The organism is Streptomyces sp. CC0208, assembly GCF_003443735.1.
Classification (GTDB): Bacteria; Actinomycetota; Actinomycetes; order Streptomycetales; family Streptomycetaceae; genus Streptomyces; species Streptomyces sviceus.
The window spans coordinates 570,806-627,902 of the sequence record NZ_CP031969.1; the positions used below are offsets into that span (position 1 = coordinate 570,806).

Sequence of the window (57,097 nt, forward strand, 5' to 3'; positions counted from 1 at the left end):
TCGCCGATGTCGTCGAGGCAGTCGGGGTGTTCGAGATTGCCCTCGGGGGTCAGCCGGGCGAGGGCCTGCTCGGTGACGTCGGCGAGGACGGCGTCGTAGGCCTGCGGGGTGTCCGGGAGGTCGTGCAGCGGCCCGAGCTGGCGTGGGAGGTGCAAGGAGATCAGCCCTTCATGCCTGAGAAGTGGCGCGCAGTGTGAGGGTCAGTGCCTGCGGTCCGTGCCCACCGAGGTAGACGCGGTTCCCGGTCGTCGCGTCGGTGCCGCCGACCACGGTGTAGTCCTGGCCCGGGTCGTAGCGCAGTACGTCGGTCCGGTCCGGCCCGGCGAGCGGTTCGCCCGTCTCGACGGCGGCCTCGACCCGGATCTCGTCGTCGCCGACGCGGTAGGTCAACGGCTCGGTCGTCAGACACCAGCTTCCGTCGCCGAGGGGTACGGCGCCCTGCGGCTCGCCGCCCGGCCGGAAGGTCAGTTCGAGGGCCCAAGGCACCGATGGGCCGCTGATGTCGATCCGCAGATCGCACCCGTCCTCCCGCAGGTCGACCTCTACCCGCGTCGTGTGGGAGACCTCGTCCTGAGGGCGGTCGGGGAAGGCCATCGCCGCGGAGAAGCGGCCCTCGTCCAGCAGGCGGTAGGCGCCGTCGTCGCGCCTGCGGTCCTTCGGGAGCGGCTGGTAGTAGGCGGTGGTGAGGGTCTGGGTGAGCCGGTACCGGTTGTCGCCGAACTGTTCCATGTCGGCGGCACGGAACGGGCCCAGGTCGAAGAACACCCGCGAGAGGCGGACCGCGTCGAGGACGGCGGCACCGGCGAACAGGCGCAGGAAGGTGGGGTTGCAGGCGAGGCCCGAGCGGATGCGCCGGTGCTCGGGCACGTCGGATCCGCCGTACACCACGGTGTGCGCGGTGGCCGAGACGTGTGCGGCGAGACGTGCGGTGGGGAGGTACCGGGCGCGCGGAAGCTCCTCCGCGTCCGGGGCCGGCAGGTGGCGGCACAGATCCGGGGTGAGGAGGGTCTGGGCGAGCAGGTCGGGGTCGTCGATGCCGTCGGCGGCCGCCAGGCGGGCCGCGCGGGCGAAGTCGCCCCGGCCGGTGCGGATCGCGAGCAGCCGGTAGTGCGGCAGGTAGGGCCAGAGCGGGAACGAGAGCTTCTGGTCCTGGCGGCGCGAGTGGACGGTCTCCACCGTGCCGTCCGGCCTGATGAGATCCAGCGTCGCGGCGAGGTTCCGTTCGACGACGTCCCTCAGGTCGGCACGGTCGAGCACGTCGGCGAGAAGCAGCAGCGACGGATTGGTCACGATGGACGCGTAGACGGCGCTGCGTTCCGAGTACAGGCCCTCCGCGTCGATGTCGACACCCTCGCCGAGCCACTCCTCGACGCGGGCGAGGAGTCGGGCGTCGGGGAAGGACCGGTGCAGCCGGGCCAGCGCCGCGCTCAGCTCCCAGCGGTGGTTCGGGGTGTGCACCCCGCCGGTCAGGAGAGGGCCGGTGGCGGCGTCGGCGATCTCGGCGAGAGCGGCCGTCACCTCGTGCAGTTCCGGCCCCGCGCCGGCGGCGAGGACGTGGGCGTCGCACACGTCGTTGACGGTGAACGCGGAGTCCGGCGGGGACTGCACGTTGTCGCCGCCGCCGAAGAGGCCGGTGCCGGACTGTACGGCCCGCAGGGCACGCAGGTGGGTCAGCGCGGCGGCGACGGCCCGCTCGCTGCCGTACAGGTCCGAGTCCGGGGAACGGTAGGCCGCGACCAGGGTCTTCACCCCCTGCGCCAGAGCACGGTGCGTCGCGCCGGTGGGCTCCTTGTCGGGGGCGGCCGCCATCGAGACGGCCGCCCGGTCGGCAGCCGCGGCCACCTCGCGGACGAACTCGTGGTCGAGCGGGCTGTGCAAGGTCAGTCCTTCAGTCCGGCGTTGATGTCGGCGCCCATGACGTAGCGCTGGAAGACCAGGAAGACGGCGATCAGCGGGATCATGGAGATGACCGAGGCGCCGAGCAGGACCGACCAGTTGATGTTCTGCGCGCCCACGATGCTCTGGATGCCGATCTGCACGGTGAACTTGTTCGGGTCGTTGAGCATCAGCAGCGGCCAGATGTAGTCGTTCCAGCGCCACTGGAAGGACAGGATGGCCAGGGTCAGCATGATGGGCCGGGACAGCGGCACCATGATCCGCAGGAAGATCGACAGTTCACGGGCACCGTCGATGCGCGCGGCTTCCACCAGTTCGTCGGGGACCGTCAGGAAGAACTGGCGGAACATGAAGCATCCGGTCGCGGTGAGCACGGCCGGAAGGATGATGCCGGCGAACGAGTTGTAGAGGCCGAGGTTGCGGACCACCAGGAACTCCGGGGCGAGCATGACCTCACCCGGCAGCATCGTGGTGGCCAGGATGCACAGGAAGAACGCCTTGAGCCACTTGTTGTCGTACTTGGCCAGCGCATACCCGGTGCAGCAGCTGACCCCCACGGTGAGGATCGTCGTGATCACGCACACGATGGCCGTGTTGATGAAGTACTGGGAGAAGTTGGCGCTGTCCCACGCCGCCTTGAATCCCGACAGGGTGGGGTTGTGCGGGACCAGCGTCAGCGGATAGGAGAACAGGTCGCTGGCCGGTTTGAGGGAGCTGAGGACGAACCACAGCACCGGGAACCCGTACAGGCAGGCCATGATCCACAGCAGTGTCGTCGCGGACACCGCCTGCCGGAGCCCACCGCTGGCCGTCTTGCGGGGCCGCTTCTTGGAGACTCTCCTTCCGGCGTCGATGTCGGCCGGGCGCGGGATGTCTGTGGTTGTCATCGGTTCTCCACCCGCCGGTTGACGATCAGCTGGATGATCGCGACGGCCATCAGGATGAGCATGAGCACGAACGAGGCGGCGCTCGCGTAGCCGATCTGGCCCCGTTTGAAGCCGGTCTCGTAGATGTACTGGACGAGCAGGTTGTTCGAGGTGCCGGGTCCGCCGTTGTTGAGCGCGACGAACACCGGGTACTCCTTCATCGAGTTGATCGTGTTGAGCAGGATCACGATGAACGAGGTGGGCGCGATGCTCGGCAGGGTGATGCTGAAGAACTGGCGCCAGGGGCCGGCGCCGTCGAGCGAGGCGGCCTCGTAGTACGACACGGGGACGTTCTTGATCGCCGCGATGAACAGCAGCATCGTGAAACCCGTCCAGGCCCAGGCCGCCGCCATCACCACCACGAGCAAGGAGAGGTCCGCGTTGGACTGCCAGGGAACGGCGTCTCCGCCGAACTTCTCGATGACGTAGTTGACCAGTCCGAAGTTCTCGCCGAACATCCACCGCCACAGGACACCCACGACGATGGGCGACAGCAGCCACGGGATGAAGAAGACGACGCGGGCGACCGACCCGCCCTTGGCGTGCTTGCTCACCACCAGGTTGGCGGCGAGCAGCGAGACGACGAAGTTCAGCGGCACGAACAGGACGGTGTACAGCAGCGTCCGGGTCAGCGCGTCGTAGAACGTGGAGTCCCCGAACAGGTTGTGGTAATTGTCCAGTCCGACCCACTGGAACACCCCCACGCCCGTGTAGTTCGTGAAGGAGTAGACGAGCCCGATCACCGCCGGCCAGACGAAGAACAGCGCGAAGAGCACGACGTTGGCCGCGATGAGGACGAGCGGCGCAAGGGTGTACTTACTGCGTCTCCTGGGCGGGCTCGCGGACACGGCGGACACGTCCGAGGCGCGTTTTGTCATCTTCCTGACTCCGTGCTGGTGGAATGGGTTCCGGTGGGCTCAGGCCATGAGCCCGGCATACGGGGCGCCCGAGGCCGGGCGGCGGTGTCTCGACCCGCCGCCCGGGCCTGCCGGCCTGCGCTCAGCCGCCGACCTGCTGGTTGTAGCCGTCCACGATGTTCTGCAGGGCCTTGTCGGCCGACTGCTGGCCGTTGATCGCCTTGCCGAGCTCCGTCTTGGTCGGGTCCTCGGTGAGGCTCTTGCCCTTCAGCACCCACTGCGTCTGGGCGCCGTTGAAGTAGCCGGAGATCGGGGCGTAGAGCGGGATCTCCTCGTTGTAGAGCTTGAACGCCGCCTGCGCCGCCTCGGACTTGAAGGGGTACGTCGGGTTCAGACCGCTCTCGACCGGCAGGAACCCGGACGCCTCGCACAGGGCCTTGTAGTGGGCCGGCTCGTACAGCCAGGACAGGAACTTCGTCGCGGCCTTGGACGCGTCGCCGTTGTTGTTGAAGCCCACCACCAGGCCGCCGCTGTTGACGTCACTGGCCTGCACCGGCTGGGCGGGGGTCGGGACGCTCGCCCACTCGAACTTCTTGATGCTGTCCGCGAAGGAGGCGACCTGCCACACGCCGGACCAGTACGCGACCACGTCACCGCTCTGGAACATGGCGGACGGGTCGGCGCCGCTCGTCCACACCGACTTCGGCATGGTCTTGTCGTCGTTCCAGCCGACGAACGTGTTCACGGCCTTCTTGGTCGCCGCGTCCACCGAGAACTTGCCGGAGTCGTCGGCGTGGACGTACTTGCCGCCCATCTCGTACACCATGGCGCGCAGCCGGGAGGGCGACTGGTCGAAGGTCAGGGAGTACTTGGCGCCGGTCTTCTCGCGGACCTTGTTCGCCGCCGCGATGAAGTCGGTCCAGGTCCAGGTCTTCGACGGCGAGGCCGGGAAGGAGACGCCCGCCTTCTCGAACAGCGACTTGTTGATGAACAGGCCGGACGCGGTGACGTCCGAGGGGATGGCCAGCACCTTCCCGGACGAGTCCTTCGCCAGGAAGTTGGCGTTGATGTTGTTGCTCTTCTTGTTGGCGATGGAGCTGAGGTCGAGCAGCTTGCTCGACCAGATCGGGTCCAGCGCCGGCACGGCGGCCACGTCGGGCAGGGAGTTCGCCTGCGCGGCGTTGTGCAGCTTCGTGGTGTAGCCGTCGTAGGGAATGTTGACGAGCTTGAGGTTGACGCCCGTTTCCTTCTTGTACTGCGTCACCATCTTCTTCCAGCCCGCGTCCTGCCCCGGAACCGTGGAGATCCAGAACGTCAGGGACTTGGAGGTCCCGCCCGAGTCGCCCCCCGATCCGCAGGCGGAGAGCAGCAGGGCACCCGCCGAGGCGGCGGCAGCGAGGGAAACCAGGCGGCGCATGCCGCCGCGGCCGAGACGGCTAGAGCGCCGCACACCCACAGTGGTCATCTTCGATCCCTTTTTTTCGTGGTAGGGGACGGAGCACGGCGCCGACCGAGGCGGCACGGGTGCATTTTGCAGGAAGGGGTGCTTTCCGAGGGCGCGGCCTCGCCCGGCCGCGTCATCCTGACGGGCGAGGGTCCCCGGCCGCTGTGGCCGCCACCGCACGGGCACGCCCTCGTGCGGTTGCCGTACGTCGAGTACGGGCGGGACGCTCGCCCAAGCCGGCGTCCCGGCCGACTTAGAAAGCGCTTGTCCGGACATTGGCAGACCGAGTCCGAAACCGTCAATCCTTCGTCCGCGCCGCCTGGGTCACGGTTTGGACTCCTCTTGCGACCGCGAGCCGGGCGGCACCCACGACCGTACCGAGATCACCGACCTGGCTGCTGACCACCTCGGTGGGCCAGCTGAGTCGCTCCAGCTCGGCCCGCACACCGGGCAGGAGCTGCGGAAACGCGCCGGTACTGCCGCCCAGCACGAGCAGTCCGGGGTCCAGTACCGCGGTCACGGCGGCGGCCAGCCGGCCCACGTCCACGGCGTGTCTGGCAACCACCGCGCCGGCTGTGGCGCTGCCCTGTCCGGCGAGGGTGAAGAGCTGCTCGGCGCTGCGAGGGCAGGCGCCGTCGGATTCCGGCCAAGCCTCCGCGGCCCGGCGCAGCAGGGAGCGGGACCCGATGTACTCCTCCAGGGCCTCGTGGCGGGGCTCCAGGTCGTCGTCCCAGGGGTAGGGCAGTCTGGCGAGCTCTCCGGCGGCGCCGTTGGCACCGGCCAGCACCTGTCCGCCCACGACGATGCCGAGACCGATACCGACGCCGATCCGCAGGTAGCCGAAGGTGTGACGGCCGCGGGCCGCGCCCTCGTGCAGTTCGGCGAGGGCGGCGCAGTTGACGTTGTTCTCCAGGTGGACGGGGACTCCGGGCGGCAGCGCGACGGCCACCGCGTCGAAGACGGGTCCGGCCTTGGCCGTGGCGGGGCGCATGCGCTGCGGCGGGGTGACGTCACCGACGGCCACGACGATGGTGCGCAGCGGGGCGTCGGGGGGCAGCGCGGACAGGGCGTCGCGCACCACGTCGGCGGCCTCGTCCCGGGGTCCGGTGGCCTCGGCGAGCAGGGTGCCGTCGAGGGCGCAGCCGCGCACCCGGGTGAGGGCGGGGCCGAGATCGACGGCGAGCACGGCGCCCGCGGCCGGGCCGAGGCGGTACACGGCGGCGCTGCGGCCCGTACCGCCGGAGGAGGTGCCGGAGTGGGCCGCGAGATGGACGCCCTCCAGTTCGGCGACGGCGGAGGAGACCGTCGGCTTGGACAGGCGCGCGAGGCTCGCCAGCTGCGGCCGGGTCGCGGTGCCGGCCTGGGCCAGCACCGCGAACACGGCGCCGGCGCTCTCGGTCAGACGGGGGGCTCTTGCCACGTCGTGTTCCACACTTCCCCCAGGTCACAGGCCGCTCTCCCGGGCCGAGCGGCTCGGCGGGAGGCGGCGATGGGTTGCTCCGGCGTCTTGCGTTCCCGCCCGGGACGGGGAGCCCGGAAAGTCGGGTGCGGGACGCCTATTGACAGGCACTGTACTTCGTTAGTTAACTTCCTAACGAACGTCACGGTACTCGCCTGCCGTGGTCCGTCAGAGGCCCGTCCCGGGGCTTCGCTAGTTCTTCAACTGCCTTGCCCCCAGGCACGGTTCGCCCACCGTCGCAGCACACAGCGCAACGACGAAAGAGGTTCCGTGCAGGACACCGCACCCCTGGTTGTCGGCATCGACGTGGGCGGCACCAAGACACAGCTGCGCGCGTTCGCGGGCGACACCCTTGTCGCCGATCACGTCCGGTCCAGCAGCGGCTGGCGGCCCCACGACCCGGTGGCCGCCGCCGGATGGCTGGCCGCACTGGCCGCGGACGCGCTTCCGGCGGGCGCCCGCCCGGCCGCGCTCGCCGTGGGCGGGCACGCCTGCGAGACCCCGCGCCAGTGCACGCAGATCCGCACCGCTCTCCAACTGCACTTCGATGCGCCCGCACTGGTCGTGGGCGACGCCGAACTGCTCGTTCCCGCGGCGGGCCTGGATAAGGGGGTCGGCCTGGTCGCCGGCACCGGTTCGGTCGCCGTGGGCCGGTTCGCCGACGGCACACCGGTCCAGGTCGGCGGCTGGGGCGCGCTCCTCGGCGACGAGGGCGGCGCCGCGGGCCTGGTCCGCGAGGCCGTACGGGCCGTGTGGGCGGCGCACGACCGGGGCGAGAAGCCCGACGCGCTGGCGCTCGCTCTGCTGTCCGGGTTCGACGTCCCCGAAGTACCCGCGCTCGGCGCCGCACTGGAGCACGCCACGGCCGCCTCCGCCGACTGGGGCCGGCACGCCCCGGCCGTCTTCGCCGCCGCCGAGGCCGGATCCCCGCTCGCTTGCACGGTGATCGCCGAGGCGGGCCGCGCCCTGGCCGCGCTCGTCGAACGGCTCGCCGCCCGCGGGGTGGTGGTCGACGACGTCGTGGTCGCGGGCAGTACCGTCCTCGCCCAGCCTTCGCTGTACGACGCCTTCGCGTCGGCACTGGCCGACAGCGTGCCGTCGGCGCGCCCGCGTCCCCTGCGGGCACCGCCGGTGGACGGCGCGGTGGCGATGGCCCGTTCACTTCTGTGACATCCGCCGGACGCCGAGTCTCCTCCGGTCCGACATGACCCGCCCGTAGTTCTTCGCTCGTACGACTTCAGAAAGCGCATTCGACGCACAGGTCGTCCGGCGCATCATGAGTCGCATCCGCACCACCTCCCCCGGCCGTACGGCCGCAGAACTCCAGAGAGAGGCAGACCCGATGTCGTCATCCGCCGGGCAGCACTCCCCCGCGCCGCTCACCGAACGCGCCATGAAGCGAAGGGGGTTCCTCAAGACGTCCCTGGGTGCCTCGGCCGGCGTCCTGGCCGCGCCCACCTTCGCCTCCTGGCTGGGCGCCGCGGACGCCAAGGCCGCCACCGCCCCCCTCGCGTTCGTCGACGACTACAAGACCAACCTCTCCGCGAACCGCACGCCCGAGACCAACGCGGTCGTCCGGGCCCTCGACGGCTTCGCGCGGATCTGGAAGACCGGCGACGCCTGGAACACCGGCACGCCGCTGCGGCCCGACATCCTGCGCGCCAATGTGCGCTACAGCATCGACGTCACGACCCGGCGCACCCCGGCCGAGGCGAAGGTGGCGTTCCTCTACGACCGTATGCACCAGAGCTACTCGACGATCGACGGCCTCGGCCCGCTCGCCGCCCTGTACAAGGCGGGCGCCAAGGCGGTCACGTCGATCACCAGCGCGCCCGACGGCACGCCCCCGACCACGATCGACGACACCCTGCCGGCCGGCGCCCCCGCCGGCTCCGCACTCGGCGCGGGCTCCCACGACTCGGACCTCGGCAAGGTGGCCGAGCTGGTGGACACCCTGCGCGGCAACTGGGCGTCGGGCAACCCGTCCAAGTACGCCTACCTGTATCCGCGTCCGTGGCGCATGAACGAGGACAGCCAGGTCGTCGACACGGGCAAGAAGGACGCTCTTGGCTACCCGGTGTACGACTCGAAGGTGGTCGTCGCGCCCCAGCTGCTGCGCCAGCGCAGCACCTCGCCGGCGGACGACGGCGGCTTCCCGAGCGGTCACACCAACGCCTACCACCTGGCCTCCCTGGCCTACGCGTACGCCGTGCCCGAGCGGTTCCAGGAACTGGTCACACGCGCGATGGAGCTCAGCCACACCCGGATCCTGGCGGGCATGCACTCCACCGTCGACGTCATGGGCGGTCGCATCATGGCGACCGCCCTGGCCGCCGCCACGCTGGCCGACCCGGCGAACGCCGAGCTCAAGGCCGCCGCCCGCGCCCAGGCGCTGGCGTACTTCACGCAGCGGACGGGAACCACCCCCGACACCCTGTTCGCCTACGCCCACTCGGACCCCGCCGACCCCTACGCGGACCGGGACGCGAACAAGCGGGCCGTCACGCCCCGGTTGACCTACGTGCTCAGGCGGGAGGGCCGCGACAAGCCCCTCACCGTGCCCAAGGGCGCGGAGGTGCTGCTGGAGACCCGGCAGCCCTACCTGACCGCGGCGCAGCGCCGTGACGTGTTGCAGTCCACCGCGCTGCCCGCCGGATACGTCCTTCTCGACGGCTTCGAGCAGTGGGGCCGCCTGAATCTCTTCGCCGCGGCCGACGGGTACGGCTCCTTCCCCGGCGACGTCACCGTCACGCTCGACGCGGCGCTGGGCGGCTTCCACGCGGCCGACACCTGGCGCAACGACATCGACGGCTGTGGCTCTCTGACCAAGCGGGGCAGCGGAACGCTCACCCTGACGGGGCACAACCGGTACACCGGCGGGACCGTGCTGAAGGAGGGCGTGCTGGTAGCGGCTTCGGCGCACGCCCTCGGCCACGGCGACGTGCGGGTGCAGGGCGGAAAGCTGACGCTGGGCGGCAAGTCGCTTCAGGTGCCCGGCACGTACAGCCAGGAGTCCGGCGCGCTGGAACTGACCCTGCGCTCGGGCCAGGAGCCGGTTCTGGAGGTGACCCGGCGCGCGGTGCTCGGCGCGGGCAGCGTGCTCTCGCTGAAGCTGGACGCGAAGAACCCTCCGAAGGCGGGCCGCACGGTCCGGGTCCTCGGCTGCCACGGCCTGCGCGGACAGTTCGACCGCGTCGAACTGAACTCCGACACCCTGCGGGCCGTACCCGTCTACACGACGGAAGGTCTGTCGGTACGACTCCTGAAGCGGTGACACCGCCCGCGGGGCGGGAGCTGATGCGAGAGTGGCCCACATGAGGTGCCTCCGGATCGCTCCCGCCACCGCCCGGCCGGTCTCACCGCGGGGCGGATGATGGCGAGCGAGCAGCAGACGGTCCTGGACACGGTTCCCGAGTCCGGGGCCCGCGACGACGAGGTGCGGCAGCCTCGACCGGTCCGGCGGTGGCTGGTGCCGCTCCTCGTCGTCGTGCTGCTCGCGCAGCTGGCGGCCGCGATGGTGACCACCGCCGTGCAGCAGACGCCCACGATCGACGAACCCGTCTACGTGGCCACGGCCGCCGAGTACCTGCACGGTCAGGGCATCCGCTACAACCCCGAGCACCCGCCGCTCGGCAAGCTCGTGATCGCCGTCGGGGTGGCCATCGCCGACCCGCACGTGGACACGGGTTTCGACGGTCCCCAGATCGACCTGGGCCCCCATCTGCTGTACCAGTCGGGCAACGACCCCTGGCGGCTGATGTTCTGGGCCCGGCTCCCGGTGATCGTGCTGACGCTCCTGTTCGGGCTGGTCGTGTTCGCCTTCGCCCGGGACCTCGCCGGACGGGCGGCGGGCCTTGCGGCACTCGCCCTGTACGCCTTCACCCCCGACGTCGTCGCCCACGGTTCGCTGGCCACGCTCGACGTGCCCATGGCGGGCTTCCTGCTCACCTCGGTGTGGCTGCTGTGGCGGGCCCGCGTACGGCCACGGCGGTACGTGCCCCTCGCCGGTCTGGCGCTCGGCGCGGCCCTGGCGACCAAGATGAGCGCGCTGCCGGCCGTGCCGGTCCTGCTGGTGCTGGCCGCCCTCTCGGTGTGGACCGCGCGCCGCGGTGCCGAGAAGCGCCGGCGGCTGCTCCACGTGCTCGCCGGGGCCGCGGTCCTGACCCTGGCCGCCGTCGCCGTCGTATGGGCGTCGTATCTCGTCGTCGATCCGCGGCTGCGGTGGACGTCCCAGGACCAGGTGCCGGTGGTGCACGGGCTGCGCGGGACCCTCGTCGAGCTGCTGCCGTTCCCCCAGGCCTACGCGGACGGCATGCGGATCCAGTTCCACTTCGAGAACTACCCGTGGGAGGGCTTCCTGTTCGGGCGGGTGTACACCGGGCACCTCTGGTACTACCTGCCCGCCGCCCTCCTGGTGAAGACCCCGCTGGGCCTGCTCGCGCTGTGGGCCGCGGGTGCCGTCGTGCTGGTGGCGGTACGGCGGCTGCGGCCCGCCGCGCCGTATCTGCTCGTGCCCGCCGCGGTGCTGCTCGCCTCGGCCATGACCGGCTCACGCGACTTCGGCACCCGGTACGCGCTCTTCCTGCCCATGTTCCTGACCGTGGCCGCGGGCTGTGTCCTCGCGGTACGCCGGCGCTGGGCGACGATGGCGACCGGGGCGCTGGTGCTGTTCGTCGCGGTCAGCTCGGTACGGGCTTTTCCCTACTATCTGCCGTACTCCAACGAGGCGTTCGGCGGACCGGCCCGTACCCATCTGCGGTTGCACGACTCCAACGTCGACTGGGGCCAGGACCTCGGCCGGCTCGCCGACCGGCTGCGCGAGCGCTACCCGGGCGAGCGGATCTGGCTCGTCTACAAGGGCAGCGGGGTGCCGTCCGCCTACGGCATCGAGGCCTCCGATCCGCGCGAGGTGCCGGTGGGCGAGGTGCGCGGACTGCTCGTCGTGTCGGACTCCTCGGTCGCCAAAGCCAGGGGCCGGCTGGCCGAGCTGATCGACAGCAGCCGTCCGGTCGACGAGGTCGGTCACTCGATCACGATCTACCGCCGATGACCACCGCGGCCCGCGTGACCCGCCTTCGCTCAGCGGACCGCCTGTTGGAACCCCTCGGCGCTCACATGCGGCATCGCCCCGCTCGTCACGCGGTAGCGGCCGTTGGGCACCTGGTCGGACCGGGAGATGTGCACGGTGAGCGGGCCCGCCCACTCGTAGCCCTGCTGTTCGCCGTGCCGGGCCAGGCTGTCCGTCAGCTCCTGGCCCACATCGCTGCCCCGGCGCACCAGTTCGTCGTACGCGAAGTCCGCGAGCTCGACGTCGTACGCGTTCGGGACCACGACCCTGCTCTCACTGCACACCACCACGTTGCTGTCGCACTCACGGCGCAGCGCGTCGAGGAGTTCGACCGGTTCCCGGCCCGCGACCCGCGCCCACAGCGTCTCCCACCCGTGCTCCATTGCCTGTTCCAGCGCGCTCAGCGCACCCATTGCGTCTCCCTGCCGAAAGCTGTGGTTTCCCCTGCGGTGTCATTCCTGGGCGAAGTCGTCGGGTTCCACCCGCGCTTCCTCGAACGCCTCGCGCAGGGTGCGTCCGCTGCCACCGGGGGCGGGGGCCTCGCTCTCCTCGTGGTGGTTGGCCACGAGGCCGTCGGTGGTGCCGGTCTTGCGCCGGTTCTCCTCGGGGACCGTCATTCGGGGCTGCTCCTCAGGTGTCGTCGAAGGTCTTGCCCAGCGGCGGGTTCCCGCTCGGGCGCGGCGTACCCGTCCCGATCGGCGGTCGCCGGACGCCTTCGTACAAGCGCTGGTCATCGAGGGGTGTGAGCTATGTTGACTCCCCGTGGCAGACAAAGGAGGCGCCCCGGTGTCATCGCCGCAGCAGGCACGCGCCCAGGCATCCGCGATCACCTCGGGCAGGACCGCACCGGAGGCGGAGGCCGCGCCGGCCTCCCAGCTCAGGACACTCTTCGACAGGCCCCGGCTCTCCCCCGGGCAGCGGCGCATCGCGCAGTACCTGATCGAGCACATCACCGAGGCGGCGTTCCTCTCCATCACCGATCTCGCGGATCGCGTGGGCGTGAGCCAGCCCTCGGTGACGCGGTTCGCCGCGGCCGTGGGCTTCAGCGGCTACCCCGCCCTGCGGGAGAAGCTCCAGGCCATCGCGCTCGGGACGCTCGCCGGCGGACCGGTCGCCGACGACGAGTCACGGGGCAACGAACTGCAGGCCGCGGTCGACGCGGAGATCGAGAACCTGGAGAACCTGCGCCGCGACTTCGCCGACCCCGACCGGGTGATCGAACTCGGCCGCAAGCTGTCCGAGTCGACCCCGCTGACCATCCTGGGCCTGCGCATCTCGGCGTCCCTGGCCGAGTACTTCGCCTACGCGGCACGCCGGATCCATCCCGACGTACGGCTGGTCACCCGCGGCGGCAGCGTCGCCTACGACGCCCTCCTCCAGTCACGCGAGGCGGGCGGCACCTGGGTGCTCGCGTTCTCGATGCCCCGGCACGCCCAGGAGACCCTCACCGCCCTGCGGGTCGCCCGCAGCGCCGGACTGAAGATCGCCCTCGTCACGGACCTGGCGCTCGGGCACGTGGCCGACGAGGCGGACGTGCTCTTCTCCACCGGCACGGGATCCCGGCTGGTCTTCGACTCCTACGCCGCGCCCGGTGTGATCGCCGCCGCCCTGCTCCAGGCCATGACCGACGCCGACCCCGAGCGCACTCAGGCGCGGCTGGAGGAGTACGAGCAGATCTCCGACCAGCACCAGTTCTTCCTCAGGGACTGATCCTCTCGCACCCCGGCCATACGGCTTCAGATCGGGGCCATCCGTAATAAATCGCGCATGAATGTTTTCATACTCCTTGCCAAGCGGACGGCATATATAAATACTTCTCACGGATCACCCCGGGACCGCTCCGGGACCGTCCGCACCCCTGTCCCCGTCACCCACCCCCACGCTGCCCGAGAGGGCTCCCTTTGCGGACATCCCGTGCCGTCGTCACCTACCCGCGTCGGCGCCCGGGGTGTTCGGTAGGGCCTCGCCTGCACGCGAGCCCATGGCGGCCCCGGTCATCCCCTAGGCCGGGGCCGCCCAAACCGTCGGACCACCCACACGACGCCGCACACCCGGAAGCGAACACCATGGCCCTGATGACGACCACGCGCACCACCACCCGTCCCGGCCCGGACTGGCCCTGCCAGGTCAAGACGCCCGGCAGCTACGACTGGGAGCGCTCGGCGACCAAGTGGCTGCGCGAGCTGGTGCCGGCGCGGTACGCGAGCTATCCGGCCCTGATGCGGCACACCGTGCTCCTCGCCCGGCATGCGCAGATCCAGGTCCAGCACGAGATCCGGGTCGCCCGCACCGCGCTGCAGACCGCCCGCGCGGACCTGCCCTCGCTCGGGCTGCCGGAGTCGGTCATCGAGCACACGATCAAGCTCTACGCGGCCGAGGTCCTCCAGCTCCAGCACATCGCCCGCAGCATCCGCGCGGTCACCCAGGCCCTGGTCGACCACCAGCACGGGCGCTGACCCGTCCCCCAGGGCATGACCCGCGCCGTGCGGGGGAATCCGTGGAGACCATGAGCACCACCGACGTACGGCACGGCGATCCGGTCACCACGGTCCTCACCTGGGAGGTGCGCCCCGGCCGGGAGCAGGAGTTCGAGCGCTGGACGCTCGGGATCACCCGCTGCGCCCGGCGGTTCCCTGGCAACGAGGGCGTCTCCTGGCTGCGCCCCGAGGACGGCCACCGCTTCCACGCGGTACTGCGCTGGTCCGACGCGCACCGGCTCACCGCCTGGCTGGAGTCGGACGAGCGGGCGGCCTGGCACGCGCGGATCGACGACATCGCCACGGAACTCGGCAGCGAACGGCAGTCGACGACCGGGCTCGAGACCTGGTTCAGTCTGCCCGGCACCACCGTGCGGCCCCCGGTCCGCTGGAAGATGGTGCTGACCACGTTCCTCGGCGCCTTCCCGTGCACCCTGCTCATCCAGTGGCTGGTGGCGCCCCACACCGCCGCCTGGCCCCTGCCGCTGCGGGCCGCGGTGTTCCCGGTCGTGCTGCTGCCGGTGCTCACGTATCTGGTGATGCCCCTGCTGAGCCGGTTGCTGCGACGGTGGCTCTACCCGCCGCCCGACCACTGACCCGCCCCTGGCCGGAGGGCACGGCCGGTCTCGTCAACCGCCGGTGTCACCGGTGTGTGGGATGCGTCTTCACCACAGCGGGATCGACACCTGGCGCATGTGCGATGCTCGACCCGTGACGAGCGAGTCGACCGGCCCTGCGCACGCCGGCACCGCCCCCGACATGGCCACGCTGGCCAAGGTCGTGGCCAGACAGCGTGCCGAAATGGACCGATTGCGGGACCAGACCGCCACCTCGGCGGTGATGGAGCGTGCCAAGGGCGCCATCATGGCGCTGACCGGGTGCACTCCGGACGCGGCCGGCGAGGAGCTGCTGCAGCGCGCCAAGACCGGCAGCCGGACACTGCTGGAGGAGTGCTGGATCACCCTCGGCTCCCTGCCCCCGCTCGGCACCACGACAGAACCCCGCGTCGGCGACGACGCTCCCGGCGCGAACCTGTCCGCCATTCCCGCGCCGACCGGCCCTCGATCCGTCCGGCCCGACACCGCCGGTCCCGCCGATCAGGACACCTGTGACCTGGACGACGGCTCCACCGCGCTCGGCCGCCTCGGCAAGGCCCTCGTCCACGTGGTCACCCCGCGGGACCTGGCCGGCTGCCTCCTGGAGGAGCTCAGGACGGACGTCGACGCCGACGCACTCCTGCTCTTCCGTTCGCTGCAGGCCGGAGGACTCGAACTGATCGGCCATGCCGGCATCGACGCCACGCTGGCCGCCCAGTGGGCGCGGGTTCCCCCGCTGAGCGGCATCGCAGCGCTCGAAGCGCTCCGGGCTCGGGAGCCCCGCTGGCTGGAGGACTTCACGACGGACCGGGATCGGCACCTGCTGATAGGGAACCCGCCCGAGCGCTGGCTGTCCCGCGCCTGGCTGCCGGTGCCGACCGGCGACGACGCCGAGGTCTGCATCGGCATCCTGCGCGCGCGGAGCGGGCCGTTCTCCTCGCAGGACCGACAGCTCCTGCAGGCGGTCGTCCGGCTGTGCGCGGGCTGGCTGCGGTCCTTCGGCGCCCGGTCGGAGCACAGCACCGCCGCAGCGGCCGCCGCCGCCCAGCCCGTGTTCGACTCGCTGCCCGGCTCGGCGGTGCTGCTCACGCCGCTGCGCGGCCCCTCCGGAGAGGTCGAGGACTACCGCATCGACGCCGCCACCGAGCAGGCCGTCGACGTCGTGGGCCGCACCGGCAGGCAGCTGCTCGGCCGGCGCATCCTGGAGTGCTTCCCGAGCTTGGCGGACGGCCCGGTGTGGCACGGCTGTCTGCGCGCGCTGACCACCGGCGAGCCGTTCGAGAGCGAGCCGTTCGCCTACCAGGAAGTCGTGGACGGCGCCGCCGCACTGGCCACCTACACCCTGCACGCGGCCCGGCTCGGCGGCGCCCTGGTCGTCACCTGGGTCCGCCACGACTCCTCCGACCGGCAGGAACAGCGCCTGGCGGACGTGCAGCGGCTGGGAAATCTGGGCTGGGCCAACTGGAACCTGGTCACCGGCGAGGGCAGCTGGTCCTCCCAGACCTTCCTCGTCATGCACCGGGACCCCGTGCTCGGACCCGTCCGGCTGGCCGGCCTCCCGGGGCTCGCGCTGCCCGAGGACGCCCCGGTGCTGGCCCAGGCCGTGCGGGAACTCGTGCGCTCGGGGCGCCAGTTCGACGTGCCCTTCCGGATCCGGGCCGGGGACGAGGTCCGCCATCTGCGGATGGTCGCCGAAGTGGTGACGGACACCGCGAACGAACCCGTGGAGGTGCACGGCTTCGTCCAGGACCTCACCGCGCAGCGCAGCGCCGAACTCGCCCTCGTCGAGAGCGAGCAGGAGATCGTGACGCAGCACGGGGTGCTGCACGCCGAGCGCACCCTGGCCGCCCGCCTCCAGCACGCGCTGCTGCCGCTGCCCACCCGGCCGGTCCGCCTGGCCGGCCTGCGGGTCGAAGTGGCCTATCTGCCCGCCCATTCGGGGATCCACGTCAGCGGCGACTGGTTCAGCGCCATCGAACTGCCCGACGGCGACGCCCTGTTCGTGGTCGGGGACGTCGCCGGGCACGGCATCGACGCCGTGGCCACGATGGCGCAACTGCGCTTCACCGCCAAGGGCATGGTCATCACGGGCTCGTCGCTGACCGGGGCGCTCGCCCGTCTCAACACCCTGCTGCTGCACTCGCGCGACTCCCACGGCACCGCGACCATGGTCCTGGCCCGCTACGACCCCGGCGAGCGCTGCCTGGTGTGGGCCCAGGCCGGCCATCCGCCACCGCTGCTGGTGCGCGGTGGACAGGTGCGCTATCTGGACCGCCCGCTCGGCATGCTGCTGGGGGCGTGCTCCGATCCGGACTTCCAGGAGGCGCGCTGCGCGCTGGAGCCGGGTGACCGCGTCCTGTTCTACACCGACGGCCTGGTCGAGCGGCCCTCCGAGGGCCTCGACCTCGGTCTGGACCGGCTCGCCGCGGCCGTCGCCGCCCACCACACGGACGAGCCCGGCTCCCTGGCCCCGGTGCTGGCCTCGGTGCTGGAGGGCGAGCGGCGCGACGACGTCTGCGTGGTGGACATCCGGGTGCCCTCCGGGCCGGAGTGAGCCGCGGGGGCATCCGCAGTACGAGCGTCCCGGCTCAGTCCGCCGGGTGGCCGGGCGAGATGGAGGTCGCGTCCGACAGCCGCAGCAGCTTCGCGCCCCCGGTGTCCTCGCGCCCGCCCCACGTCTCCGGTTCCAGGACGAACCCCACGTGGTCACCGCCCTCGACGCGCTGCACGACCCTGCCTACGAACCAGGCCGAGGCCTCGTCCAGTACGACGGCCCCGCCGGCCTCCTCCCGCCAGGGGACCCGGACGAACTTGTCCGTACGGTCCCCCGTCTCCCCGCCGAACAGCTCGGCGAGGCCACGCTGTTCGCGGGTGAGCAGATGGACGGCGAGGCGGGGCGCGGTACGGGCCACCCGGTAGGTGCGGTTGGCCTTCGACAGCCACACCGCATACCGCACGGGCTCGATCGAACACTGCGAGGAGAATCCGACGAGACAGCCCGCGCGGTCGCCGTCCGCAGCGGCGGTCACGACACACATGTCGGGGTCGAGCCGGTCGATGAACGCGTCCATGCCTGCCATCCTCCCCGATCAGCCGCCCGTGCGGGACTCCAGGTCACGCCGTGTGTCGTCGCCGTACACGCCGTCCTCGTCGCCGCGGATGCCGTACCAGAGCTGGAAGCGGGCCACCGCTGCGGTCAGGGTCGTGTCGTAGGTGCCGTCGGTGGAGCCGTTGTCGTACACGTTCGGGATGTGGCGCAGGCGTTCCTGGAGGTCGCTCACCTCGGGGCCGCTGTCTCCCTGGCGGAGGGTGCCGGACCCGTCGGGGTCGGTGGCGCCGGAGGCCGTCGGGGTGGTTGTGGGGGCCGCCGACCCGGACGCGGACGCGGTCGGCCGCGGGGCCGCCGCGGCGGGGCTCTCTCCGCGTCCGGCGAGCAGGAGCGCGCAGCCGAAGCCGATCACCGCGGCCGCGGTCACGGCCATCGCGATCGCCGTACGGCGCAGTCCCGGCACCCGTCCGCGAGGGATGTCGCGGGAGCGCCGAGAGCGGTCGTGGTCGTCCCTGACGGGTGGCAGTTCCTGGGTCGACTCCTCGGCTCCCGACGGCGGGCCGGGCAGCGCGAAGGACTCGTATCCGACGGGCGCCCGGGGCGGCATGTCCTTCATCAGCTCCGCGAGCGCGTCGGTGCGGCGCGGACGCAGCACCCTGATGGGTTCGAGGGGCGTCCGGTCCGGCGACGCCCCTCGGTCGGACGGTGTCGGCATCCTGGTCTCCTTCCGTCCCGCGCACACGGGTCTGAGCCGGTCCCCGGTGAGTGATACGGCGCCAGGAGCCCGGGAGTTCAGTGCTCGTGCTCGGTCCTTCGGGGTCTGGTGTTCATCGGGAAGCAGCAGCGAGAAACCGGTGCAGGGATGCCTTCATCGCCCCGACGAAGTCGTCCCTGCCCTCGTCGTCCAGGGCGTCCAGGGAGAGATACGGATTGAGGTCCTCCAGCTCGACCAGCAGAAGTCCGCCGTCCGGGGCCCGGCAGGCGTCCACCCGCTGGATGCCGTGACCGAGGGCGTTCCAGTCGATGAAGCGCCGGGCGAACTCCAGGTCGTCGGGGGTGGGCCGGTACGGCTCCAGGGCCCAGCGCCGGTCGGCGTGCGGGGCGTGCAGGGCGTACTGGAAGTGGTGGTCGACGAAGTAGAAGGAGACCTCGTAGGCGAAGTCCACGCGCGGCTGGACGAGGACCTGTCCGTCGATGTGGCCGCGCACCTCGTCGGCGGACACGATCCGCAGGCCGATGGAGTCGGCGCCGAGCCGGGGCTTGACGACGTACCGGTCCGTCGCGGGCAGCCGGTGCAGGTCCTCGGCCCGGTCGACGGTCGGTATGACGGGGTAGCCCGCGGCCGTGAGGTCGAGCAGGTACTGCTTGCCCGCCATGTCGGCCTTGCCGGACAGGGGGTTGTACACGCGCGTGCCGTCGCGCAGCGCTTTCTCGCGGAACGCGTCGTAGGCCTCCTGGTACGCCAGGACCGGCCCGCTGTTGCGGATGACGACGGCGTCGAAGCGGTCCGCCAGGGCGGCGGTGTCCCGGGGATGGCACAGGGCGAGGTCGAAGTCCTCCCTGAGGCGCGAGGTGAGAAGGATGTCCTCGTCGCAGTAGCGGCGCCCGCGGGCCTGGTAGGCGAGGTCGGTGACGTACAGGAGGGTGGAGCGGGGGGACATGGGGACTCCTCGGCGGGCGGGTGGCGATCGTATGCGGGGAAGAGCCACCGGACAACGCGGAGGAACAGCACTCAGTTCCCTCACATGACTGCACCCAGTGCCATATCGGCGGTTCAGGTGCTACGTTCGCGACCATGAGCTCCACCAAGCCCGCCATGCGGGACGCGCTGGTCGCGGCCGCCTTCCAGTTGTTCCTGGAAAGGGGTTACGAGCAGACCACCGTCGACGACATCGTCACGCTCGCCGGGGTCGGACGCCGCTCGTTCTTCCGGTACTTCCCGTCCAAGGAGGACGTGGTCTTCCCCGACCACGAGCGGTGCCTGGCCGACATGACGGCCTTCCTGGCCGCGAGCGACCCCGGGTGCGACCCGCTGGAGCGGGTCTGCGAGGCGGTACGGCTGGTGCTGCGCATGTACACCGAGAACCCGACCTTCTCGGTGCAGCGCTACCGTCTCACCAAGCAGGTGCCGGGCCTGCGCGCCTACGAGCTGTCCGTGGTGTGGCGCTACGAGCGCTCCTTCGCCGAGTACCTGCGCGGGCGTCTGAAGGGGCTGCACGACGGGACGCTGCGGGCCGACGTGATCGCCGCCGCCGTGGCCGCGGCCCACAACAACGCCCTGCGCTCCTGGCTGCGCTCGGACGGACAGGGCGACGCCGAGGAGGCGGTGGAGCACGCGCTCGGCTATGTCCAGGCCGCCTTCGGGGCGGCCGGAGCCCCGGCCGCCGACGCACCGCCCGAGGACGTGGTGGTGATCGTCTCCCGGCGCGGCGCCCCGCTGTGGCGCGTGGTCCAGGAGATCGAGTCCACGCTCGACGGGGACTGAAGCCGCGCCGGCCGGACGGAGCAGCCATCGGCAGCCCGCCCAAAATGAGGGTACGCAGTACCTTTACGGCTGACACTCAGTGCCATACGCTGACGGTGTGCGCGGTGGCACGAGGAGCCGCGCACGTCCGTGCACGGTTACCCGAGCACGTGGGATTCCGGCCGAGCGCAGGGAGTTGACCAGCGTGTACCACCACTCAGGAAGCATTGCTCGTCAGGCAGTCGGCTCCGGGACGGGCGTCCTCGAGCCCGCCGCCCCGGCCACGGACGTGATCCTCTTCCAGCGGTGCACCTGGTGCGGCACCGCGATGTACCACCGGCTGCTGTGTCCGGTCTGCCAGGGCGGTGACCTGCGCACGGAGCGCAGCGAGGGCGTGGGCACGGTCCGCCACTCCACGGTGGTCCACCGCAACACCCCCGCCGCCCGCAATGTGTCGCTGATCGAGCTGGCCGAGGGATTCGTCGTCCGGGGCCGGGTCATGGGCCCGCCCGCCGCGATCCACAGCGGTGACCGGGTGCGGATGTCGACGGCCAAGGACCCGGTCCGCGGCGAGCCGGTCTTCCAGTTGCTCGACGAGCCGTATCGCGCCTGGAGCTGACGCACCATCAACTCCTGGTGATTGCACGGGGTCTCACCACGCCCCGGGGATCAGATCCCGCACCCGCACCGGCTGCCCCGTCTCGAAGCACCGGTTGGCGGCGATCCCCACACCCAGCGCCAGGGCGCCGTCCCGTTCGGTGGCCGTCGGATGCCCCGCCGCACCGACGTCCTCGCTCACGGGCCCCACACCGGGATCCACGGGCCCGAAGAGCGCGTCGAGCATGCGCGGGTCTCCCCCGCCGTGCGCCTCGTGGTCGGTGACGAGCGGCACATCGACCGGGGGCTGCCACAGCGGGCGCAGGGTCAGCCGAGCACCGCCCGCGTGGTCGGCCGCGGTGTCCCCGTGCAGCGCGCCGCTCGCCGAGGTGATCCTGGTCCGGGGCGCCTGCCAGCGGCTCTCCTCGACCTCCAGTTCCAGTCGGCCCGCGCTGCCGTTGAACATGACCCGGTAGCCCTCCCACGGGGAGTAGGCGGTGAGGTGGTACGTCATCGTCGCGCCCCGGGCGTGGCGGACCACGAGTGCCATGTCGTCCTCGATGGTGACGGGCCCGTCGAAGACGTTGCGGTCGCGCAGGTATCCGTCGTCCCGCTCCGCGTCCAGATACAGGGCGCGCAGGGTGTCGTCGGACGCCAGGTCGAGCGCGAAGGGGTCGTCGGCGGCCTGGCCCGCCCCGTGGGCCCGGGTGTAGTCGCGGCGCAGGCCATGGCGTTCGCCCGCCGCAGGGCCGTAGAAGCCGAGCCGTCCGTAGCCGAAGACCTCCTGCGGCTCGTCGGCGAGCCACCAGTTGACCAGGTCGAAGTGGTGGCTCGCCTTGTGGACCATCAGGCCGCCGCTGTGCCGTTTCTCGCGGTGCCAGCGGCGGAAGTAGTCGGCTCCGTGCCGGGTGTCGAGGAGCCATTCGAAGTGCACGGAGAGGATCTCGCCGATCGCCCCGTCGGCGAGCAGGGCTCGGACTTTCTCGTGCACGGGGTTGAAGCGGTAGTTGAAGGCGACGGTGAGGGAGTTGCCGGTGGCCCTGACCGTGTCCAGGATGCGGGCGCAGCGGTCGGCGTCCACGGTCATCGGCTTCTCGGTGACCACGCGGCAGCCTGCCTGGAGGGCGGGAACGATGTAGCGGTCGTGTTCGGCGTCGACGGTGGTGACCACGACCTCGTCGATGTCCTCCTCGGCGAGCAGCCGGGCGAAGTGTTCGGGTTCCCCCTGGGCGGCGGCGGGTTCGCCGGCCTCGGCGAGCAGCCGGTTGTGGAAGGCCATACGGGTGGGACTGGGATCGCACAGGGCGGCGACACGGTGGCCGGGGCGTGCGGCGAGGGCCCGGGTGAACAGCTGGGCGCGGTGGCCGGTGCCGACGACGGCCGCGCGGAGGTGGGGAGTTCGACTCATGGGAAGCGCTTCCCCCGACCGGTGATCCGCTAGTCCCCGCGCCCTGTCTGGCTTGATCGCATCGCTCGCCCGCGCACCACGGATCCGCACAGACAACCCACAGACGCCCCTCCCCCGTCCTACGTGACGCGAGAGGCGCCCGGGACCGACGGGACGTCTGCGCACGGGGTTTTGAGGAGAGAACCATTGAACCCTGCCCGGCGAATAAGTGTGACCGCCGTGGCGGTGCTGGCGGCCCTGGCGGGCTCGCCCGGACTGGCACAGGCTCAACAGCCTTCCCAGACAAGACTGTTGAGTACTACGGACGACAACAAACTTCCGCCGGGATGGCGGATCGACGGGGACCACGGCTCGCGTGAGCTGGTCTGGCGCGCGCCGAAGCCCGTGCCCGTGGGGGACGCGCGCGTCGAGTTCCGCACGGGCGACCGGCTGCTCGGTGCACCGAAGCCGGGGAAGGACGGGCGGACCTTCCGGCTCGCTCTCGACGAAGCCGGATCCACCGCACTGACCGACCTGCAAGTCACCGCCGCGGGACGCCGGTTGGACGTGGCGGCCGACCAGCCGCGCGAGTCCGACCCGCAGGGGGTGCGGCTCCCCCCGCAGGCACCGGCGAACGGCGTCGATCCCGGGAAGCCCGGCTCGTACCGCACGGTCAGCGGCTCGTACGACCTCGCCCCCGTGCGTCTGCCGGGGTTCGCGACCCCGGTCGAGATGCGTGCCCAGGTGGTGGCGCCGAAGGGTGCCACTGGCAGCCGGCCGCTCGCGCTGTTCCTGCACGGCCGCCACTCCACCTGCTACAAGCCGGGCAGCGAGGACGACACGACCATCGACTGGCCCTGCGCGGACGGCTACAAGCCGATCCCCAGCGACAAGGGCTATCTGCGTGACCAGAAACTCCTGGCCTCCCAGGGCTATGTGACCGTGTCGATCTCGGCCAACGGCATCAACGCCCAGGACTGGCAGGCCGAGGACGCCGGCGCGCAGGCGCGCTCCTCGCTGGTACGGCAGCATCTCGCCCACTGGGCCGACTGGGCCGCCCACCGCTCCACCGCCCCGGCCGTCGTACGCCAGGCGCCGAAGACCGACCTGTCCCGGGTCCTGCTCGTCGGCCACTCGCGCGGCGGCGAGGGCGTCAACCGGGCCGCCATGGACAGCCTCTACCCGCCACCCGCGGCCGAGGACGGTTACCGGGGGCCGGTGCGCTGGAAGGTACGCGCGACCGTGCTGATCGGACCGACGATCTTCGGCCAGAATCCGGTCGCCGACGTGCCGTCCGTGACCCTGCTGCCGGGCTGCGACGGCGATGTCTCCGACCTTCAGGGCGAGGACTTCGTCGACGGCACCCGCGGTGTCAGCCGGGGCACCGCGCTGCACAGCGCGGTCTACGTGGTCGGCGCCAACCACAACTACTTCAACAGCGAGTGGACTCCGGGCGAGGCCGAGGCCCCGGCCCAGGACGACTTCGGAACCGACCCGGAGCAGACCGACCCGGTGTGCACGCCGGGCGCCCCGACCCGGCTGACCGCCGCCCAGCAGCACAAGGCGGGTTCCACCTACATCGCCGCGGCGGCCCGGCTCTTCCTCGCCGGTGACGACCGGGTGCGTCCGCTGCTCGACGGTTCCGGCAGGCGGGCCTCGTCCGCCGACCCGGCCCGGGTGCTGACCCACGCGGTCGGCGGTCGCCGCAGCGGCGGCTTCCTGCCGGACTCCGGTGCCAAGGTGACCGGTGCCCGGCTGTGCTCGGCGATCGACCCGAACCCGGCCGTGGCCTGTCTGGACCCGGAGACCCCCGGCTCGTCCCCGCACTTCGCGTGGTGGGAGACGGAGAAGGAGACCGGCCGCAGCGCGGTGGACCTGAAGTGGTCCGCACCGGGCACGGCCGCACGCGTCACCCCCGCCAAGCCGCTCTCCCTGCACGGCTCCCAGAAGCTCGCGCTGCGGGTCTTCGTACCGCCGAACACGACCGGCACGAAGTTCGACGTGTCCGTCACCGACTCCGCGGGCCGTCGGGTGACGCTGGGCCGCGCCGAGGTGGCGGGCCTGCCGGGCTCCGCGAGGACCGCGTCCTACTGGGCTCAGGAGCTGCGGGTCCCGCTGACGGCGGCGACCCGGGCCGGGCTCGACCTCCGGCACGTCAAGTCCCTTGAACTGACACCCCGTTCGCGGTCCGGGCGAGCCTGGCTGATGGACGCCTGGGGCTGGGCGCCGGGCACTCCCGCGGTCACTGCGGCCGCGCTGCCCCGCGTCGACGTGGGCCGCACGATCGTCAAGGAGGGCGACTCGGGCACCCGCACCTACCGCATCCCGGTGAAGATCTCGGGGCACGGCAGCGGCCAGGTCCGGGTGTACGTCCTCGAACCGGACAGCGGCCGGGCCCAGAGCAAGCTGGTGACGGTACGGCCCGGCAGCCACGCAATCGACGTTCCGGTCGAGGTGAAGGGCGACACGAATTACGGTGAGGACGTGGAGCACGACATCGCGGTCAAGGCCGTGCACCACTCCGTCATCGGCAAGCACCGGGGCGGGGTCACCGTCGAGAACGACGACCCCGCGCCGGTGGTCACCCTGTCGCCGGTCGCGGACCGGGTGACCGAGGGAGAGACGCTGACCTGGCGGCTGTCCATCGACGCACCCGTGACGGTGGACCTCTGGGAGCCGGTGCGGGTACTTCCGGTCACCGAGGGCACCGAGCTGTCCACCAAGGACGTGGACCCGCAGTGGCTCAAGGACTGGTCCGGTGACGTGCCCGACCCGGAGCGGCCGCTGTCCGACGCGAACCTGTGGGTGTGGCTGAACATCCCCCCGGGGAGCACCAGCGTGGACTTCATCGTGCCGACGCTGCAGGACCAGGTGGCCGAGCCGACCGAGTCGGTGCGCCTCGCCCAGACCGACCGCAACGCCGAGCCGCTGCCGGACCGGCCGGCGCTGACGGGGACGGTGCTCGACCGGCCGTGAGCACGCTGCCGTGCGGCAGCTCGCGCTGACCTTCTGAGCGGGGCCCGGTCGGACCGGGCCCCGTTCGTCACAAGGTCACGCGGATTCCGACCGTCCCGTCCGCCCCCCGGCGCAGCCTGCTGCCGAGGAGCGTGAGCCGGCCGAGGATGCCGTACTTCCGGGCCAGGAGCTGCCGGTAGCGGGCGGTGGTCGCCGCGTCACAGATCTCCGCCGTGGCCGGGATCTGGTCGCCGGTCGGGTTGCCCCGCACGTCGCAGGGGCCGACGAGGACGTCCGCGCGGGCCCGGATCCGCTTCACCTTCCAGGCGTCGGCGGCCGACCACACGCCGAGCGCGTCCCCGTCGCGGACCACCCAGACGGGGGTGGCGACCGGTGTGCCGTTCTTCCGGAAGCTGGTGAGCAGCAGGTACTTGCCGTTACCGAGCCGCTCCAGCGGCGTGTCGTCCATGACGGAAGTCTAGGCAAACATGTTCGATCGGCGCAGGTGCGGTGCGGCTCGCGGGGCGTGGAGCACGGGGTGGGGACGTCGGCGCCCGTTCGGCTCATGTGGATGCGTGAGGGCCGACCGCGCCCCGCCGACCGGAGCGCCCGGCCCGGGGCTCGCTGGAAGGGCGGCCGTATGCGGGGAGATCCGGCCAACGCCGTTCCACGCGTGGCTGGTTGAAGCGCCTCGGCAGGACCCCGCCGCACCGGATCACCCGCTGTCGTGAACGCGTCCGGCCCGGGGCGCGTATGCAAGGAGGGTGCTCAACGACCGGAGGGCCCCGCGGTGCAGACACCGCTTGTTCTGGTTCGGGAGCCATGCATGAGGCACGCACGACGACGGGTCGTCCGGCGAGTGACACGGCTGGCGGCAGTCGGCGGACTCCTCCTGGGAGGCGCGATGGTCACGCGGGCCGTCGCGAGCGAGCCTCCCGCGACCACCGCCGTGCCGCGCACCTACGCGATGGAGGCGGGGCGGACGGGGGAGGATCTGGTGTCGCGGCTCGGCAGCTCCCGTACCGCCGGCACCTGGATCGGCGCCGACGGGAAGCCGGTCGTCGCGGTCACTGACGAGCAGGCGGCCGCCGAGGTACGCGAGGCGGGTGCCAGGCCGAAGGTCGTCGGGCACAGCATGGACGAGCTCAAGTCGGCGGCGAGGACGCTGCGTTCCGCGCCCCGGGTGGCCGGGACCGCCTGGTCCATGGACTACCGGACCAACGAGGTGGTGGTGCAGGGCGACAGCACCGTCTCGGCGTCCGACTGGGCCGCGATGACGAAGGTCGCCCACGGCATCGGCGGCTTCGTCCGCATGGAGCGCACCGAGGGCAGCTTCACTCCCCGCCTGAACGGGGCGCAGCCGATCCTGTCGACCGGCGGACGCTGTTCGGCCGGCTTCAACGTGACCAACGGCCAGAGCGACTTCATCCTCACGGCCGGGCACTGCGGTCCCACCGGTTCGACCTGGTTCGCGGACACCGGGGGCACCAACCAGCTCGGCAAGACGGTCACCCAGAGCTTCCCCGGCAACGACTTCTCGCTGGTTCAGTACAACAACGGGAAGGCCGGCGACGGCGCCGGTGTCGTGTTCATCGGCAACGGCAAGGGCGTGCAGATCACCGGCGCGGGCGATCCGTCCATCGGGCAGCGGGTGTTCCGCAGCGGCAGCACCAGCGGGCTGCGCGACGGTCAGGTGACGGGGGTCAACTCGACGGTGAACTACCCGGAGGGCACGGTCACCGGGCTGATCGAGACCAATGTGTGTGCCGAGCCCGGGGACAGCGGCGGTCCGATGTTCTCCGAGGGGATCGCACTCGGCATCACCTCGGGCGGCAGCGGTGACTGCACCCAGGGCGGTACGACGTTCTTCCAGCCGGTGACGAAGGCGCTGACGGCACTCGGCATGCGGTTGATCGTGTCGAACCCGACGGCCGCCGCCGGCGGGGCCTCTCCCGCACCGTCGGCCACCTCCGCGCAGGGCTCGATCGCTCCCGGTGCCGCATCTCCCGGTTCCTCGGCCGCGGTGCAGGGGGCCCAGGGCACGCCCCTGCTGAGCCGGCTCACGGACACCCGGAACGTCGGGCCCGGTCTGCTGGTCCTCGGCGGGAGTCTGATCGCGCTGGTGGCGACGCGGTACATCCGCTCGGAACAGGACCGCAGGGCGTATCAGCGGTACTACGGAGCGACTTGGGGCTGAGCCCGGGCCTTCCGGCCTCGGGCTTCTCATCCCAGGCTGAGCAGGACCGTGGCGATCCCCGCCCCCAGGAGGCCCATCACCTGCCTGGGGCTCAGGCGCTCGTGCAGCAGGGCGAGTCCGAGGATCACGGGGAGGGCCGGGTAGAGGGAGGCCAGGACCACGGCGACGGCCAGCAACTGCCGCTGGGCGGCCAGCAGATAGAGGATGAGCGCGAGGGCTGCGCCCGCTCCGACGAGCACCGCCTGGACGGCGCGCACCGGCGGCAGGCGCAGGCGCCGGGGGTGTCGTGCCGCCATGGGCAGCAGCACGAGTACGGCGGCCACCCGTCCCGCGGCCACCGGCCACAGTCCGCTGGAGGCATCGGCCTGGGCGAGGGCGATGTACTGGAGCGCGATGCCGGCACTGGCCAGCAGCCCGTCGGGGACGCCCCCGCCGTCGTCCTTGCCGCCGCCGCAGACCATCCAGAGCGCGGGCACGGAGAGGACGATCCCCAGCCAGGCCACGGCGGTCGGCCGGTCGCCGAGCATCACTCCGCACACCACGGAGAGGGCGACCCCGGTGACGGCGCTCACAGGTACGACCACGCTCATCGCGCCGTGGCTGAGGCCGCGGTTGAGGAAGTGCATGGCGGCGCCGCTTCCGACTCCGGAGAGCGCGCCCCACAGGAGGTCGACGGGCCGTACGGGGCCGACGGGAAGGAGGAGCGCGGCGGCGGTCGCGAGCAGCAGGCCGCCGATCTGGCCGAGGAAGGTGACGGCGGCGAAGTGCGCGCGACGGGACAGCAGGCCACCGGTGAAGTCGACGATGCCGTAAAGGACCGCCGAGGTCAGTGCGAGGAGAGGGCCCATCCCGTCAGGGGTGCCCAGGGACGGGGCGGTGATGCCCCGCGGGGGTCCGCGGGGTCAGGCCGCCCGGACCGGCTGCGGAGCGGCGGCGGCCCACTCCAGGACGAGGCGCTGATATTCCTCGCGCTGCTCGCCGCTCAGTGTCCCGCCCGCCCGGCGCCACAGGGCCCGGATCTCCTCGTTGACCTCGTCGGCCGATCGATCGGTCACGGGTTCAACAGTGGTGGACATGGTGTGAAGCATACGGCCGTGGAAGTGAAGGCGCCGTGAGTAATCACACCAGAAACGGGCATATCGGACCGTGTCGCTGATCACGTCCATCTGTCAAGGCGCGAGATGTCAAGGGGCGTGACCCTCTTCACACTTCGGCCACACCGAGGACCAGCACCTGGATCGCCAGTACGGCGGCCCCGCGGGCCCAGTCGTGAAAGTCGGACACTCTGGTCTCCAGGTCGATCGGGGTGGCCAGAGGGTGGCGGTGGGAGCGGATCGCGTCCTCGACGGTCTTGCCGGCCACGTCCATCAGTCCGACGCCCTCTCCGGCGAGCATGATCTTCTGCGGCATGGCGAAGTTGGCGATCTGGGCGACGAGGACACCGAGGGCGCGCCCGGCCTCGTCGATGACGCGGGCGGGCATGGGGTCGCCCGCCGCGGCGAGGGCGAGGATCTCCTCGTAGCTGTGGTCGCGGCCGGTGGCGGCCTGCACCTGGTAGCGGATGTTGGGGATGGTGAGCAGGGAGACGGCGCTGCCGCGGTTGCCGTCGGGCGTCAGCGGCCCGTTGGGGTCGATGATCCAGTGCCGCCCGAAGCCCCGGTCCTCCTCGGCGTAGGGGACGCGCCGGCCACCGAGGACCAGGCCGTAGCCGATGCCGGCACCGATGGTGAGGACGACGAAGCGGTCGAGGCCGCGTCCCGCGCCGAACCAGGTCTCGGCCTCGACGAGGGCGGCGACGTCGTTCTCGACGACCACGGGCAACCCCGTGCGCTCCTCGACGAGTTCACCGAGAGGGACGTCCCGCCAGTGCAGGAACGGGGACTCGCCGACCACGGCACGCTCCTGGACGAAGCCGCCGACCCCGATGCCGATGCCGGCGAGCCGCGGATACGCGCGGGCCAGTTCGCGCGTCATCTCCGCGAGCAGGTCGGCGACTTCGGCGGGGTCATGGCTGGCGAGGGGCCGGTCGTGGCGGGCGACGATCTCGCTCCGGAGGGTGGTGACGACGCCGTAGACCATGTCCTCGGTGATCTTGAAGCCGATGAAGGACCGGGACTCGGCGACCACGTCGAGGGGCTGCGAGGGGCGCCCCTGGCGCACCTCGGCCGGGGTGCCCGCCTCGGGGACCTCGATCAGCAGTCCCGACTCGATGAGCGGTTTGGTCAGCCGGGTGAGGCTGCCCGCGGAGAGGTCGAGGCGGCGGGCGAGTTCGGTGCGCGACAGCGGGCCGTGCACGAGCACCTCGATCGCCACCGAGCGCTCACCGGCGCTCAGGGGTAGCCAGCTGACGGCAACTGCGGTCATGAAGGTCAGACTCCCACATGATTTCTTTCACTGTAAAAGCAATGTGCCCAGATTACGGTCACCGAGACCGTCCCGAAAAGATGCGGACCCGCCCCTTGACGGTTGGATTCTTTCGCGACAAAAGTAAGTGGCCGAGGACGAGCCACCGAAGACGAGGGAGTCTCCCGATGACCATCGCCTCCAGCAGCCCTCCGTCGCGTCTGCCGCTCGGCGGCGCCGAGGGGGCACGGACCGAACCGGGCACGGACCGCGTCCCAGGCGGGTCGAACGGGGGTGACGGGCGTCTGGCCGCGGTGTTCATCGCCCCCGCCCTGGTGGGTTTCGTGGTCTTCCTGCTCTGGCCGACGCTGCGGGGCATCTACCTGAGCTTCACCCGCTTCAATCTGCTGACCCCCGCGGAGTGGGTGGGCCTCGCCAACTACGACCGGATGATCCACGACCCCATCTTCTGGGAGTCGCTGAAGGTCACCGTGGAGTACGTGGTCATCAACATCGGCGTCCAGACGGTGTCCGCCCTCGCCATCGCCGTGCTCCTGCAGCGCCTGACCCAGTCCCCACTGCTGCGCGGGATCGTGCTGACGCCCTATCTGATGTCGAACGTCGTCGCGGGTCTGGTCTGGCTGTGGATCCTCGACAACCAGCTCGGCATCGGCAACGAGATCATCGCCGGGCTCGGCTTCGACCGGATCCCCTTCCTCGCCGACGAGACCTGGGCGATCCCGACGATCGCCCTGATCAACGTGTGGCGGCATGTCGGCTACACCGCGCTGCTGCTGTTCGCCGGGCTCATGGCCATCCCGAACGACATGTACGAGGCGGCGAAGGTGGACGGCGCGAGCGAGTGGCGGATGTTCTGGCGGATCACCATGCCGCTGCTGCGTCCGGTCCTGGCGGTGGTTCTGATCATGACGGTGATCGGTTCGTTCCAGGTGTTCGACACGGTCGCGGTGACGACCGCGGGCGGCCCGGCGAACGCGACCAACGTGCTCCAGTTCTACATCTACCAATCGGCGTTCGGCCGCTTCCAGTTCGGCTACGCGTCCGCGATGTCCGTCGCCCTGCTGGTCGTGCTGAGCGCGATCACCGTCCTGCAGTACCGGCTCACCCGGGCCGGCCAGACCGATCTCGGCTGACCCGGAAGGAGTCGACATGGCTGCCGTGACCACCACCACGCCCACGACGACACGTGTACGGCCCACCGGGCGCCGTCCCCTCTCCCCCGGCCGCGTCCTGGCCTGGACGGCGATGGGCGCGATCGTGCTCGTGACCCTGCTGCCGTTCTACTGGATCCTGCGCACCGCGCTGTCCACCAACTCAGGGCTCGCCGCCCACGCGTCCGACCCCCTGCCGGTGGACCCGACCGGCACCGGATTCGCCCGCGCCCTGGGCCTGGAGTCCACGAAGGACGCGATCGCGCAGGGCGGTGCGGGCGGCGGGCTGAAGTTCTGGCGCTATCTGCTCAACTCGGTGATCGTCTCGACCCTGGTGACCGCCTGCCAGATCTTCTTCTCCGCGATGGCCGCCTACGCCTTCGCCCGGCTGCGCTGGCGGGGCCGCGACCAGGTGTTCGCGCTGTTCCTGGCCGGGCTGATGGTGCCGACCATCTTCACGCTGCTGCCGAACTTCGTGCTCATCAAGGAACTCGGCCTGATCGACAACCTGTTGGGCATCGCCCTGCCGACGATGTTCATGACGCCGTTCGCGGTCTTCTTCCTGAGGCAGTTCTTCATGAACGTGCCCCACGAGGTCGAGGAGGCGGCCCTGCTGGACGGCGCCGGGAAGGTGCGGATCTTCTTCCGGGTGCTGTTGCCGATGGCGTCCGCGCCGGTACTCACGCTGGCGGTGCTGACGTACATCACCTCCTGGAACGACTACTTCTGGCCGCTGATGGTGTCCTACAGCGACAGCTCCCGCGTCCTGACCGTCGCGCTGGCCATCTTCCGGGCCCAGACCCCGCAGACGGGCGTCGACTGGTCGGGCCTCATGGCGGCGACGCTCATCGCCGCGCTGCCGATGCTTGCGCTGTTCGGGTTCTTCGCCCGCCGCATCGTGTCCACCATCAGCTTCACCGGGATCAAGTGAGGGACTCCTGATGCGACTTCGTACGCTGACCGCTCTGGCCGGCGCACTGACCCTGTGTCTGACGGGGTGTGCGCGCGGCGGCTCCGCCGGGTCCTCCTCGCACACGGTGACGTACTGGCTGTGGGACTCCAACCAGCAGCCCGCCTACCAGGCCTGCGCCAAGGACTTCGAGCAGCAGAACCCCGGACTGCACGTGAAGATCACCCAGTTGGGCTGGGACGACTACTGGACCAAGCTCACCGCGAGCTTCATCGCCGGCACCGAGCCGGACGTGTTCACCGACCACATCCAGAAGTTCGGCCAGTTCGCCGACCTCAAGGTCCTCGAGCCCCTCGACGACCTGGGCATCGACGAGTCCGCCTACCAGCCCGGGCTCGCGGCCAACTGGATGGGGCAGGACGGCCATCGCTACGGCGCCCCCAAGGACTGGGACACCGTCGCCCTCTTCTACAACAAGAAGATGACCGACGCTGCCGGGCTCACGGCCACCCAGCTGAACGACCTGGCCTGGAACCCGGAGAACGGCGGCAGCTTCGAGAAGGCCATCGCCCACCTCACCGTCGACAGGAACGGCAAGCGGGGCGACGAGCCGGGCTTCGACAAGCACCACGTCAAGGTGTACGGCCTCGCCACCAACGGCGGCGGGGACGGCGACGGCCAGACCCAGTGGAGCACCTTCACCGCCTCCGCCGGCTGGAGCTACACCGACAAGAAGCGGTGGGGCACGAAGTACCGGTACGACAGCCCGGCCTTCCAGTCCGCCGTCAAGTGGTACTTCGGACTGGCGAAGAAGGGCTACATGGCGCCCTTCACCGACTACAACTCCCAGTCCAACCAGGCCAACACCCAGGTCGCGGCGGGCAAGGCGGCGACCGCCTTCGACGGGGCCTGGATGATCTCGACCTACGCCGGGTTCAAGGGACTCGACATGCGCACCGCCGTCACCCCCGAGGGCCCCACCGGCAAGCGGGCCACCATGATGAACGGCCTCGCCGACTCCATCACCAAGAACGCCCGCAACAAGGCGGGCGCCCGCAAGTGGGTGAAGTACCTGTCCTCGGGCGAGTGCCAGAAGACGGTGGGCGGTTACGGCATCGTCTTCCCCGCCACCCCCGACGGCACCGCGGCCGCCGTGGCCGCCTACAAGAAGAAGGGGATCGACGTCACGGCCTTCACCGAGCCGGTCGCCGACAAGAAGGACTTCACGACCTTCTCCTACCCCATCACCAACTACGCGGCGGACGTGTACGCGTTGATGCATCCCGCCATGCAGGACATCTTCGGCAACGGCCGGTCCGTGACCAGCCTCGACGAGACCAACGACCAGATCAACCTGATCCTCTCGCAGTGATCCCGCGACCAGTGAAGGACACACCCCGCATGACCTTCTCCCTCGGCATCGTCGGCGCCGGCCAGTTCTCCGGCCAGTTCGCCACGCTGTTCCAGGCCCACCCCGGTGTCGGCGACGTCTACGTCACCGATCTGCTGCCCGAACGGGCCGAGCAACTCGCCTCGGCGCAGGGCCTGGCCGGCACCTTCCCCACCTACGAGGCCATGCTGGAGTCGAAGGAGGTCGACGCGGTCGCGATCTTCACCCAGCGCTGGACGCACGGCCCCCTGGTGCTCCAGGGCCTGAACGCCGGCAAGCACGTGTACTCCGCGGTGCCCATGGCCATCACCACCGAGGAGATCGCGGCGATCATCGACGCGGTCCGGGCGACCGGGCTGACGTACATGATGGGCGAGACCAGCCAGTACAACCCGGCGACCGTGCATGCCCGCAACCAGATCGCCGAGGGCGCCTTCGGGCGGCTCTTCTACGCCGAGGGTGACTACGTCCACGACATGGACCTCGGGTTCTACGAGGCGTACCAGTACAGCGGCGGCGAGAAGTGGAAGGAGACCGCCAGCTATCCCCCGCTGCTCTACCCCACGCACTCGGTGGGCGGGGTGCTCGGCGCCTGGCAGACGCACGCGGTGAGCGTGTCGGCGATCGGTGTGGTCGACAACCGCGGAGACGGCGTGTTCGACAAGGAGGTCAGCCAGTTCGGCAACGACTTCTCCAACGCGACCGCGCTGTTCGAGGTGGCGGGCGGCGGGTCGTTCCGTACGAACGAGTTCCGGCGGGTGGGCTACCCCTCCCACATCCGGGAGTCGCGTTTCCGGTTCTTCGGCACCGAGGCGAGCATGGAGCAGCTCGCCACGGTCGCCCTGTGGCAGGACAAGAAGGGCGTGAAGGACATCAGCGAGCTTCTGGAGCCCAAGCCCACCATGGCTCCTGACGACCCGTCACTCCAGCACATCGCGCCGGACCTGCGGGCCGCTTTCACGTCCGGATCGGCGCCGGTGCACGACCGGGCGCGGCTGCCGCGGGAGTTCGACCACCTGCACAACGGCCACGAGGGCAGCCACCACTTCCTGGTGGACGACTTCGTGACCGCGGTGAACAGCCGTACCCTGCCGTCGGTGAACGCCTGGGTGGCGGCCCGCTACACCCTGCCGGGCATCGTCGCGCACGACTCCGCGCGGCAGGGCGGGGCAAGGCTGGAGATCCCGGACTTCGGGGACGCGCCTGACGCGTGACCGTGGCCTCGTGCCGGGCGCCGTGTGTCTCAGGTGCCCGGCTTGCGGCCGTACACGAAGACGTCGTCGCCCGTCTTGAGTAGCGACCAGTACTTCTTGGCGTCCTTGGGCGTCATGTTGGTGCAGCCGTGCGAGCCGGGCGGGTTCCACATGCTGAGATTCACCGAGTGGAAGGCCTGGCCGCCGTCGAAGAACTGGCTGTAGGGCATCGGCACGTTGTAGATGTTCGACACGTGATCGATGTCACGCCAGTAGATCTTCTTCAGGCCGGTGCGGGTCTCGTAGCCGTCGCGACCGGTGCGGACCGGGACGGGGCCGTAGACGAGTCGGCTGCCGTCCTGGATCCAGCTCAGCTGGAGGGTGAGGTTCACGCAGGCGATGCGGCCCTTGTTCGTCGGGCACTTGCCGTCCCGGTTGGGGTTGCTGCCGACGGCCTTCTGCTTGTTCATGAGGTCCATCACGCCCCAGGTGACGGATCCCGCGTAGCCGATGTTCGGCGTGATGCCGTGTTTGTTCTGGAATGCCCTGATCGCCTTGCAGTCGGCGGTGGACTGCCTGCCGTCGACCGGGCGGCCGAGGAACTTCTCGACCTGCTTCTGGTACGGCCCCGCCTGCGTGGTGCAGCTGGCCGCCTGCGCGGGCGCGGCGCCCAGCGCGATGGTCAGCGGTGCGACCAGTCCGGTGATCCCGAGTGCGACGGCACCCCGTCTGCGTATGTCCCCCATGGCCCTGTCCCCTTCATAGGTCCTGCGATCTCATACCTCTAGACAGGTCTTCGAGCCACTTCGTTGTACCGCAGGGCGTGCTGGGACGGAACGGTGACAAATCTCATGACGAAGCCCCGCGGCCCGGATGGACCGTCGCGTGGAAGCCGGTGTTGACCGCGGTGAGGCCCCCGTCGACGACCAGCACGGTGCCGGTGATCCACGCCGCGTCGCGGGAGGCGAGGAAGGCGACCGCGGCGGCGATGTCCTCGGGCTCGCCCACCCGGCCGAGGGGATACAGGCGCCGCATCTCGGTCAGCTCGCTCTCCCGCCCTTCCCAGGCGGAGGTGCGGACCGTGCCCGGGACGACCAGGTTGACGCGCACCCCGCGGGCGGCAGCGTGCCCGGCGAGGGTACGGGTCAGGGAGCCGAGGCCCGCCTTGGCGGCGCTGTACGCGTGGTTGCCGAAGTCCTGGAGGCCGTTGACGGAGCCGATGTTGACGATCGCGCCGCGACCGGAGGCGACCAGGTGCGGCAGCGCGGCCCGCGCGCAGCGGTACGGTCCGCCCAGGGTGATGTCCAGGTCACGCGCCCACTCCTCGTCCCGGTCGTCCTCGAAGAGCGGGGTCTCCGGAGTGCACCGGGCGGCGCAGTTGACCAGGACGTCCAGCGAGCCGAAGGCGTCGACGGCGTGGGCGACCGCTGCCTCGACTGCCGTACGGTCGGCCACGTCGCACTCCAACGCCCGTGCCGTGAGGCCCTGTTCACGCAGGCGGGCGGCCGTGTCCTCGACCGCCCGCCCGTCGCGGTCGGTCAGCACGACCCGCGCCCCCTCCTCGGCGAGCCTGCGGGCCGCCGCCGCGCCGATCCCGCGGGCGGCGCCCGTGACCAGTGCCGTGTGTCCCTCGAAGGCCATCGGGTCGCCGCCCATTTCGGCAACGATCCGCACCCGCACCCCTTGACTCCCCAGGAGGGCGAGCCGCAGCCGGCCGAGGCGACGATCGCACGGGACCGCGCCGTACGGGAGGATCTCGCGCTGTCACCGGGCCACTCGGCGCGCTGGGGCACTGACGTCGAGCGGCCCGCCGCCTCAGCGGTAACCCGTCACGTCCGCCGGCTTGCCCGCGTCCTGGACCTCGACCAGGTAGCGCCAGGCGTCGGGACGGCTCCCGTCGAGGTCCGTGAAGCCGTACGTCCGGGCGAGCGAGCCGCTGTCGAGGGACTCGCCGTTGAAGCGGGCCACGTCGGGGTCGGCGGCCAGCGCGGCGACGGCGCGGCCCACGTAGTGCGGGGTCTCCGAGATGGCGAAGTGGGGGACGCGGTCGAGGGCGTCGCGCCAGTTGTCCTCCCGCACCCCGAAGTGGTCGAGCATCATCTCCGAGCGCAGCCAGCCCGGGGTCAGCGCGACGGCGGTGGCGCCGCGCGGGCCGAGTTCGTGGCCGAGCGCGAAGGCCATGCGGATGACGGAGGTCTTGGCGAGGTCGTAGAAGAAGGAGACGCGGTAGTTCTCGCGGTTGTAGGCGTCGGTTCCGTCGGTCATCTCGACGACCAGGCCGCCGGGCCGGCGCAGCAGCAGGGGCAGGGCGTGGTGGCTGGTGATGGCGTGGGTGTCGATCGCGAGCCTGAGCAGCCTGAGGCCGTTGTCGAGGTCGTGCTCCCATACCGGGCTGTCCCACGCGAAGAGGTGCTCGCCGCCCCAGATGTCGTTGACGAGCACGTCGAGGCGGCCCTGCTCGTCGGCGACGCGGTCGACGAGCGCGCGGACCTGCGCCGGGTCCAGATGGTCGGTGGGTACGGCGATGCCGTGGCCCCCGGCCGCGGTGACGAGGTCGGCGGTGTCCTCGACGGTCTCGGGGCGGTCGTAGTCGGAGCGGCGGGCGCGGGTGCTGCGCCCGGTGACGTAGACGGTGGCCCCCGCCGCCCCCAGTTCCACGGCGATCCCGCGTCCGGCTCCGCGTGTGGCCCCGGCGACCAGCGCGACCCTTCCTGCCAGCGGTTGTGACATGTCCGACCTCCCGTTGTGTGCGATGTGGCTTCGAGCATCGCCGGGAAGTCGGACAACCACTGTCGTGATTTACGGGAGAGTCATCCGGTCGCGCGCAGTTTTTCGTCCAGGGTGTCCAGATCGGGCAGGAACCAGATGTGGCCGCCCTGGTTCGTCTCGTGGACGAAGTCCCTGAGCGCCGAGCTGTCGTCCAGGTGCCGGGTGACGTCACCGACGACCGCCAGCCGGACCCGGTAGGTCACGAACTTCTGCATCACCGCGCCCGCGACGCCCGACCGCAGTCGGAAGAACTCCTCGGCGACCCGTGCCACGGGTACGGCGACCACCTGGGCGTCGCGGCCCATCGCGTCACCGATCAGGTCGAGGGCCGCCCGCTCGCCGTCCAGCGGCGGTCCGTCGGGGGCGCACTGCAGGACGTTCAGGCCGTTGAGGTGCACGACGTCGTCAGTGGCCACGGTCGATCCATTCCTGCAGATGCGGGGCCTCGGCGCCGATCGTCGTCGGGTCGCCGTGCCCGGTGAGGACCTTCGTCTCGGGCGGCAGGGCCAGTAGCCGGTCGCGGATCGAATCGATGATCGTCGGGAAGTGGGACCAGGACCGGCCGGTGGCCCCCGGGCCGCCCTGGAAGAGGGTGTCGCCGGTGAAGACGGTGCCGAGGCCCGGGTCGTAGAGGCAGACCGCGCCCGGGGCGTGGCCGGGGGTGTGCAGCACCTGGAGGTCGATGCCCGCGGCCTCGATGACCTGGCCGTCGCGCAGATGGGCGTCGGGGTCGCGGTCGGGGTGGGTCTGCTTCCACAGCGGCAGGTCGTCGGGGTGCAGCCAGATCGTGGCGCCGGTGCGGTCCGCGAGGGCGGGCGCGGCGTCGATGTGGTCGTTGTGGGCGTGGGTGCAGACGATCGCGGTCAACCTGCGGTCGCCCACGGCCTCGAGGATGGCGTCGGCGTCGTGGGCGGCGTCGATGACGATGACCTCGTGGTCGTCACCGACGATCCAGACATTGTTGTCGACGTCCCAGGTGCCGCCGTCGAGGCTGAACTGCCCTGAGGTGACGAGGCGTTCGATGCGGGCGGCCATCAGAGCACCACCACCGAGCGCAGGACGTCGCCGTGGTGCATGCGCTCGAACGCCTTCTCCACCTCGTCGAGTTGGATGGTCTCGGTCACGAACGCCTCCAGGTCCAGGCGGCCTTGCAGATGCAGGTCGATCAGCATGGGGAAGTCGCGGGAGGGCAGACAGTCGCCGTACCAGGACGACTTGAGCGAGCCACCGCGCCCGAAGACGTCCAGGAGCGGCAGTTCCAGCTTCATCTCGGGGGTGGGCACGCCGACGAGGACGACGGTGCCGGCGAGGTCGCGGGCGTAGAACGCCTGGCGGTACGTCTCGGGGCGGCCGACGGCTTCGATGACGACGTCGGCGCCGAAGCCGCCGGTCAGTTCACGGATCGCCTCGACCGGGTCGGCGTCCTTCGAGTTCACGGTGTGGGTCGCGCCCATCGTGCGGGCCTTCTCCAGCTTCCGGTCGTCGATGTCCACGGCGATGATCTTCGCCGCGCCCGCGAGGTTCGATCCCGCGATCGCCGCGTCCCCGACGCCACCGCAGCCGATGACGGCGACGGTGTCGCCCCGGCCGACGTTCCCCGTGTTGATCGCGGCGCCGATGCCGGCCATCACACCGCAGCCCAGGAGCCCCGCGACCGCGGCCGAGACCGAGGCGTCGACCTTGGTGCACTGTCCGGCGGCGACCAGCGTCTTCTCGGCGAAGGCGCCGATGCCCAGGGCGGGCGAGAGCTCGGTGCCGTCGGTGAGGGTCATCTTCTGGCTCGCGTTGTGCGTGTTGAAGCAGTACCAGGGCCGACCGCGCAGACAGGCGCGGCAATTGCCGCACACGGCACGCCAGTTGAGGATCACGAAGTCGCCGGGCGCGACATCGGTCACCCCCTCGCCGACCGACTCGACGACACCGGCGGCCTCGTGGCCGAGCAGGAAGGGGAAGTCGTCGTTGATCCCGCCCTGCTTGTAGTGCAGGTCGGTGTGGCAGACCCCGCAGGCCTGCACCTGCACGACGGCCTCCCCCGGTCCCGGATCGGGCACAACGATCGTCTCCACCCGCACCGGCTCGTCCTTGCCGGGTGCGATCACCCCGCGTACCTCCTGCGCCATGGCCCTGACCCCTTCTGTCGCCCGGTGTACGTCCCTTCGACCCTACGCGTGACTGATCAGTAACGGCACCGGTTCCAGGACCGATAAGTACCCTCCGGGGGTATTTTGTCGACGCCATCGATGTGCCGGGGCTGGGCAACCGCGGCTTACTCCGGGCGCCACCCCGCGCCACACGTCCTACGTCCTACGTCCTGGAGGAGGCCTGGCGGGCGGGCGGCGGGCGTCTTCACCGGCGGCTCACTGCTGCTCGGCACGATGGGGCGGCCCGACCTCGTGGAACCGGCGTGGACGTCGGCTGGCCAAGGTGTCGGCAGGCGCACTGCAGCGGGCGTTCGCTGTGGCGCTCCGGGCCGTGGCCGCGAGCATGCCGGCGGACGCCCGTCCTGTGCCGTTCACGCCAGGGACAGGAACAGCTTCTCCAGCCGGGCCTTCATCTCCTCCGTCGTCTCGCCGTCGCCCCGGTCGAGGGTGCGGGAGGCCGCGGCGAGCTGGGTGACCAAGCCCTCGCAGCCCCAGCCCTCCTCGATCATCTTGATCACACCGGAGATCTGCCCCTGTGCCCGGCGCAGCCGGTTCAGCACCGACTTGAGTTCCTCGCCCTGGAACTGAACTCCACCATCACAGGCTGCCCCACAACCGCTGACCTCGACGGCGCCCGGAACTTGTGAGCCCCGCGGAAGAGTGCCGACGTAGCCTGAAGGCTCCGTACGCCGTCGGGACCCGAGGAGCACCGTGAGCAGCACCGAGACGGAGACCGGACCGCCGACCTGGCGGCTGCTCCTCGGATACGTACGGCCGCACCGGTGGACCCTCCTCCTCGGTGCCGTGCTCTCGCTCCTGACGGGGGCCACCGGTCTGCTGCTACCGCTGGTGGCACGGGAGTTGATCGACGACCTGTCCCACGACCGCACGATCACCGGCGCGTTGTTCGTCATGTCGGGGCTGGTCATCGCCAACGCGGCCGTGGGCGCGCTGGGTTCGTACGTGCTGCGGCGCACCGCGGAGTCGGTGGTGCTCGGTGCGCGGCGCGCGCTGTCGTCGTATCTGCTGCGCCTGCGCATCACGGCCGTGGACCGCACCGAACCCGGCGACCTGATGGCCCGGATCACCTCGGACACCACCTTGCTGCGCGAGGTCACCACCGACTCGCTCGTGGGCCTCGGGACCGGCGGGCTCACGCTGGTGGCGACCGTGGTGATGATGGGCCTGGTCGACCCGGTGCTGCTGGGCGTCACGCTGGCGGTGATCCTGGTCGCGGGCACGGTCCTCGGGGTGATCGTGCCGCGCATCAACCGGGCGAGCCGGCAGGCCCAGGACGCCGTCGGCGTGATGGGTGCCGCGCTGGAACGCATCCTCGGGGCGCTGCGCACGGTCAAGGCGTCCGGCGCCGAGCACCGCGAGGAGCAGTCGCTGCACGCGGCGGCCGAGGAGTCGTGGCGGCAGAGCGTGCGGGCCGCCAAGTGGTCGGCGGCCGCGGGCAACACGGCGGGGCTCGCGATGCAGATCGCGTTCATCACGGTGCTCGCGGTGGGCGGCGCGCGGGTCGCCACCGGTGCCATCGAGGTCGGCACGCTGGTCGCGTTCCTGCTGTACGTCTTCTATCTCATGTCCCCGATCCAGCAGGTGGTCGGGGCGATCACGCAGTACCAGACGGGGTCCGCGGCGCTCGCCCGTATCCAGGAGGCGCTGCGCCTGCCCGCCGAACCGGCCGCGCTGCCCGCGCCGTTGCCCGCCGACGGGGCCGCACCGGCGTCCGTCGCCTTCGTGGACGTCCGGTTCCGCTATGCCGACGATCTGCCGTACGTCCATCACGGGGTGACCTTCGATGTCCCCGCGCGGGGGATGACGGCGTTCGTCGGGCCGTCGGGGGCCGGTAAGACGACGGTGTTCTCGCTGATCGAGCGGTTCTACGATCCCGAGGCCGGGGTCGTGACCGTGGACGGGCGGGACCTCGCGGAGTGGGATCTGCCGCAACTCCGGTCCGTGATCGGGTATGTGGAGCAGGACGCGCCCGTCCTGTCGGGGTCGCTGCGGGAGAATCTGCTGCTCGGCAATCCGGAGGCGGACGAGGACGCGGTGACGCGCGTCCTGAAGACGACCCGGCTCGACGCTCTGGTGGCCAAACTGCCCGGCGGGCTGGAGACGCTGGTCGGGCACCGGGGGACCAAGCTCTCGGGCGGGGAGCGCCAGCGGGTGGCGATCGCCCGGGCGTTGCTGCGGCGGCCCCGGTTGCTGCTGCTGGACGAGGCCACGTCCCAGCTGGACGCGGTGAACGAGGCGGCCCTTCGGGACACGGTGGCGGACGTGGCGCGGACAACCACGGTGCTGGTCGTCGCGCACCGGCTGTCCACGGTGACGATGGCCGACCGGATCGTGGTCATGGACGCGGGACGGGTGCGGGCGGTGGGGACGCATCGGGAGCTGGTCGCAGGGGACCCCTTGTACGCGGAACTCGCGGCGACGCAATTCCTGGCCAGCACGGGATGAACGCACCGCTGGACCCCGCCCGCTGGACGGGGCTCGCCTCGTTCTCTGGCGTACGACACCCTCGCCGCCCGCATCGACCACCCCGGCCGCCCGACGGCATGCGGCCGCTCGGAACTGGCCCCAAACCAACTCCGTTCCCGCGCGCTTGAGTTCCGCCGACTCCGTAAGTGCCCGCACGGCCCGAGGCACAGGACACCCTCCTCACCCTGCCCGTCCACCCGCGGACTCCACGTCCTGCCCACCTGAGCGGACATGCGTCGAGGGCCGCCCGGTGGTCCGGGCGGCCCTCGGTTCGTGTGCGAGAGGGTCAGTGGACGGCCGGCACCAGCCCGGTGACGGGGGCGACGAGGCCGGTGATCTGGCCCAGCTGGTTCAGGTCGTTGAGCTGGTTGAGGCCGGCCAGCTGCCGGGAGACCGGCGGGATCTCGTCCTTGTGCTCCGCGGGGATGCCACTCATCGAGAGCGAGTCGATCACCGCGATCGGGTTGAGCCCACCGGCGGTCGGGGCGGCCACGTCGGCCGCGTTCGCGAGGGGGGCGGTGAGACCGGTGACGCCGACGGCGAGACCGACGGCGGCGACGATACGTCGAGTTGAGATCATGCTTTCAGAAACGGGGGCGGGCCCCTCACGGACACGGCCGACTCGTCCCCCTCACCCGTCAGGCGGAGCGCCTCCCTGCGCTTGCCGTGGCCGCCGGGGCGGAGGAGGCTCTAAGAAACAGGGCCTGCGCGGCCCGCTCCTCGTCGGGCCGGGCCCTCGAAGGAGGTCACCATGGGCACCGCGGCAAGCTCGGACTTCGACACCGACACCCTGCGCCGGGGCATCGAAGGCCACACCCCCGAGACGCTTCTGTCTCTCTACACGGACGACGCGGAGATACGCCTCGTCAACCGGAACGCCACACCCAGCCACCCCAAGGTCCTGCACGGCCGCGACGAGATCGGCGCGATGCTGAGCGACGTCTACAGCCGCGACATGACCCACAAGCTGGAAGGGTGCGTGGTCCAGGGCGATCGCGCGGCCTACAGCGAGTCCTGCCAGTACGCGGACGGGATGCGCGTCCTGTCCGAGTCGATGGTCACCCTGCGCGACGGCAGGATCTCCGAGCAGATCATCGTCGAGGCGTGGGACGAGTAGGAACCCGAACCGAGGGGCCGGTCAGGTCACGGCTGTGACCTGGGCCTTCTCGGGCGACGACCTGTGACACCGTCGGGGACCGCGCCCGGCCCGCCCTGGCGGCGGCCCAGGTCGCCCTGCAGAGCGACTGGTTCGGCTGGTCCCCGGTGTGCTCAGCCAGCAGATGCTCGCGGTCCTGGCCCGGGACAGCCTGGCCGACCTCGCCGTGGTGGAGGCCGTCGATCGGCGCGATGCAGTCGCGCTCGCCCGTGTCCCACCACAGCTGGTGCCACTGGTAGGCCGATTTCAGGCTCACCCTTCTGCTCGAACAGCTCGGCTGCCAGAGTCACCCTGATGAGCCGAAGTCAGTAATGTGAGGGCCGGACCGTGACTGGCGCTGAGGTGGAGCACCACCGTGGAGCGGTTCGCACACTCGATGCCGTGCGCCTGGGCGATTCCTTCGATCGGCTCAGGAGTGGATCATGTCTCAGGCACGGCTCATGGAGGGCACCGCGCTCGCCCGGCGCATCGTCGAGGAGACCGCCGAGCGGGCGGCCGACCTCACCGGGCGCACCGGAAAGGCGCCCTGTCTCGCGACGGTGCTGGTCGGCGAGGACCCCGCCTCCGTCACCTACGTCCGTATGAAGCGCAACCGGTGCCGCACGGCCGGGATCGAGTCGCGGCACGTGGAGCTGCCCGCGACCACCACCACGGAGGAACTGGTCACCGCGCTGCGCGCCCTCTCCGCCGACCCCACCGTGCACGGCATCCTGCTCCAGCACCCGATGGGCCCGCACCTCGACGAGCGGGCCGCGTTCGAGGCGATCGCGCCGGAGAAGGACGTCGACGGGGTCACCTTCGCCTCCTTCGCGACGATGAGCTTCGGACTGCCGGGCTTCGTGTCGTGCACACCCGGCGGGATCATGCGGCTGCTCGACGAGTACGGCGTCGACCCGGCCGGAAAGCGGGCCGTGGTCGTGGGCCGCAGCGCGATCCTCGGCAAGCCGGCCGGGATGCTGCTGCTCGCCCGGGACGCCACGGTGACCTACTGCCACTCCCGTACGGCGGACCTGTCGGCGGCCGTACGGGAGGCGGACATCGTCGTCGCGGCGGTGGGCCGGCCCCGGCTGATCCGGGGCCAGGACATCAAGCCCGGCGCGGTCGTGATCGACGCCGGCTACAACGAGGGGAACGTCGGTGACGTCGACTTCGACTCCGCGGTGGAGCGGGCCTCGCTGATCACGCCGGTGCCGGGCGGGGTCGGTCCGATGACCATCGCCACGCTGCTGGAGCAGACCGTTCAGGCAGCGGAGGCCGCCGCCCGGCAGGGCTAGATCAGTTCAGCGTCCACTTCTGGTTGGCCTGGCCGTTGCACGACCACAGCACCGTCTGGGTGCCGTTGGCGGTGCCCGCGTTGTAGGCGTCCAGGCAGAGACCGGCGTTGACGTTGGTGATCGTGCCGTCGCTGTTGACGTTCCACTTCTGGTTGTTCTGGCCGTTGCAGTCCCAGATCACGACCTTGGTGCCGTTGGTCGTGCCGAGGTTGTAGGCGTCCAGGCACTTGTTGCCGTACACCACGAGTTCCTTGCGGGAGGTGTACGTCCACTGCTGGTTCTGGCCGCCGTTGCAGTCCCACAGCTCGGCCTGGGTGCCGTTGCCGATGGTGTTGTCGTAGAGGTCGAGGCAGCGGCCCGACTGGGTGCCCACGGCGAGGGTGCTGTCGGTGCCGGGCAGCGGGTGGACTGTGATGTCGGCGAGTGCCGGGGCGCCCGTGAAGGTCAGCGTGTTGGAGGAGCCCTTGGACAGACCGACCTGGACCGAGACGGTGCCCTGGGAGGAGCCGGTGGGCGGGAAGGAGACCGTGGTCGCGCCCTGGCCGTTGACCTTGAGGGAGGCGGTGCGGGCCGCCGAGGTGTTGTTGGTGTAGGCGATGTCGACGGTCTTGATCCCGGTGTTCGCGGCGACGACTCCGGAGAAGTTCGACGTGCCGGTGTAGGTGCTGCTCGCGGCCTCGGTGCCGCCGGTGACCGTGAGCATCACCGAGCCGCCCGCCGGGACGCTGGTGGTGTAACCGGTGCCGTACGAGCCGAGGTTGGAGCGCGCCCACAGGTCACGGACGGTGGCGTTCGCGTTGGTGAGGCCCAGGTCGGACCAGCGGACGGTGATGTTCTGGGCGGCGGAGGTGCGGTTGAGGAGGACGACGGCACGGTTGCCGGTGCCGGACAGGACCTTGCCGTAGACCTGGAGTCCGGTGGTGTCCTCGGCGACCTTGACGCCCTGGAGGCCGCGCGGGTCCTGGTCGACGGCGACGACCTCGGGGTTCTTGAGGATGTTCGCGGTCTCGGTGGTCATGGTGGCCAGGTTGTTGCCGGCCAGGAGCGGGGCGCCGGAGACGGCCCACAGGTTCATGTGGGTGCGGTTCTGGGCGGCGGTGAAGCCGTCCATGCCGACCATCAGCATGTCCGGGTCGTTGTAATAGCCGGTGTGCTGGGCGGTGGGGTGCAGGTTCCGGTCGTAGTTGGTCAGCAGGTTCGTCATCGACGGCTTGTTGCCGTAGATGATGATGTCGTCGTTGGTCCGCCACATCGCGCCCTGTCCCGGCGCCCAGTTCCACGGGTTCTGCCGGCCCCAGTTGCACAGCGACAGGGTCATCGGGCGGCCCGTGGTCGCGGTGGCCCTGGTGATCGCGTCGCTGATCGACTGGTAGGTCGTCTTCGCGTCGAGTCCCTCCGCGTCACCGCCGCACCAGTCGACCTTCACGAAGTCGAAGCCCCACTGGGAGAACTGGAGCATGTCCTGGTCGTAGTGGCCCTCGCTGCCCGAGCCGGGGGCGGCGGGGCGGCCCGTCGGGTAGTAGTAGCCGCAGCCGTCCTTGCCCGCGTCCGTGTAGATGCCGGCCTTGAGGCCCTTGCCGTGGATGTAGTCGGCGATGGCCTTCATGCCGCCGGGCCACTCGGACTCGTCGACGGTGATGTTCCCGGCGCTGTCGCGGGTGCCCTGCCACCAGCCCTCGTCGATGTTGATGTACTTGTATCCCGCCGCCGGGAGACCGGACGCGACGAACGCGTCGACCTGCGCCTTGATGACGCTGTAGTCGATCTTCGCGGCGAAGCTGTTCCACGACGCCCAGCCCATCGGGGCCGAGGGCACCGGTATCTGCCGGGAGGTGGCGGCCTGCGCGGGGGACGGCTGGGCGAAGAGCAGCGCGGCGCAGGCGCTCAGGGCGAGGACGAGAGCGCGGACGGCCGCGGCTCGGAAGCGATGTGCGAGACCCCTGCGGGTCGTTCGCGGCGGGGGGTACATGCGGCTCCTTCAGCGGGGGGACACCAGCATTGGCCGATATTTCGAACTGAGGCCGGTCATTCGAACATCGTGCGCGCTGAAGCTAGAGCCACGGGAGGATGAAGTCAACGGCTGTGACAAGGGTGAACTGGCCTGAGAGCACGGGGTCTTCGCGCGGGACGGCCGCCCGCGGCGCCATACTGTCCGGCGTGCGAGTAGCGATCATGACAGCGGGTTCCCGGGGCGACGTGGCCCCGTTCACGGGCCTGGGGCACGGTCTGGCGCGGGCCGGGCACGAGGTCACCCTGGTCACCCACGAGCGCTTCGAGCTGCTGGCGGCGCGGGCCGGTATCGGCTTCCACGCGCTGCCGGTCGATCCCCGGGCGGAGCTGGAGTCCTCGCGCGGGCAGGCGCTGCACCGCAGCACGACCGGAGTGGGCAAGCTGGTGCGGGTGGTCGCGATGGCCCGGTCCCTGGCCGGACGGATGGCGGACGACCTGGTGACAGCCGCCCGGGCGAGCGACGCACTGCTCCTCTCCGGATCGGTGGCCCCGCTGGGCCACGCCGTCGCCGAGGGCCTGCGACTGCCCAGCCTCGGGCTCAACCTCCAACCCCTCGCGGCCACCCGGGAGTTCGCACCACCCATGCTGGGCGTCGGCTCCTGGGGGCCGTTCGGCAACCGGGTCGTCGGGCTGGGCCTGAACCTGGCGGTGGAGCAGGTCTTCGGCGCGGCCCTCCCGCCGGTCCGGGCCCGCCTCGGTCTGCCTCCGCTGGGCACGGCCGCGGCACTGCGCTCCCGCGAGCGGCAGGGCTGGCCGGTCCTGCACGGCTTCAGCCCCCGGGTGGTCGCCCGGCCCCGCGACTGGCGGTCCGGACTCGACGTGGCGGGCTACTGGTGGCCGTACGACGGCGACGCCCCGCTCCCCGGCGACCTGCGGACGTTCGTCGAGGCCGGCCCTCCCCCGGTCTTCGTGGGCCTGGGCAGCGCGACCGTTCCCGATCCCGCGCGCACCAGCGCCGAGATCGTACGGGCGCTGCGCCGGGCCGGGCTGCGCGGTGTGATCCAGCGCGGCTGGGCGGGTCTGGCGGCGGCGGGGGACGGCATGCTGACCATCGACGAGGTGCCCCACTCAGCGTTGTTCCCGCACATGGCGGCGGTGGTCCACCACGCGGGCGCGGGCACGACGGCCGCGGGCCTGCGCGCGGGAGTTCCGGCGGTGCCGGTACCGATCCAGTTCGACGAGAGCTTCTGGGCCGCACGGCTGGTCGCCCTGGGCGTGGCCCCGCGCGCCCTGCCCTTGCGGCGGCTGACCGCCGATGCGCTGGGGGAGGCACTGGTCCGGGCGACGAGGGACGCGGAACATCGGGAGCGGGCGCGGACGCTGGGCGCCCACATCCGGGCGGAGGACGGCGTGCGCCCCGTGGTGGACGCCGTGAACCGACTGGACCGCTGACGGCGTCGCCTCAGGGGCACCGGGCCGTGCCGACAGGCGACTCGGCCGGCAGGGCGCGACCGGCCACCACGGCACCGCGGCCGAGCACGGCCGCCCTCACGCCGGGGCCGGCTCCCACCCCGCCCGTGGACCGCTGACGGCGTCGCCTCAGGGGCACCCGGCCGTGCCGACAGGCGACTCGGCCGGCTGGGCAGGACCGGCCACGACGGCACGGCGGCCGAGCACGGCCGCCCTCACGCCGGGGCCGGCTCCCACCCCGCCGGCCGGAGAATCCCCAGCAGCTGCCGCACGAGTTCCTCCACGACCTCGTCCAGCGTCGCGTCCACCCACCCCGCGCTCCAGTCGTGCAGCAGCCCGTTCACGCTGCCGATGAACCCGGTCGCCGCGAGCCGGTAGTCCCGCGGGGCCGCCTCCCCCCGCGCGACGGCCCGGTTCGCCTCGGCGCACACCAGGTCGACCCAGTGCGCCCGACGGGCCAGCCGTTGCTCCTCCAGACGCGGGCTGACGCCGATGATCTCCACGAAGGTGATCCGCACACGGCGGGGATCGGACGTGACGTTCGCCGCGTAGGCGCGGAAGATCGCGGCCGCGCGCTCGGCGAGCGGCAGGTGGTCCGCGTCGGCCACCGCGGCCACCACGGCGGCCGTCGCCCAGTCGTTGACCTCCAGGTGAAGCGCGGCCAGGACGTCCTCGAGGGTGCGGAACTCCTCGTAGAACTGGCGGGTGGAAAGGGCCGCGGCCTCGCTGAGGGCCGCGACGGTCGTGGCGCGGTAGCCGGGTGCGTCCCCGAAGAGCTGGAGGGCCGCGTCCAGGAAACGTCGGCGCCGCTCGGCCTGTCGCTCCGCGGCCGTCTTGCCGCCGTAGCGACCGGTTGGGGCCTTGAGCCTGCCCGTCACCGCACCTCCCATCCGGGCCGGCACGTCCGGCCTTCTCTGTGAGCGCCAAGTTTGTCGCGTACGCAGTCTTGTGGAGAAGGGCCCCCCTTCCTTACTTTTCAGTAAGTTAACTCTGAAAGCACCCGTCTTCAGTTTTGCCGTTTTGGCATGCCCCCGTCATGAGCCGCCAGAGGGAGACCCGTCATGCCTGTTCTCAAACCCAGACACCTGTGTGCCATGGCCGCAGCCGTCGTCCTGACCGTCACCGCCCCCGTGACCGCCGCCTCCGCCGCGGACACCGCCGCCCTGCGCGAGGTGCTGTTCGTGGGCAACAACTGGGACGGCACCGCCGACGTCATCAAGTCCTCCGGCGACCTGGCGAAGATCGGCCGGATCAACGTCGTCCCCGACAAGGACGCACGGATGGCGGAGATCAACGCCGACCCGATCAAGTGGATCTACTTCATGGCGATCCGCAACAGCGTCGGTGAGGGCCACGACCAGTTCGTCGACGACATGTACTCCACGCCGGACGGCAGGTCGGTGGTCGTGTCACGGCCGAGCTTCGCGGACGTGGTGTCGATCGACCTCGCCACCGGGAAGATCAACTGGCGCTTCAAGGTCTCGGGTTACCGCGCCGACCACATGGCGGTCTCCCCCGACGGCACTCGGGTCGCGGTGTCGGCCTCCACCGCCAACACCGTGCACGTGCTGAACATCAACACCGGTCAGCAGCTCGGCTCGTTCGCCACCGGCGACAAGCCGCACGAGAACATCTTCACCCGGGACGGCAAGTACATCTGGAACATGGCGATCGGTGACGTGAACACCGACTCCGACGCCCCGTGGCAGGACTTCACGAAGGGCGACCGGCACATCACGGTGGTCGACGCCACGACCTACAAGCAGGTCAAGATCATCGACATGCGGGACAAGCTGAACGCGATCGGCCTCAAGGACTACTCCGACGCCGTCCGGCCCGCCGTGTTCTCGCCGGACGAGTCCAAGCTGTACTTCCAGGTGTCGTTCTTCAACGGCTTCTTCGAGTACGACGTCGCCACCGACAAGATCACCCGTACGAAGACCCTGCCGAAGAACCCCGCGACCAGCGACGACCGCACCACCATGGTCAACGACTCGCGCCACCACGGCCTTTCGATGAGCCCGGACGGCAGCAAGCTGTGTGTCGCGGGCACGATGGACGACTACGCGACCGTCGTGAACCGCACCACCCTTCAGGAGGGCCCGCTCGTCCCCGCCTCGAAGCCCTACTGGGCGACCGTCAGCGGCGACGGCAAGAGCTGTGTCGTGTCCGAGAGCGGTGCCGACCAGGTCACCGCGATCGACTTCGCGACCGGCCAGAAGACGGTGTCCGTGCCGGTGGGCGACCATCCGCAGCGGGTGCGGCTCGGGCATGTGGCCGCCGACTGGACGAGTCCCTCCTCGTAGCACGAACGCCGGATGCCGCGGCAGGGCCGGTGCCACCTCACTCCTTCCGGAGGCGGCACCGGCCCTGCCGTCCGATGGGGACGGGATCAGCCGAACTTCTGGACCGTCCAGGTCGCGAGTTCCGACTTGGCCGCGCTCAGCACGGATGCCGAGGGCGAGGTCGCCCCGTTGGTCACCAGCGCGTAGTGCAGGACGCCCGAGTCCGAGTCGGTGAGCAGCAGTCGGCGACTGCCCGTGCCGCCCGGTTCGACCGCCGCGCCGACCGGGGTGGACGAGGTGTAGGGCGGCGGGCCGTACACCGTGGCCAGGTCGGAGACGACAGTGGTGGCCGCGGTCGGGAAGGACGCGGGCAGATGGAGTTCGGTGGGCGCCGAGCCGCTTCCCGAGCGCCACACGAGCACCGCGTACTGGCCGGACCCGACCAGCGACGAGACGTTGGGCAGGCTGCTCGGCACCGGGTTCCAGGTCAGTGTCGTGGATCCGTCGCGTGAGCGGTCCTCGTACGTGAAGGCGACCGTGGAGCCGGAGGTGGCGCTCGGGTAGACACGGTCGAGGAGCCGGGAGTCCTGGCGGAGCACCGCCGTGCCCGAGTCGTCGAGCTTCACAGCCGAGAGGTCCTCGTCGTTCCAGGCGTCGCCCGAGGTCATGACCTTGCCGGGATTGTCGTTCATCAACTCGTGGTGACGGCCGTTGTAGAGGTCCCACTGCCACTGCGTGCCGGAGAGGACCGGTCCCGAACCGGCGGGCGTGGACCACCAGTTGGCCCCCTTCACCCGGGAGTCGAGGGCCTGGTACATGGCCTTGAGGACGGTGGGGGCCTTGCCCGCGGTCGAGCCGTTCAGCGGGTGCCCGAACTCGCTGACGACCGCCGTGGTGCCGAGCGCCGAGGCCCGGTCGCGGACCGTGCCGAAGTCGCCGACGTACTGGCCGTCGGAGGCGTTGCCCCACATCAGGATGCCGGAGATGGCCTTCTGGTCGTAGAAGTGGGTGTTGAAGACGTACCGGGAGCCGAGCGTACCGACGTCGAGGAGGCCGCCCTCCTCCTTACTGACGTTGCCGTTCCAGAACAGGTTCGGCTCGACCAGGGCGGGCTTGTCCGTCCAGCCCGCCGCGTCCATCCGGGCCCGGAACTTCACGTAGAAGGGCCACAGCAGGTCGCGTTCCCAGGTGCGGCTGTTCTGTCCGGAGTCGTAGCTGCCGGCGTAGGGCTCGTTGTAGGGGTCGAAGCCGACCACGCCGGCGAACTCCTCGGTGGCGAGGTTCGCCTTGAGGTACGCCATGGTCTTCTGGGCGGTGGCCAGGAAGGAGTCCTGGAGCCCGTACCTGTTGTGCCAGAAGTCGTACTGGCCGGCCTTCACCGCGCCGTTCTGGGTGATGTTCTGGCCCCACATGATGCAGATGCCGCAGGACTCGGCGGGGTAGTTGCCGAGCGCCACGGCCCAGGCGGGGGCGCCGTCGCCGGTGTACCAGCTGCCCGAGTTGAACAGCCAGCGGGAGTACAGGTCCTGGTGGAAGTCGGGGTAGACCCGGATGCCCGCGTCGAGGAACGCGCGCATCTGTGCGGTGGCGTTCGCCAGGTACGTGGTGTCGACCTGGCCCTTCACCGGTTCCGCGTAGGCCCAGGAGAGCAGGAAGCGCACGGAGTTGCCGCCGCCGAGGGCTCTCAGCGCGGTGGCCGACTTCCTGGCGTCGGCGACCGAGGCGAAGGGCAGGCCCTTGTTCTCGGCGAGCTTGGTCTCGCCGGAGACGTTGTAGCCACGCAGCACGACCTCGCGGCCGTTGCCGTCGACGAACCGTCCGTTCTGGACGGTGAGGGGGGTGTCGTCGAACGAGAGGGAGTCGGTGAGGGTGTCGGCGGATGCGGGCCGGGCGCCCGCGACCGTCAGGAATCCACAGAGGACAACCAGAACAACGAGCAGACGTGCGCGTTTATTCGGCATGTCCCTTACAGTCCGGCCATTTCGGTACAACGTCAACACCATCTGACTAATGAGTAAGGTTCACTTTCGTCGCCTCTGCCGCCTCACCCGCCGACTCGACGTGTCACGTTCAACAGATACTCCTGCCGGTTGAGCGGGTTGTGATCACTGCGTGGGCGTCGCGGAACGGTTCCGTGGGAGACCGGCGCGTAGTGGTCGAAGCCGGTCTCCAACTCCCCCTCGCCGCGCGTCAGTCCGGGCAGCCGCTGCTCAAGTCCGTGCACCCGGGCGGCCGGTACCGCGCCCTCCAGGACACACCGGTCGCCCAGGATCTCCGTCGTCTGCGGTACGGCCCGCAGCGCGTCCAGCACCGGCAGCAGGGCGCCGAGGGCGTCGGCCGGGGCCTCGACGCGGAACCGGTGCATCGGCTCGTAGACCCGGGTGCCCGCCCGGCGCAGCGCCTCGACGAGGACCAGCGGGGTCAGGCCCCGGAAGTCGGCTCCGGTGCTGGACATGCTCTTGTCGAAGCCCTGGTGGGCGTGGCTCTGCCGGGGGCAGTAGCCGCAGTGGGTCATGGTCACCGTGCAGTCGGTGACCTGCCAGCCGTCGAGGCCCTGCCCGAGGGTTTCGCGCACGGTGTCCTCGACGGCCTTGAAGAAGGCGTACGGCATGGCGCCGAGCTCCACCTCCAGCCGGAAGGCCACGCCCGAGCCGACCGGTGCCGGGTCGACGCGCAGGCCGACGGTGGCGAGAAAGGGGTTGGCGTCCTTCTTGACGAACTCGGCGGCCGCGCCCGTCCCGGCCGGGCGCTCGATGCACAGGGGCGTGGTCTCGCGGAAGGTGACGTCGAGGCCGAACTCCTCGGCGAGCGTGGCCTGGACGACCTCCTTCTGGACCTCGCCGTAGAGCGAGACGGAGGTCTCCCTGCGGACCTCGTCGTGGCGCAGGTCGATGAGCGGGTCCTGCTCGGCGAGCCGGGTGAGGGCGAGGTGGAGGGACCTGGCGTCCGTGCCCGGGCCCGGCACGACGACCGTTTCGAGCGAGGGCGGGGCGAAGAAGCGGTCGTGGGCCTTGCGGGGTTCGCCGAGGGCGTCGCCGACGCGGATGCCGGTGAGGCCCCAGAGCTTGGCGATCCGTCCCGCCGGGACCGCGTCCCGCTGGGTCTCGGTGCCGCCGTCGAACACGCTGATCGCGGTGACACGGCCCTCGGTGCGCGCCTCGCCGAACGGAACCCGGTCGCGGATGCCAAGGGTGCCGGAGAACAGGCGCGCGTACGCGATCTTCTCCCCCGCGGGGCCCCGTTCGACCTTGAACACCGTGCCGGAGACGGGCCCCTCCCGGTCGCCGTCGGCGGCGGGCAGCAACTCCGTGATGCCGGTGATCAGTTCGGGCACGCCGGCGCCCGTGACCGCCGACCCGAAGTACACCGGGTGCACCAGGGCCTGCCGGGTCTGCGCGACCAGCGCCCCGTGCAGCCGAGCCTCGTCGACCCGCCCCTCGACCCAGGCCGACAGCAGTTCGTCGTCATGGTCCGCGAGGACGTCGTGGGCGCCGGTCCCCGGGAGGAACCGGGCCGCGCGCGTACCGGGTCGGTCCACCGTCCCCATCGGCACGATCGCCGGGGTGAGCCGCTCGGCGACGGCCCGCAGGACATGGTCGTACCGGGCTCCCCGCCGGTCGATCTTGTTGACGAAGAGGAGGGTCGGGATGCGCAGCCGCTGGAGGGTCCGCATCAGGACCCGAGTCTGCGCCTGGACGCCCTCGACGGCCGAGACGACCAGCACGGCGCCGTCGAGCACACCGAGGACGCGCTCCACCTCGGCGATGAAGTCCGGGTGGCCGGGGGTGTCGATGAGGTTGACGGTCATGTCGTCGACCGCGAAGGAGACGACGGCCGACTTGATGGTGATACCGCGCCGCCGCTCCAGCGCGAGGGTGTCGGTCTGTGTGCTGCCGGCGTCGACGCTGCCGAGCTCGTCGATGACTCCGACCGAGTGCAGCAGCCGCTCGGTCAGACTGGTCTTACCGGCGTCGACGTGGGCGAGGATCCCGAGGTTGAGCAGGTGCACGAAGCGTCATGTCCTTTGGAGAGAGGGAGATTCCTTCCGGGATGGACATGGACGCAGTGCGCATTACGGCTCCAGGATCGTGCGACGGCAAGGACACCTGAAGTGCAGCAGGTGCGAGCTCCGGGGGCAACGGATTAACGCTCGACGGGGCGCTCCGCCACCACGAACAGATCCGCACCGGACAGTGCGGGGAGCTGTCGCCGCAAGGTGGGGAGACGGCCCGTCTCCGGAACCGCCACGGGCCGAGTGCCCCCGCTGGAGGGCTCCTGCTGGTGGACGTCAGCGGTTCGATGGCGCCGTACGCCGACGCGCTGCTGGGTACCCGGCTCGGTGAGCCGCTGCTCGAGTTCCTGGACCACTGGGGGTAGCGGGGCACGGCACACGGGGCGGCCGTGGTGGTGCTGTCGGACGGCTGGGAGCGTGGCGATCCGGAGCTGCTCGCGGCCCGGATGCGACGCTTGCACCGGCTGGCGCACCGGGTGATCTGGGCCGATCCGATCAAGGCGCGCCCCGGTTACGCGGCCCTGGCCGCCGGGACGGCGGTCGCGCTGCCGAGCGTGGACGCGTTCGTCGAGGGGCACAGCCTGGCCGCGCTGGAACGTCCGGCGGCGGTGGTGAAAGGAGCCGACGATGCGTGACATCCTCCCGGTGCTGAACGGCTGGTACACGGCAGGGCTGCCGTTCGGACTGGCCACGGTCGTCTCCACGAGCCGCAGCGCACCGCGCGATCCGGGCGCGGCCATGGCTGTCGGCCCGGACGACGAGGTCGTCGGCAGTGTGTCCGGCGGCTGCGTCGAAGGGGCCGTCTTCGAACTGGCCCAGGAGGTCGTGGCGAGCGGCGAGGCCCGCCTGGAGACCTTCGGCTACAGCGACGCGGACGCGTTCGCGGTCGGGCTCACCTGCGGCGGGGAGATCACGCTTCTCGTCCGGTCCGTGACGGCCGCCACCGATCCCGCGTTCGCCGAGATCGCGGAGTCGGTCGCCGCTGGCCGCCCGGTGACCGTGGCGACCGTGGTGGACGGCCCGGCGCCCCGCGGTGCCACGCTCGCCGTGTGGCCCGACCGCGTCGCGGGCACGCTCGGCACCACCGGCCTCGACGTCGCGGTCACCGCCGACGCGCGCGGTGAACTCGCCCTGGGCGCGACCGGGTTGAGGCACTACGGCCCGCGCGGGGAGAGGCGCGAGGACGCGGTCGGGGTCTTCCTGCACTCCTTCGCCCCGCCGCCGCGCATGCTGGTCTTCGGTGCGATCGACTACGCGGCAGCGGTCGCCCGGATCGGCGCCTTCCTCGGCTACCGGGTCACGGTCTGCGACGCCCGCCCGGTCTTCGCCACGCCGAAGCGCTTCCCGGAGGGCGTGGAGGTCGTCGTGGACTGGCCGCACCGCTACCTCGGCGGCACCGAGACCGACGATCGCACCGTGATCTGCGTCCTGACCCACGACCCGAAGTTCGACGTGCCCCTGCTGGAGGAGGCGCTGCGCCGGCCCGCGGCGTACATCGGGGCGATGGGCAGCCGCCGTACGCACGACGACCGGATGAAGCGGCTCACCGAATCCGGGCTCACCGAGGCCGAGCTGTCACGGCTGCGCTCGCCGGTCGGCCTGGACCTGGGGGCCCGTACGCCGGAGGAGGTCGCCGTGTCCGTGGCCGCCGAGATCGTCGCCCTGCGCTGGGGCGGCAGCGGTGCTCCGCTGACGGCGACGGCGGGGGCGATCCATCCGTCTGCGTGAAGACTGTCTGGAGGAAGTCCTGTATGCACCGGTCGCCGAGCGGCCGGCGGCCACCGCCGGATACGACGGAATCGAAAGGTGTGAGGTGCAAAGGTGTGAGGTGCGCCCCAGGGGGTAGGCGGCGAGTACGGGAGAGGGCGTCCGAGCCCTCACCCCGCCTCCGATCGGGAAGGAGGTCCGTGAAAGCGCACACTCGCAGCGTCCGGGCCGCTTCCCTGTACACGGAGCGGCCCGGATCTCATGAGCGCCGGTGGGCCGGTGCGAGCGCGGCGAACAGGGGGACGACGGTCAGGCCCGCGAGCCCGGCCGAGCGGTCCCACACCGCTCTCGGAGGCAAGCCACGCATCAGCCGTGTGAACGACGCTGTACGGTCCGTGGCGGCAGGCGGTGCAGCGTCACGTCCGTGAGACGGCCGTCGGACACGGTGGCCGTCATGTAGGTGCAGTGAGGCTGGCGGCGGCGGTCGGTCGGCGAACCGGGGTTGAGCAGTCGCAGTCCGCCGGGGGCGGTGGTGTCCCAGGGAATGTGGCTGTGGCCGAAGACCAGGACGTCGGCGTCGGGGTACCGGGCGGCGCAGCGGGCCTCGCGCCCCTGGGCCGCACCCGTCTCGTGGACGACGGCGAAGCGCAGGCCGCCCAGCTCGGCGTACGCCACCTCGGGCAGCCTGGCGCGCAGCTCGGGCCCGTCGTTGTTGCCGTAGACCCCGACCAGCCGTGCGCTGCGGCTCTCCAGCAGGTCCAGGGTGGCGGTGTCCACCCAGTCACCGGCATGGAACACCACGTCGACGTGCGGGAGTTCGGCGAGCAGCGGGGCCGGGAGCTGCTTGGCGCGCTTGGGCAGGTGGGTGTCGGACATCAGCAGCAGGCGCACGGCGTCACCCTAGAGGAGTGCGAGGCCGGCGCCGGTCATATGCGGGGCGCGCCCATGCCTGTCTCGAAAGTCCGTGTCGATGTCGCGGAACCGGCGACGCCCGTCTGCCCTCTTCATCCACGCGGTACCACGATCGCGGCGTCGGCCGTCGCCGCCTCGCTGCCGCGGATCCGCCGCACGTCGCGCCGTCGCCCAGGGTGCCGCCGGTCAAGGCAGCCTGCTGCCACGGCACTTGCTCGGCAGCGTTAACATCGGCGCACAACGCGTCGATCCGTGACGCAAGCCACAAGCCACCCAAGGAGTCCGGACACCGATGCCGGTCAAGGTCAGCGTCGTCATCCCCGTCTACAACCCGGGGAACTACATCGAGGACTGCGTCGCCTCGCTGCGCAGGCAGTCCCTGCCCCCGGACGAGTTCGAGGCGATCTTCGTCGACGACGGTTCGACCGACGACACGCCGGCCCGGCTCGACGCGCTGGCCGCCGAGGTCGAGAACATCACGGTCATCCACCAGGAGGCCTCCGGCTGGTCGGGCAAGCCCCGCAACGTCGGCATCGAGACCTCCCAGGGCGAGT

General features: G+C 71.0%; 51 protein-coding genes, 1 pseudogene and 1 riboswitch (2 of these 53 cut by a window edge). Of the genes and pseudogenes, 23 read left to right on the plus strand and 29 right to left on the minus strand.

Going from position 1 to position 57,097, the window contains the following annotated elements:
• The 6 genes from D1369_RS02670 to D1369_RS02695 all read right to left on the minus strand — a co-directional run.
• Positions 1–155, minus strand: partial view of a hypothetical protein gene (locus D1369_RS02670; protein WP_007386688.1) — the 5' end (the start) only. Its footprint begins 1,678 nt before the window's first position; 155 of the gene's 1,833 nt are visible here — the first part of the coding sequence; the start codon lies at positions 153–155; its stop codon lies off the left edge, out of view.
• Between the two features lie 13 nt (positions 156–168).
• Positions 169–1,878, minus strand: a complete 1,710-nt coding sequence (locus D1369_RS02675) for a hypothetical protein (protein ID WP_118082221.1) — start codon at positions 1,876–1,878, stop codon at positions 169–171.
• A gap of 2 nt (positions 1,879–1,880) precedes the next feature.
• On the minus strand, positions 1,881–2,783 hold the full coding sequence (locus D1369_RS02680) for a carbohydrate ABC transporter permease (protein WP_118082222.1): 903 nt from the start codon (positions 2,781–2,783) through the stop codon (positions 1,881–1,883).
• The gene (locus D1369_RS02685; protein ID WP_007386685.1) at positions 2,780–3,700 is read right to left on the minus strand and encodes a sugar ABC transporter permease; all 921 of its coding nucleotides are present in this window, start codon (positions 3,698–3,700) and stop codon (positions 2,780–2,782) included. Before D1369_RS02685 ends, D1369_RS02680 begins: the two co-directional genes overlap by 4 nt.
• 121 nt (positions 3,701–3,821) lie before the next feature.
• Entirely contained in the window at positions 3,822–5,144 is a 1,323-nt protein-coding gene (locus D1369_RS02690; protein ID WP_118082223.1) for a sugar ABC transporter substrate-binding protein, read from the minus strand.
• 277 nt (positions 5,145–5,421) lie between these two features.
• Positions 5,422–6,543, minus strand: a complete 1,122-nt coding sequence (locus D1369_RS02695; protein ID WP_240436047.1) for an ROK family protein — start codon at positions 6,541–6,543, stop codon at positions 5,422–5,424.
• Positions 6,544–6,852: 309 nt separating this feature from the next.
• On the opposite strand from D1369_RS02695, the gene D1369_RS02700 reads away from it, so the two are divergent.
• The 3 genes from D1369_RS02700 to D1369_RS02710 all read left to right on the plus strand — a co-directional run bounded on the left by D1369_RS02700 (position 6,853) and on the right by D1369_RS02710 (position 11,632).
• A complete protein-coding gene (locus D1369_RS02700; RefSeq protein WP_037902375.1) occupies positions 6,853–7,752 on the plus strand; it encodes a BadF/BadG/BcrA/BcrD ATPase family protein in 900 nt (299 codons plus the stop codon).
• Positions 7,753–7,924: 172 nt separating this feature from the next.
• Complete coding sequence (locus tag D1369_RS02705; protein WP_118082225.1) at positions 7,925–9,856, plus strand: phosphatase PAP2 family protein; 1,932 nt, start codon at positions 7,925–7,927, stop codon at positions 9,854–9,856.
• Between the two features lie 45 nt (positions 9,857–9,901).
• Positions 9,902–11,632, plus strand: coding sequence for a phospholipid carrier-dependent glycosyltransferase (locus D1369_RS02710; RefSeq protein ID WP_007386681.1), 1,731 nt, complete (start codon positions 9,902–9,904; stop codon positions 11,630–11,632).
• Between the two features lie 29 nt (positions 11,633–11,661).
• On the opposite strand, the gene D1369_RS02715 is transcribed toward D1369_RS02710, so the two are convergent.
• Complete coding sequence (locus D1369_RS02715; RefSeq protein ID WP_007386680.1) at positions 11,662–12,063, minus strand: DUF3662 domain-containing protein; 402 nt, start codon at positions 12,061–12,063, stop codon at positions 11,662–11,664.
• A 39-nt stretch (positions 12,064–12,102) separates the two neighbouring features.
• Positions 12,103–12,267 carry a hypothetical protein gene (locus tag D1369_RS42785; RefSeq protein WP_162950994.1) on the minus strand — a complete coding sequence of 55 codons (165 nt, stop codon included), beginning with the start codon at positions 12,265–12,267 and terminating at the stop codon, positions 12,103–12,105.
• Positions 12,268–12,436: 169 nt separating this feature from the next.
• On the opposite strand from D1369_RS42785, the gene D1369_RS02720 reads away from it, so the two are divergent.
• From D1369_RS02720 to D1369_RS02735, 4 genes are all read left to right on the plus strand, one after another.
• Complete coding sequence (locus D1369_RS02720) at positions 12,437–13,360, plus strand: MurR/RpiR family transcriptional regulator (RefSeq protein WP_037902372.1); 924 nt, start codon at positions 12,437–12,439, stop codon at positions 13,358–13,360.
• A gap of 365 nt (positions 13,361–13,725) precedes the next feature.
• Positions 13,726–14,106: a hypothetical protein gene (locus tag D1369_RS02725; RefSeq protein WP_007386677.1), complete on the plus strand. Its 381-nt coding sequence runs from the start codon at positions 13,726–13,728 to the stop codon at positions 14,104–14,106.
• A 50-nt stretch (positions 14,107–14,156) separates the two neighbouring features.
• Entirely contained in the window at positions 14,157–14,723 is a 567-nt protein-coding gene (locus D1369_RS02730; protein WP_037904007.1) for an antibiotic biosynthesis monooxygenase, read from the plus strand.
• A 163-nt stretch (positions 14,724–14,886) separates the two neighbouring features.
• The gene (locus D1369_RS02735; protein WP_118083108.1) at positions 14,887–17,277 is read left to right on the plus strand and encodes a SpoIIE family protein phosphatase; all 2,391 of its coding nucleotides are present in this window, start codon (positions 14,887–14,889) and stop codon (positions 17,275–17,277) included.
• 34 nt (positions 17,278–17,311) lie between these two features.
• Here D1369_RS02735 and D1369_RS02740 read toward each other — a convergent pair whose 3' ends face one another.
• The 3 genes from D1369_RS02740 to D1369_RS02750 all read right to left on the minus strand — a co-directional run bounded on the left by D1369_RS02740 (position 17,312) and on the right by D1369_RS02750 (position 19,433).
• Positions 17,312–17,803 carry a flavin reductase family protein gene (locus tag D1369_RS02740; RefSeq protein ID WP_118082226.1) on the minus strand — a complete coding sequence of 164 codons (492 nt, stop codon included), beginning with the start codon at positions 17,801–17,803 and terminating at the stop codon, positions 17,312–17,314.
• A gap of 9 nt (positions 17,804–17,812) precedes the next feature.
• Positions 17,813–18,487, minus strand: a complete 675-nt coding sequence (locus D1369_RS02745; protein WP_118082227.1) for a peptidoglycan-binding domain-containing protein — start codon at positions 18,485–18,487, stop codon at positions 17,813–17,815.
• A 112-nt stretch (positions 18,488–18,599) separates the two neighbouring features.
• The gene (locus D1369_RS02750; protein ID WP_037902370.1) at positions 18,600–19,433 is read right to left on the minus strand and encodes a hypothetical protein; all 834 of its coding nucleotides are present in this window, start codon (positions 19,431–19,433) and stop codon (positions 18,600–18,602) included.
• 155 nt (positions 19,434–19,588) lie between these two features.
• On the opposite strand from D1369_RS02750, the gene D1369_RS02755 reads away from it, so the two are divergent.
• Positions 19,589–20,257 (plus strand): TetR family transcriptional regulator, encoded by a 669-nt coding sequence (locus D1369_RS02755; protein WP_037904000.1) that lies wholly within the window; start codon positions 19,589–19,591, stop codon positions 20,255–20,257.
• 184 nt (positions 20,258–20,441) lie between these two features.
• Positions 20,442–20,855, plus strand: a complete 414-nt coding sequence (locus D1369_RS02760; protein WP_007386670.1) for an OB-fold domain-containing protein — start codon at positions 20,442–20,444, stop codon at positions 20,853–20,855.
• Between the two features lie 33 nt (positions 20,856–20,888).
• Here D1369_RS02760 and D1369_RS02765 read toward each other — a convergent pair whose 3' ends face one another.
• Entirely contained in the window at positions 20,889–22,241 is a 1,353-nt protein-coding gene (locus tag D1369_RS02765) for a Gfo/Idh/MocA family oxidoreductase (RefSeq protein ID WP_118082228.1), read from the minus strand.
• 210 nt (positions 22,242–22,451) lie between these two features.
• On the opposite strand from D1369_RS02765, the gene D1369_RS02770 reads away from it, so the two are divergent.
• A complete protein-coding gene (locus D1369_RS02770) occupies positions 22,452–25,196 on the plus strand; it encodes a hypothetical protein (RefSeq protein WP_082319508.1) in 2,745 nt (914 codons plus the stop codon).
• A gap of 67 nt (positions 25,197–25,263) precedes the next feature.
• On the opposite strand, the gene D1369_RS02775 is transcribed toward D1369_RS02770, so the two are convergent.
• Entirely contained in the window at positions 25,264–25,644 is a 381-nt protein-coding gene (locus D1369_RS02775) for a PPOX class F420-dependent oxidoreductase (RefSeq protein ID WP_007386667.1), read from the minus strand.
• A 357-nt stretch (positions 25,645–26,001) separates the two neighbouring features.
• Between D1369_RS02775 and D1369_RS02780 the strand changes: the two genes are divergently transcribed.
• Positions 26,002–27,372 carry a S1 family peptidase gene (locus D1369_RS02780; RefSeq protein ID WP_007386666.1) on the plus strand — a complete coding sequence of 457 codons (1,371 nt, stop codon included), beginning with the start codon at positions 26,002–26,004 and terminating at the stop codon, positions 27,370–27,372.
• A gap of 26 nt (positions 27,373–27,398) precedes the next feature.
• Here D1369_RS02780 and D1369_RS02785 read toward each other — a convergent pair whose 3' ends face one another.
• The 3 genes from D1369_RS02785 to D1369_RS02795 all read right to left on the minus strand — a co-directional run bounded on the left by D1369_RS02785 (position 27,399) and on the right by D1369_RS02795 (position 29,736).
• A complete protein-coding gene (locus tag D1369_RS02785; RefSeq protein WP_118082229.1) occupies positions 27,399–28,220 on the minus strand; it encodes an EamA family transporter in 822 nt (273 codons plus the stop codon).
• A 54-nt stretch (positions 28,221–28,274) separates the two neighbouring features.
• Positions 28,275–28,460, minus strand: coding sequence for a hypothetical protein (locus D1369_RS02790; protein WP_007386663.1), 186 nt, complete (start codon positions 28,458–28,460; stop codon positions 28,275–28,277).
• 115 nt (positions 28,461–28,575) lie between these two features.
• Positions 28,576–29,736: an ROK family transcriptional regulator gene (locus D1369_RS02795; RefSeq protein ID WP_037902363.1), complete on the minus strand. Its 1,161-nt coding sequence runs from the start codon at positions 29,734–29,736 to the stop codon at positions 28,576–28,578.
• A gap of 167 nt (positions 29,737–29,903) precedes the next feature.
• On the opposite strand from D1369_RS02795, the gene D1369_RS02800 reads away from it, so the two are divergent.
• From D1369_RS02800 to D1369_RS02815, 4 genes are read left to right on the plus strand one after another with little or no spacing between them, the layout of a single operon-like run.
• Positions 29,904–30,869, plus strand: coding sequence for a sugar ABC transporter permease (locus D1369_RS02800; protein ID WP_007386661.1), 966 nt, complete (start codon positions 29,904–29,906; stop codon positions 30,867–30,869).
• 16 nt (positions 30,870–30,885) lie between these two features.
• Positions 30,886–31,818: a carbohydrate ABC transporter permease gene (locus D1369_RS02805; RefSeq protein ID WP_037902360.1), complete on the plus strand. Its 933-nt coding sequence runs from the start codon at positions 30,886–30,888 to the stop codon at positions 31,816–31,818.
• A 10-nt stretch (positions 31,819–31,828) separates the two neighbouring features.
• Positions 31,829–33,169: a sugar ABC transporter substrate-binding protein gene (locus D1369_RS02810; protein ID WP_037902359.1), complete on the plus strand. Its 1,341-nt coding sequence runs from the start codon at positions 31,829–31,831 to the stop codon at positions 33,167–33,169.
• A gap of 29 nt (positions 33,170–33,198) precedes the next feature.
• Positions 33,199–34,401 (plus strand): Gfo/Idh/MocA family oxidoreductase, encoded by a 1,203-nt coding sequence (locus D1369_RS02815; RefSeq protein WP_007386658.1) that lies wholly within the window; start codon positions 33,199–33,201, stop codon positions 34,399–34,401.
• Between the two features lie 29 nt (positions 34,402–34,430).
• On the opposite strand, the gene D1369_RS02820 is transcribed toward D1369_RS02815, so the two are convergent.
• From D1369_RS02820 to D1369_RS02850, 7 genes are all read right to left on the minus strand, one after another.
• On the minus strand, positions 34,431–35,126 hold the full coding sequence (locus D1369_RS02820) for a L,D-transpeptidase family protein (protein ID WP_007386657.1): 696 nt from the start codon (positions 35,124–35,126) through the stop codon (positions 34,431–34,433).
• Positions 35,127–35,229: 103 nt separating this feature from the next.
• Positions 35,230–36,021 carry an SDR family NAD(P)-dependent oxidoreductase gene (locus D1369_RS02825; RefSeq protein WP_037903997.1) on the minus strand — a complete coding sequence of 264 codons (792 nt, stop codon included), beginning with the start codon at positions 36,019–36,021 and terminating at the stop codon, positions 35,230–35,232.
• A gap of 174 nt (positions 36,022–36,195) precedes the next feature.
• Complete coding sequence (locus tag D1369_RS02830; RefSeq protein ID WP_007386655.1) at positions 36,196–37,110, minus strand: SDR family oxidoreductase; 915 nt, start codon at positions 37,108–37,110, stop codon at positions 36,196–36,198.
• Positions 37,111–37,190: 80 nt separating this feature from the next.
• A complete protein-coding gene (locus tag D1369_RS02835) occupies positions 37,191–37,565 on the minus strand; it encodes a DUF4180 domain-containing protein (RefSeq protein WP_007386654.1) in 375 nt (124 codons plus the stop codon).
• Entirely contained in the window at positions 37,555–38,184 is a 630-nt protein-coding gene (locus tag D1369_RS02840; protein ID WP_007386653.1) for an MBL fold metallo-hydrolase, read from the minus strand. Before D1369_RS02840 ends, D1369_RS02835 begins: the two co-directional genes overlap by 11 nt.
• The gene (locus tag D1369_RS02845) at positions 38,184–39,269 is read right to left on the minus strand and encodes an S-(hydroxymethyl)mycothiol dehydrogenase (protein WP_007386652.1); all 1,086 of its coding nucleotides are present in this window, start codon (positions 39,267–39,269) and stop codon (positions 38,184–38,186) included. The genes D1369_RS02840 and D1369_RS02845 overlap by 1 nt, the downstream gene beginning before the upstream one ends.
• 392 nt (positions 39,270–39,661) lie before the next feature.
• Positions 39,662–39,850: a metal-sensing transcriptional repressor gene (locus D1369_RS02850; RefSeq protein ID WP_037902357.1), complete on the minus strand. Its 189-nt coding sequence runs from the start codon at positions 39,848–39,850 to the stop codon at positions 39,662–39,664.
• A gap of 151 nt (positions 39,851–40,001) precedes the next feature.
• On the opposite strand from D1369_RS02850, the gene D1369_RS02855 reads away from it, so the two are divergent.
• Positions 40,002–41,756 (plus strand): ABC transporter ATP-binding protein, encoded by a 1,755-nt coding sequence (locus D1369_RS02855; RefSeq protein WP_007386650.1) that lies wholly within the window; start codon positions 40,002–40,004, stop codon positions 41,754–41,756.
• Between the two features lie 307 nt (positions 41,757–42,063).
• On the opposite strand, the gene D1369_RS02865 is transcribed toward D1369_RS02855, so the two are convergent.
• Positions 42,064–42,357 carry a hypothetical protein gene (locus D1369_RS02865; protein WP_007386649.1) on the minus strand — a complete coding sequence of 98 codons (294 nt, stop codon included), beginning with the start codon at positions 42,355–42,357 and terminating at the stop codon, positions 42,064–42,066.
• Between the two features lie 171 nt (positions 42,358–42,528).
• Between D1369_RS02865 and D1369_RS02870 the strand changes: the two genes are divergently transcribed.
• Positions 42,529–42,894 (plus strand): nuclear transport factor 2 family protein, encoded by a 366-nt coding sequence (locus D1369_RS02870; protein WP_007386648.1) that lies wholly within the window; start codon positions 42,529–42,531, stop codon positions 42,892–42,894.
• A 356-nt stretch (positions 42,895–43,250) separates the two neighbouring features.
• Positions 43,251–43,333, plus strand: a riboswitch (ZMP/ZTP riboswitch).
• Between the two features lie 22 nt (positions 43,334–43,355).
• Complete coding sequence (locus D1369_RS02875) at positions 43,356–44,207, plus strand: bifunctional 5,10-methylenetetrahydrofolate dehydrogenase/5,10-methenyltetrahydrofolate cyclohydrolase (protein WP_007386647.1); 852 nt, start codon at positions 43,356–43,358, stop codon at positions 44,205–44,207.
• Position 44,208: 1 nt separating this feature from the next.
• On the opposite strand, the gene D1369_RS02880 is transcribed toward D1369_RS02875, so the two are convergent.
• Positions 44,209–46,176, minus strand: coding sequence for a ricin-type beta-trefoil lectin domain protein (locus D1369_RS02880; RefSeq protein WP_007386646.1), 1,968 nt, complete (start codon positions 46,174–46,176; stop codon positions 44,209–44,211).
• Positions 46,177–46,379: 203 nt separating this feature from the next.
• Here D1369_RS02880 and D1369_RS02885 point away from each other — a divergent pair, with 203 nt between their 5' ends.
• Positions 46,380–47,609, plus strand: a complete 1,230-nt coding sequence (locus tag D1369_RS02885; protein WP_118082230.1) for a glycosyltransferase — start codon at positions 46,380–46,382, stop codon at positions 47,607–47,609.
• 233 nt (positions 47,610–47,842) lie between these two features.
• Here D1369_RS02885 and D1369_RS02890 read toward each other — a convergent pair whose 3' ends face one another.
• The gene (locus D1369_RS02890) at positions 47,843–48,505 is read right to left on the minus strand and encodes a TetR family transcriptional regulator (RefSeq protein WP_118083109.1); all 663 of its coding nucleotides are present in this window, start codon (positions 48,503–48,505) and stop codon (positions 47,843–47,845) included.
• Positions 48,506–48,688: 183 nt separating this feature from the next.
• Between D1369_RS02890 and D1369_RS02895 the strand changes: the two genes are divergently transcribed.
• A complete protein-coding gene (locus D1369_RS02895; RefSeq protein ID WP_007386642.1) occupies positions 48,689–49,933 on the plus strand; it encodes a YncE family protein in 1,245 nt (414 codons plus the stop codon).
• 86 nt (positions 49,934–50,019) lie between these two features.
• Here D1369_RS02895 and D1369_RS02900 read toward each other — a convergent pair whose 3' ends face one another.
• Both D1369_RS02900 and D1369_RS02905 read right to left on the minus strand, forming a co-directional pair.
• A complete protein-coding gene (locus D1369_RS02900; protein WP_007386641.1) occupies positions 50,020–51,873 on the minus strand; it encodes a cellulase family glycosylhydrolase in 1,854 nt (617 codons plus the stop codon).
• 83 nt (positions 51,874–51,956) lie between these two features.
• A complete protein-coding gene (locus D1369_RS02905) occupies positions 51,957–53,921 on the minus strand; it encodes a TetM/TetW/TetO/TetS family tetracycline resistance ribosomal protection protein (RefSeq protein WP_007386640.1) in 1,965 nt (654 codons plus the stop codon).
• A gap of 169 nt (positions 53,922–54,090) precedes the next feature.
• Between D1369_RS02905 and D1369_RS02910 the strand changes: the two are divergent.
• Together D1369_RS02910 and D1369_RS02915 are read left to right on the plus strand one after the other, a co-directional pair.
• Positions 54,091–54,559 (plus strand): annotated as a pseudogene (locus tag D1369_RS02910) (VWA domain-containing protein); the annotation flags it as partial.
• A complete protein-coding gene (locus D1369_RS02915) occupies positions 54,552–55,652 on the plus strand; it encodes an XdhC/CoxI family protein (protein ID WP_007386638.1) in 1,101 nt (366 codons plus the stop codon). The pseudogene D1369_RS02910 and the gene D1369_RS02915, both read left to right, overlap by 8 nt.
• Before the next feature lie 345 nt (positions 55,653–55,997).
• On the opposite strand, the gene D1369_RS02920 is transcribed toward D1369_RS02915, so the two are convergent.
• Positions 55,998–56,522, minus strand: a complete 525-nt coding sequence (locus tag D1369_RS02920; protein ID WP_037902353.1) for a metallophosphoesterase — start codon at positions 56,520–56,522, stop codon at positions 55,998–56,000.
• A 313-nt stretch (positions 56,523–56,835) separates the two neighbouring features.
• On the opposite strand from D1369_RS02920, the gene D1369_RS02925 reads away from it, so the two are divergent.
• On the plus strand, positions 56,836–57,097 hold the 5' portion of the coding sequence (locus tag D1369_RS02925) for a glycosyltransferase family 2 protein (protein WP_118082231.1). Its footprint extends 1,691 nt past the window's final position; 262 of the gene's 1,953 nt are visible here — the first part of the coding sequence; its start codon is at positions 56,836–56,838; its stop codon lies beyond the right edge, outside the window.

Coding starts and splice junctions, on each gene's coding strand:
- D1369_RS02680 (WP_118082222.1), bottom strand. CDS start 2,783: ATGACAACCACAGACATCCCGCGCCCGGCCGACATCGACGCCGGAAGG.
- D1369_RS02685 (WP_007386685.1), bottom strand. CDS start 3,700: ATGACAAAACGCGCCTCGGACGTGTCCGCCGTGTCCGCGAGCCCGCCC.
- D1369_RS02690 (WP_118082223.1), bottom strand. CDS start 5,144: ATGACCACTGTGGGTGTGCGGCGCTCTAGCCGTCTCGGCCGCGGCGGC.
- D1369_RS02705 (WP_118082225.1), top strand. CDS start 7,925: ATGTCGTCATCCGCCGGGCAGCACTCCCCCGCGCCGCTCACCGAACGC.
- D1369_RS02715 (WP_007386680.1), bottom strand. CDS start 12,063: ATGGGTGCGCTGAGCGCGCTGGAACAGGCAATGGAGCACGGGTGGGAG.
- D1369_RS42785 (WP_162950994.1), bottom strand. CDS start 12,267: ATGACGGTCCCCGAGGAGAACCGGCGCAAGACCGGCACCACCGACGGC.
- D1369_RS02725 (WP_007386677.1), top strand. CDS start 13,726: ATGACGACCACGCGCACCACCACCCGTCCCGGCCCGGACTGGCCCTGC.
- D1369_RS02730 (WP_037904007.1), top strand. CDS start 14,157: ATGAGCACCACCGACGTACGGCACGGCGATCCGGTCACCACGGTCCTC.
- D1369_RS02735 (WP_118083108.1), top strand. CDS start 14,887: ATGGCCACGCTGGCCAAGGTCGTGGCCAGACAGCGTGCCGAAATGGAC.
- D1369_RS02740 (WP_118082226.1), bottom strand. CDS start 17,803: ATGGCAGGCATGGACGCGTTCATCGACCGGCTCGACCCCGACATGTGT.
- D1369_RS02745 (WP_118082227.1), bottom strand. CDS start 18,487: ATGCCGACACCGTCCGACCGAGGGGCGTCGCCGGACCGGACGCCCCTC.
- D1369_RS02750 (WP_037902370.1), bottom strand. CDS start 19,433: ATGTCCCCCCGCTCCACCCTCCTGTACGTCACCGACCTCGCCTACCAG.
- D1369_RS02755 (WP_037904000.1), top strand. CDS start 19,589: ATGCGGGACGCGCTGGTCGCGGCCGCCTTCCAGTTGTTCCTGGAAAGG.
- D1369_RS02765 (WP_118082228.1), bottom strand. CDS start 22,241: ATGAGTCGAACTCCCCACCTCCGCGCGGCCGTCGTCGGCACCGGCCAC.
- D1369_RS02775 (WP_007386667.1), bottom strand. CDS start 25,644: ATGGACGACACGCCGCTGGAGCGGCTCGGTAACGGCAAGTACCTGCTG.
- D1369_RS02780 (WP_007386666.1), top strand. CDS start 26,002: ATGAGGCACGCACGACGACGGGTCGTCCGGCGAGTGACACGGCTGGCG.
- D1369_RS02785 (WP_118082229.1), bottom strand. CDS start 28,220: ATGGGCCCTCTCCTCGCACTGACCTCGGCGGTCCTTTACGGCATCGTC.
- D1369_RS02790 (WP_007386663.1), bottom strand. CDS start 28,460: ATGCTTCACACCATGTCCACCACTGTTGAACCCGTGACCGATCGATCG.
- D1369_RS02795 (WP_037902363.1), bottom strand. CDS start 29,736: ATGACCGCAGTTGCCGTCAGCTGGCTACCCCTGAGCGCCGGTGAGCGC.
- D1369_RS02800 (WP_007386661.1), top strand. CDS start 29,904: ATGACCATCGCCTCCAGCAGCCCTCCGTCGCGTCTGCCGCTCGGCGGC.
- D1369_RS02805 (WP_037902360.1), top strand. CDS start 30,886: ATGGCTGCCGTGACCACCACCACGCCCACGACGACACGTGTACGGCCC.
- D1369_RS02810 (WP_037902359.1), top strand. CDS start 31,829: ATGCGACTTCGTACGCTGACCGCTCTGGCCGGCGCACTGACCCTGTGT.
- D1369_RS02815 (WP_007386658.1), top strand. CDS start 33,199: ATGACCTTCTCCCTCGGCATCGTCGGCGCCGGCCAGTTCTCCGGCCAG.
- D1369_RS02820 (WP_007386657.1), bottom strand. CDS start 35,126: ATGGGGGACATACGCAGACGGGGTGCCGTCGCACTCGGGATCACCGGA.
- D1369_RS02825 (WP_037903997.1), bottom strand. CDS start 36,021: ATGGCCTTCGAGGGACACACGGCACTGGTCACGGGCGCCGCCCGCGGG.
- D1369_RS02830 (WP_007386655.1), bottom strand. CDS start 37,110: ATGTCACAACCGCTGGCAGGAAGGGTCGCGCTGGTCGCCGGGGCCACA.
- D1369_RS02840 (WP_007386653.1), bottom strand. CDS start 38,184: ATGGCCGCCCGCATCGAACGCCTCGTCACCTCAGGGCAGTTCAGCCTC.
- D1369_RS02845 (WP_007386652.1), bottom strand. CDS start 39,269: ATGGCGCAGGAGGTACGCGGGGTGATCGCACCCGGCAAGGACGAGCCG.
- D1369_RS02865 (WP_007386649.1), bottom strand. CDS start 42,357: ATGATCTCAACTCGACGTATCGTCGCCGCCGTCGGTCTCGCCGTCGGC.
- D1369_RS02870 (WP_007386648.1), top strand. CDS start 42,529: ATGGGCACCGCGGCAAGCTCGGACTTCGACACCGACACCCTGCGCCGG.
- D1369_RS02875 (WP_007386647.1), top strand. CDS start 43,356: ATGTCTCAGGCACGGCTCATGGAGGGCACCGCGCTCGCCCGGCGCATC.
- D1369_RS02880 (WP_007386646.1), bottom strand. CDS start 46,176: ATGTACCCCCCGCCGCGAACGACCCGCAGGGGTCTCGCACATCGCTTC.
- D1369_RS02885 (WP_118082230.1), top strand. CDS start 46,380: ATGACAGCGGGTTCCCGGGGCGACGTGGCCCCGTTCACGGGCCTGGGG.
- D1369_RS02895 (WP_007386642.1), top strand. CDS start 48,689: ATGCCTGTTCTCAAACCCAGACACCTGTGTGCCATGGCCGCAGCCGTC.
- D1369_RS02900 (WP_007386641.1), bottom strand. CDS start 51,873: ATGCCGAATAAACGCGCACGTCTGCTCGTTGTTCTGGTTGTCCTCTGT.
- D1369_RS02915 (WP_007386638.1), top strand. CDS start 54,552: ATGCGTGACATCCTCCCGGTGCTGAACGGCTGGTACACGGCAGGGCTG.